This is a genomic window from Geomicrobium sp. JCM 19038 (assembly GCF_000698125.1).
Lineage (GTDB): Bacteria > Bacillota > Bacilli > Bacillales > Marinococcaceae > Geomicrobium_A.
The window spans coordinates 55,955-113,625 of sequence record NZ_BAXA01000010.1 but is presented as its reverse complement, the minus strand read 5'-3'; the positions used below and the strand labels follow the sequence as shown (position 1 = coordinate 113,625).

Sequence of the window (57,671 nt, the reverse complement as noted above, 5' to 3'; positions counted from 1 at the left end):
TCAATCGCTTCTGTCGAAACTTCGCGAATTCCGAGATTCGTCAAACGAATCGTTGGTGGCATACCGAAGATGACAGAGGCAATAACACCTGGCTCCATACCAATTCCAAAGAAGGCAACAGCTGGAATCAAGTAAACAAATGCTGGCATCGTTTGCATAAAGTCTAGAATCGGTTTTACAATCGCTTCAACTGTATTGTTCTTCGCCATCCAAATTCCAATCGGAACACCGATGACAATCGAGAGGATCGTTGCGGCTAGTATGAGTGATAACATCGTAATCATATCATCCCAGAAACCGAGGTTCACGATGAGTAATAGTCCGAAAAACACAAAAGCTGTAAGGCCAATTTTACGGCCTGCAAAAAAGTAAGTTACCGCAGTTAAAATTGCAATAAATAATAGCGCAGGAACAAGATCCATTCCCCAGTATAGCCCTTGGAGTATCCAACTAATTACTTGTTCAATTGAATCAAAGATAAAGTCTGCATTCGTCATCCAATCAACGACACTTCTTGTCCATTCGTCAAGAGGAATTCTAGGAATTGCTTCAGTCATCTAGATTCACCTCTTTTCCAGAAAGTGCAGCCAAGATTGAGCTTCGAATGATAATGCCTCTAAGCTTCCCATCTTCAAGTACCGCAATCGGGTAGCTCGTCTCTGCTGTCAGTTCAATCACATCATTTACCGGTGTATCCATTTCAACGACCTTTAGCGCGTCTCTTTTAATGGCAGACGTAAGATCGTCTTGTTTCTCATCAACGAGCTTGCGAACGTCACTCGCATCGACAATTCCGATCAATTCACGGTTTCTTTTCACCGCAAAAATACTCGATATACCGTTTTCACGCATGCGTTGCAACGCAACTCTTGGACCTTCACGTTCGGGTTGTACCGTTTCCGGACGCATCATGACGTTGGATGCAGTATACACTTTCGAACGATCAACATCTTCGACGAATTTCTCAACATACTCATCTGCTGGATTTGTAAGAATCTCTTCTGGCGTTCCAATTTGAACGATTTTTCCATCTTTCATAATCGTAATGCGATCACCAATTCGAAGTGCTTCATCAAGGTCATGCGTGATGAAAATAATCGTCTTCTTCATCGTCTCTTGTAGATCTAACAATTCGTCTTGCATATCTTTTCGAATTAATGGGTCAAGCGCTGAAAAGGCCTCATCCATCAGCAATACGTCCGAATCATTCGCAAACGCTCGAGCAAGTCCAACACGTTGCTGCATACCACCTGATAATTCGTCTGGATATTTATTTTCATATCCCTCAAGGCCAACGAGCTTTAAAGACTCCATCGCTTTTTCAGTACGCTGCTTCTTCTCTACTCCTTGAATCTCAAGGCCATATTCTACGTTGCTAAGTATCGTACGGAATGGGAATAAGCCAAATTTCTGGAATACCATACTCATATCTTTACGACGAATGTTACGTAATGTTTTCTGATCAACCGTCGCAAGGTCATTTCCGTTCAAGTACACCGAACCTTGTGTCGGTTCAATAAGACGGTTTAATAGTCGAACAAGTGTCGACTTCCCACTACCTGAGAGACCCATAATAACGAAGATCTCACCGTCTTGCACCTCAAATGATGCTTTGTTAACCCCTACCGTTAACCCTGTTTTTTCGAGAATTTCCGCTTTAGATTTATCTTCGCTTAATAGCGAAAGCGCTCGATTCGGCTTCTTACCGAATACTTTTGTCAGATTCTCAACTTTAATCTTTGACAATGCATCCACCCCTCCAACAATTTATGAGTATATCACTATACTTTCATTTCCAATTCGGCCAAGACAATGTGTGCATGCTATTTGCACCATATTCCAAAACTATACGCTGTTTATCATGTTCGCTCAAATGGATTCTAACGTTCCTATACTCGATATTCGATATTCAATATGAATTAAACAGACACTGCGTATTAAATTCTAATGATAGCTCCATCATTCTCCCATTTTGAACAAAACAGAGATCATTTCATCGAAAATCATCAAATTCGCGATTGAAGGTTTGGAATTGAATCTATTATGTAAAAATAATATCTTTACCGACAGTTACTTTTTCCCTAATCCATTGTTTTCAAAACCTATTTTTCGTCAAAAATCGCGATTATACTACAACTTTTTTCACATAGGCTGATTAAACCTACGTTCAACACCAATAAAAAAACCAGATGAGCTTAGGCTCATCTGGTTGACGTAAACTTAAATGTGAATCGTCACATCGTTTTCTTCTTGTAGTTCAGGAATTAATGTGTTGAAAACATACTCTTGTTCTTTCTCTTGCTGCAATGCTTGGCGAAGCTCATCTTCTAGCTCTTCCAATTCAGGAACTTCTTGTGGTTCATGCATTGGCGCTTCTTCTTCATCAGCTTCTTCTTGTTGTTCTTCCATCATTGCGTTCATTTCTTCAATTTGTTGAACTTCTTGCTCGTAAGCTTCTTCAACTTCTTCGTCAGTTACTTCAACATCCGCTTCATTTGTTGCGTACATGTCAGCGGATACGGCTGTTCTAAGATCGTCACGTACTTCATCTGCTGTAACGCCTTGTTCTTCTTCAATTGAACTGTAAATCTCGTCGACTTCCATACCTGGTTGTCCATAATGCATCAAGACGTACTCATCGATTTCGTCGTCCGTCGCTTCGACACCTTCAGCTTCAGCTGCTTGCTCTAACAACTCTTGTCCGACAAGACCTTGTACGATATTCTCTGATAGTTCAGGGTCTAATTCATCGCCTTCCATAGGCATACCAAACATCATCATTTGTTGCATTTGGAACATATATTGATCTTCAAAAAGATCTCTTGAAATTTCAGTTCCATTTACTTCAGCGACGACTTCTGGTAGTTCACTAAAGTCAGGATTTGGCATCTCGTCTTCAGGAGAAGCTTGTTGTTCCTCACCATTCTCAACATCAGTTTCTTCGTTTTGCTCTTGCTCTTCATCACCACATGCAACGAGTCCAACCGATAACATGAGTGCAAAGCCTCCTGTTAGCCATTTCTTCTTCAAGATGACATCCCCTTTCTTTCATGCAGTTGTACGCATTGTATCACACACGCAGGGGATGCACGCAACGTCTTTGACAGTTTCTCTTTATCTTTGACAGTTGTGACAAATCATTGACGGTGGTAGCGGTCCTTGTTGCGTTTGACGTGTTCGTTATAGACCTGCGATAATTTTCACCCGCAAATTTGCGAACATCGTCTTCCTTATAATGCTTTTGCATATAGTCGATCAAATCGAGGATGCCTCTAGGCGATTCAAGACCACTCACACTTTGAGGAATGCCATCAAAGTCAGAACCGAACCCGACATAATCACTTCCAATTGAACCGGCAATATGGTCGATATGACGAAGTAAATCAGCGAACGTCGCTTTTTCACTACCATTTATAAATTTCGGGAAGAATGTCATGCCGACAAGGCTGTTTTTCTCTTTAATTACACGTAACTGTTCTTCTGTTAGATTACGTGGATGATTGTGGATTGTGCGACTATTCGCATGACTGACAAAGAACGAGTCACTTAATGACGCCGCTTCAAAATAACTATCATCGTGTAAATGCGCACCGTCTACAATCATTCCTTCATTACGTAAAAATGTGACGACTTCACGGCCTTTGTTCGTTAACCCATGGCCTCTTTCTTCCATACAACCAGCGGCAAGCCCATTGCCCTCGTTCCACGTAAGCCCAACACTTTCTACACCAAGGCGCTTCATTAATCGCCATTTCATCCAATCGTCTTGGAGACCATCTGCGCCTTCTAACGCTAAAATCGCTCTCGTTTTTGACATCTCAGTAAGCGGTGTACATGGCGCAAATACTACTTGTTCGTTTGATACGATCAAATTGTAAAAGTGATCGACTTGTCGCAATACTGAGTCAAATAAATCGGCGCGTTCATCATAAACCGGTGCAAACAGTGCAAACAATTGCATATTCACTTGTCCTTCACGTAATGATGATTCAGTAATTGTCATCCCTTCTGTAAACGAAGGGGTTTCAGCTTCAAATTGACGCAACGTAGCGTCACAATGACCATCTGCAATAAACATCGTTTCAGTCCTTTTCCGTTAAAATTTAGTCATCCATTGAACGATGGACAACACGTTTTCATAGGCTATGTAGTAAAGAAGTACAAACGAGAACGAGACTTTAATCTTCGAAAGGTGGTGATGGAATGTTTAAGAATACGCAACACGTTCAAGGTCGCCCGCCACAGTTTGCCAATCAGCAGCCGTATATGTATCCACCAAGACCTTATCCACCTTCTGTGCCCCCTTACCCTCAATCAGAGTATACGTCTCACCCTTACGGTGCAGCTCAATCGATGGGGTTCCCAGGCAAATGCCTAAACAAAAGAAAATGAATATGAAAAGCTTAATGAACGGGTTCGTTGACCAAGAAGGGCAAATTGACGTTCAGAAAACGATGGCAACAGTCGATACTGCAATGAAAACGTACCAACAAGTCACGCCGATGATTAAACAGTTGGCAACCTTTTTCATTACGAGACCTTAATGCTAAAAAAAGACTCCCTCAGACAGGGAGTCTTTCTTAATGCTGTTTCCAGTCTAAAGGTAAAGGTCGAAGATAAATCTTCACATGATATGGGAACGACCCTTGTCTTCTAGCTTCGGTTAGCGCATCGTACATTCGCTTACCAGCAGGGGCATTCGCGGAGTGAACCGTAATCCGCTCTGCATATCGTCTATGGTCAATCATATATTGAACAACTTCAAAACCATTCTTCTGGTCTGTTCCTAAGTCATGATCAAGTGACAAGTGATTTAACGGTAAATCTGTCTTCAAAATCGCAATACAGTCTTCGGCAGTTCGCACAAGATGGTGGTCACCCGGGCTTTCACGGACGTCATCCATAAACACTTTATCCATGTTACCACCTAAGCTTTCTTGGCTTATAGTTAAAATATGTCACCTACTCAATTTTGTCTATGTTCATCGTATCATAAAAGCGCTTAGAAAACAAATGAATGCAAGGTAAATTCTGAAAACTGAAAATGTCCACTAAATGATGACTCTTTTAGTGAACATAATCATGATCAAACAAATAATGATAGGCAATGTCTATAAAAACATACTCGCTAGTCGTAATTGGATAAGAGAACGTACGAATGTGCTCATTTGACGTCAAATCTTTATACAATACGGACAATACACCTTTCCCATCAACATTCATACGAATAATGTTCTCCAAGAAATACGGTCGCCAACTCCAATTTTGCCAACGATTCGCTTCATCTAGCTTCCAAGCCTGGTCTGATTGCACTGCATTGGCAGATTGCTGCTCTCCATCGTTATTAACAATGTATACGCGAAAACAAACGTCTTCGAGCCGTTTCCCAATCGTAAGCGCAAGATCATCGTACGAGCGTGTCTTCTCTTCTTCAAGAACGCTCAACACTCGCCGATCTAAATACACTGTAAAATCTAGCAAGCGTTGGATCCGGTTTTGCTCAAACGAGACGAATGAACGGAAATGCTTCACTAAGTCTGCTTGATACGATTCGCTGTTAGCTGTCGACTCTTTTTTCATGGCTAGAAAGTTCCCTTGTACGAACCTTGCGCCGTGTTTCCACGCATCGGTAAGTTGCTGAAAGCTTTCAACCCCTTGAAACAGTAGCGACGCACCGATCTTGCTCGCAGCAATCGAATAGACGTGTAATAGCTCGCGATGAACGTTCGCAACGTCATCTTCGATGTCGTTCATATCAATTTCAATAATGTCTGGCTTTACGTGTACGATATCAGACATCGCAATCTCTTTAATGGACGTATGCTTCATCGACACACGCAGTCCACTCATTTGCAAATAATACGTAAAATGCTTTTGATCTGCCCAATTCGTGAATTCATCGGTTAACAGAATACCGAGGACAACCTGATCTTTAAGTGTTTCTAGTTCTTCAACGAGGCTGTCCCCAATCGTTCCAGTATACAATTCTGGGCGAATTGTTACATAAATGGCCTTTCCTGGTGCAAGTGTTGAAAGCTCTTTAAAAGCAATTCTACGAACGTGCTGGTCCACTTCCAGACGATACTCTTCTGGGATCGTCCGGTTGTTTAGAAAAGAAGTGAGCTCATACTCTTGTCCTTCATCTCGGTAATACGGAAACACTTCGTACCCGACAACTTTTTGGCTGCCTGTCACAAAGATTGCTTGGAACTTCGGAGATATTTTGTCCATGTTCATCATGATGTCTAGTTCGTCAATAAGCCATCTCCCCTAACTTCCTTCACGCAAGAAATTTAGCAATCGCCTGCGATGTCTTTTCTGGAATTTCTTCTGGTAACAAATGACCGACATTTGAATAGACGTGAAGCATACTGTTCGGTAATTCTTTGTCTAAATACCGCCCAACGCTGACCGGCACGATCCGGTCGTTTTCTCCCCATAAAAGAAGAACTGGCTTTTTTATCGTATGCAGTGTCTCCCGGCTTAAATCACCTTCACGCTGTCGGATGAACTTCGCGAGTGTACGGTACATCGCATCGTTCTCAAGTGGTCGGCCGTACTCTTGGATTTGTTCATCTGTAATGGAACGCTTGTCGCTAATCACTTGTTGCAACACGTGATGGACGTCCCTCTCTCGAACATACTTCGATAGGTAATGATGAAAGAACGGTAACGTACTCGCCGCTCTTAATTTGAGCGAGCTTTTCGCTAAATTCCCAGAGCTCGACAGTAATACCGCTTTTGATACTTCAGGCATCCATTGAACGAGGCGAAGTGCAATTTGACCTCCCATCGAATGCCCAATGGCAATAACCTCATCGTCGTCTTCACTGTTCGCACGAATGACATCATGAACGGTCTTCGTATATTGTTCATACGAGTAGTAATAACGCACAGTCCGATTACTTAAGCCAAACCCAGGCAAATCTAACGTCATAATATTGCCGTACTCATTCAAGTACGGTATAAGCCGCTTAAAGCTGTACGACCAACTCATAAAACCGTGAATTAAAACGAAGTGACGATTCGCATGTTCTTTGGACGTAGACGGGTATACGTGCAAATTCACATCATCGTCAGTTAGTGGAAATCGATTAGCCCAATTCATATGGCGTCTCTTGATAGACATAATAATTTAACCAATTCGAAAATAACAGATGTGAATGAGCCCTCCACAATAAGGGCGGCACGTTATCAAGGTCATCACTCGGAAAATAATCATCCGGTAGCTTCGTGTTTAACCCTTTTTCCACATCTCGCAAATATTCCTCTTTTAACGTATCCGCATCGTATTCTCCGTGACCCGTCACAAATACTTGACTGCCGTCTCCATTCGAAATGAGGTAAACTCCGGCCTGCTCTGAATCCGCTAGAATGTGCAACTTTTCGTGTCGCTCAAGTTCAACGGATGATGTAGTCGTATGTCTTGAATGAGGGACATAAAAAATGTCATCAAACCCGCGTAACAGCGGATTGTTCTGAACACGAATCCGGTGTTTAAACACCCCGAATTGCTTTCGTTCAAGTGGCGTTTTATCAATGCCATAATGATGAAACATTGCCGCTTGTGCTCCCCAACAAATGTGAAGCGTTGATGTGACGTGCGTTTTGCTCCAATCCATCATTTCAGTCAGTTCAGCCCAATAATTCACTTCTTTAAACGGTAGTTTCTCAATCGGCGCTCCCGTAATGATCATCCCATCAAAATAGTCGTCTTTAATCTCTTCAAACGTCTTGTAAAACGCCGATAAATGCTTCGTTGACGTGTTTTTAGATTGATGTGATGATGGATGCAGAAACGTAATTTCCACTTGGAGTGGCGAGTTCCCGAGCAAACGAAGCAACTGGGTTTCTGTCGTTTCTTTTATCGGCATTAAATTTAAGATAACGATATGAAGAGGACGAATGTCTTGTGCATACGCCCTCGCTTCGTTCATGACAAAGATATTTTCTTGCTGTAAGATTTCAGATGCAGGTAATTGATTTGGGATCTTAATAGGCATACGAACACTCAATCCTCTTTCTATACTCGATTGTCATGGTGCAAGATCTAAATCCCATACCCCTTGCTGACCCGTTGCATGATTTGAATAGACCCATTCAAATGATGATTCTACATCATTCACTGGATAAGCAAGCGTTCCTCTTCGTTGACCTCCTGGTCGGATTTGTCCTCCCATCAGTCGTTGGTCTCCAAATGATGAATCATGTTGATACTCATACCCTTCGTCGTCAATGACCGAAGAGTTCATCGGAGCTAACTGGGTGTTTGTGTCCGATTCATTAAAGAATGAAACGTCCACGATCACATAATCTTCATCTTCCGTTTCTTCCAAGTAGGCTTCATGAATTGAAATGATAAAACTCCCTACTTGTGCTGTCTCTTCGGTTGTGAGTAGATGGTCATCTACTACTTGGTTAACCGTATTAGAGCTCGATCCATAAAACATTCCAGCCATAAAGCCTAAAATTAAAACGAGCCCCAAGAGCATCCAATACTTCCACCCCATCAAAGCAACTCCTATCCCAATGCGAACTTACAATTGTTTCCACCATGTGTCCGTCGGTGTTACAGGACCTTGGCGTTTATGTTCTGTCTTTTTGTAAAGAGAAATGAGCTTCTCCTCAACGTCTTTTGTGACGGGTTTTCCTTCAAGGAAATCGTCAATCTGCTCATAGGTTAAACCGAGTGCTTCTTCGTCTGATAACCCTGGGCGATCGTCTTCAAGATCTGCCGTTGGCACTTTTTCATATGTTTCTTTCGGCGCATCTAACCATCGTAAAACGCTACGTCCTTGTCTTTTCGTTAAGCCGAACAATGGCGTCAAATCACACGCTCCGTCTCCGAATTTCGTAAAGAACCCTGTAATTGCTTCTGCAGCATGATCCGTTCCAATGACGAGTAGTTGATGACTCGCAGCGAAGTCATAGTGCACTTTCATTCGCTCCCTTGCCTTCGTGTTCCCTTTAATAAAATCACTCATCTTCTCGCCATTTGCTTCTTCAAACGCCGCAACCGAAGCATCGACCGCTTGCTTCACATTCACCGTTAACAGTTGATCTGGGTTGATGAACTCAACTGCGCGCACTGCATCATCTTCATCATGCTGAATACCATACGGCAACCGCAATGCTAAAAACGTATACGATTCATCTCCAGTTTCTTCGCGCATTTCACGAACGGCCTCTTGCGCCATCTTTCCGAGTAACGTCGAGTCTTGTCCTCCTGAGATGCCAAGAACAAAGCCCTTCGTTCCCGTTTTGGATAAGTAGTCTTTTACAAATTGCTTTCTTTTCGTATATTGTTCTTTCGGATCAATCGTAGATTCGACTTCTAAAGCTTGTTGAATGGACGCTTGGTTCAATTCACTCACCCTTTACGATGGTTTTGTATTTACGAAACGCTCATATTGCTCTATGATCCTTCACGTTCTAAGACGTGCTTTTGATGATCACCAAAAACGTCAAAATGTGATAATTCTCCCCGTTCGTGCACCCACTCCGGACGAAAGCCGTAGCTCTTCCCCCATTGTAGCAATTTCTCAATGTCTGAACAGGCGACTTTGGTTACAGAATCGCACCCTGGGAAGCGTTCATCAACAGTAGTGCGTTAAGATACTAATCTCACCTTGTTTCGCTCGTTCTTTCCATTGCATCAGTTCTTGTTTGTTAATTCCAAATGCCACGCCTTCTCAACCTTTCACGTCCTACTTTGTTCTTTATATACAGCGTGCCAATCCGGTGCTGCCTTCTTAATCGAAACAGGACGGAAATCTTCCTTACGAACAACGACGTGCGTAGTTGTCCCATCTACACAGATATCTCCGCTTTCATCCTTAATTTCATAGCCATACGTGGCACGAATGCCTGTGTAAGACTCTAACCAAGTCGCGACTGTTGCCACAGCTGGGTAACGAATTGCTTTTTTATAGGAAAGGTTCACTTCAGTCACAGGAGAAAGCAACCCTTCTGCTTCCATCTGCGCATAGGAGAAGCCAAATTTCTCAATTAAATCCGTTCGACCTATTTCACACCAAATCAAGTATTGTGAATGGTGAATAACACCCATTTGATCGGTTTCTGCGTATCGTGTTTGTACTGGTACTTCAGATTTTATCATGAACGACACCCTTATCCATAAAGTTCTATATTTTTCTAGCATATAAAATAACGATTACGCAATCAAGCACTAGCCATCAAAAAAAGTAGAAACTGCACAATTCAGAAGAAAAAAAGCCTTAAAAGAACGGGAATTTCCGTCTTTTAAGGCTTTTTAATGCTAAGCTTTACGTTTTGAATCCAGTTTGGCGTCGATTTTTTCTAATGCCTCACGGTCATTCATAATTTGTTCCCGATTCGTCCGAAGAAGTTCCTGGAAACGAGCTTTTTTAATACGTTTCATACACAAATCATCTCCTTTTCCACATTATGGGTAGAAGCGGACAATTTTATGCATCTTCTTTTGGGCTAATGTACCATTCATCGTTGCGATTGATCGTTAATAAGAAAATGTTGTCGCTTGAATCATAACCCCTTTTCTTCAATTGCTTATAAAACTTCTCTTCTGATAAATGCTCAGGAAGGTTCTTTTTCTTCAGCGTCCCATCAGAAATAATGACCGATGCATAGCCTTTATCTTTCATTGAAATGTTCATGTCATCTGGAGTTAACTGGTCAAAACGCGCCTTCTTAATTACACTAACCTTCCCATTTTGCTCAAGCACGACTGTGTCAATCTCATTCAAATCTGAACTACTCGCTTGCCTAAGCTCCATAAGTACTTGTTCAATCGTCATGTTCGCTTTTCTTAAGATCTTCTCATGAAACACACCGTCACTCGCTAGAATGTACGGCTCATCTTCAAGAAAACGGCGGGATTTCTTCGGGAGTTTAAGCGCCATATAAGAAAGTGACCAATGCAACGCACCAATTGTTGCAGCCGCTATAAACGGACCCCCAAGTTCACTGTCGCCCGTGGCAAGTGGCTCCCCTAGAATATCCCCGATTACAACACCAAATATAAAGTCCAACGGATCAACCGTCGCCATTGACCGCTGACCGAGCAATTTGATCATTATAAAAATATACACATAGACAATCAACGCCCGAACTGCAAATCCGTATAACGGTAACGACGAAGATCCTTCCCACAATTCCACTAGTTGGTCCATCTACACCCCACCTTACACTTCCACTTTAACGTGCGCAATTGAAGGAGAATTATTCTAGGTGTGGGTGGTTGATGGCATGGGTTTGGGGAAAGAATTTATTACGGTGCGTGAAATTATGAGTTGGGGGTAAAGGTTCAGCCCACTTAACCTACTTTATGTGAGCAGAATTAAGCTCAAAACGGGTGTTTCGCCTTCTTCTAATCACATACTTTGCCATTCTGCTCACATAACTGACACTTTGTGAACAGAACCCCGTTTATCGAGAGGTTTTTTCTTCGGCTGATCACAATTACAGCCGTTTCATCTTCGCACAACAAAAAAAGCACCCCAAAACGGGGTGCTTTTATATAGAAGCTTATTTCTTCGCTGCTTCTTTTAGCTTGCTACGTAGTACCATCGGTAGGATTCCACCGTGGCGGTAGTAGTCGATTTCAATTTCAGAATCAAAGCGAACGATCGCTTCAAATGTTGTTGTTTTACCAGCTTCATCAGTTGCTGTTACAGAAATTGTATCACGTGGTGTTACGTCATCTGTAATGTTGATGCTGAACGTCTCTTTACCTGTTAGGCCGAGAGCGTCTGCACCTTCGCCTTTTTTGAATTGAAGTGGTAGAACACCCATAAGGGCAAGGTTACTACGGTGGATACGCTCAAAGCTTTGCGCGATAACCATCTTGATGCCAAGAAGGTTTGTACCTTTCGCTGCCCAGTCACGTGAACTTCCCATTCCGTAGTCTTCACCAGCCATAACGACAAGACCAGTGTCATCTGCTTTGTACTTCATCGCAGCGTCATAGATCGCCATCACGTCACCTGTTGGCCAATACGTCGTATAGCCACCCTCAGTGCCTGGTGCCAATTGGTTCTTGATGCGGATGTTCGCAAATGTACCACGCATCATGACTTCATGGTTACCACGGCGTGAACCGTAAGAGTTGAATTCAGAAGGCTTAAGACCTTTTTCCATCAAATACTCACCGGCAGGGCTGTTCTTCGCAATTGAACCTGCTGGCGAAATGTGGTCTGTCGTAACAGAATCGCCGAACTTACCGATCGCACGAAGGTCTGTAAGTGGCTTAATGTCTTGTGGCTCTTCAGACATGTTCTCAAAGAACGGTGGGTTTTGAATGTACGTAGACTCACTATCCCAGTTGTAAAGGTTCGCATTGTCTTTTGATTGTAATGCGTTCCAACGTTCGTTGTTATCGAACACGTTCTCATACTCATCTTTGAACAATTTCGGAGATACATTCTCACGGATGAACTGCTCGATTTCAGCAGATGTTGGCCAAAGGTCGCTGAAATAGACGTCGTTTCCGTCACTGTCTTTTCCGAATGAATCTTTACGAAGGTCAAAGTTCACATTACCTGCAAGTGCGTAGGCAACAACGAGTGGCGGTGAAGCCAAGTAGTTGGCACGTACAAGTGGGTGAATACGTCCTTCAAAGTTACGGTTACCAGAAAGCACTGAAGAAACGAGAAGATCGTTATCTGCAATCGCTTGCTCAATTTCATCTGGAAGTGGACCACTGTTACCGATACACGTTGTACAACCGTACCCAACAAGGTTGAATCCAAGTTTGTCAAGGAAAGGCATTAGACCTGAATCCTCTAGGTAACGTGTAACAACTTTTGAACCTGGTGCAAGTGATGTTTTCACGTACTCAGGCACGTCAAGACCTTTTTCTACCGCTTTCTTCGCAACAAGTCCAGCACCGATCATTACAGATGGGTTCGACGTGTTCGTACAGCTCGTAATCGCTGCGATTGTCACGGCACCCGTTGCAAGGTCAGACTTCTTGCCATTTGGATGCGCAACTTCTACAGAGCGATCAAGCTCAGAGCTCTCAAGACCGAAACCGTGGTTGCCCGCTGGAGCAGTAACCGCTTTTTCGAATGCAGACTTCATGTTATCAAGTTCAATCATGTCTTGTGGACGTTTTGGACCTGCTAATGAAGGCTCAATTGTGCTCATGTCAAGTTTGACAACTTGCGTGTATGTCGCTCCTCAGCGTCTGGAGTGAAGTACATGCCGTTTGCTTTCGTGTAAGCTTCAACAACAGCGATTTGTTCTTCAGAACGACCTGTTAGGCGCATATAGTTCAATGCTTCTTCGTCAACTGGGAAGAAACCACATGTTGCACCGTATTCTGGTGCCATGTTTGAGATTGTCGCACGATCAGCAAGTGACATGCCTGAAAGTCCTGGTCCAAAGAACTCAACGAACTTACCAACAACGTTCTTCGAACGAAGAAGTTGCGTCACTTTAAGTGCTAAGTCAGTTGCCGTTGCGCCATCTGGAAGGCTTCCTTCAAGACGTACACCGACAACTTCTGGTGCTGGGAAGTATGAAGGTTGTTGAAGCATTCCAGCTTCGGCTTCAATACCACCAACGCCCCAACCAAGAACGCCAATACCGTTGATCATCGTCGTATGAGAGTCCGTACCGACGAGTGTATCAGGGAACGTAACACGCTCACCTTCAGCATTTTCGTTCACGTGAACGACGTTCGCTAAGTACTCTAAGTTCACTTGGTGAACGATTCCTGTTGCTGGTGGAACAGCACTGTAGTTTTCAAATGCTTTTGTTGCCCAGCTTAACAATTTGTAACGCTCTTCGTTACGTTCGAACTCAAGGTTCATGTTCTTCATAAGTGAATCACTCGTACCGAACTTATCAACTTGTACAGAGTGGTCAACAACAAGGTCAGCTGGAATCGCTGGATCGATTGATTCAGGATCGCCACCAAAATCTGCAATCGCTTTACGTAGTGACGCTAAGTCTACGACTGCTGGAACACCTGTAAAGTCTTGTAAAATAACACGTGAAGGTTTGAACGGCACATCTTCTTGGCCACCGTCTTTTTTGCCCCACTTCGCAAGGCTTTCTACGTGCTCAGGCTTAATAACCTTTCCGTCTTGCTGTCTTAATAAAGATTCCAATAATACTTTAATAGAATATGGAAGTTTCGATACGTCTGCGACGTTGTTTAGTGATTGTAAATCATAATAAACGTATGATTTACCATTAACGTCGAATGTTTGTTTGGCTTGATAGAGATCGTTTGTTTTACTCATCAAATCCCTCCCTTTACTCCTATCATATAATACGTTCGCTAATTTGTCGAAACTAAAAGTGCAAAAATCGTCATCCCTTGTTCAACTTTTTTCTTATATGCTATGATAAGAATTGATTATACGACTGAGGTGAACGACGTGTTAGAAAATCTATTTATGTGGTTTATCGTTTTTTGGGGCGTCTTTATGATCGTTTTTATGTTCATCGGTGGGTTCTTTATGTTTCGAAAGTTTTTGAAGCGTCTTCCGAAAGAAGACGGCAACTCGGTTCTCGATTGGCAAGACTATTATCTTGAGAAAACGAGACACCTTTGGACGAAGCAACAGAGCGATTTGCTCGAAGAATTAATCTCCCCTGTCCCCGACCTGTTTAAAGACGTGGCACGAGAGAAGATCGCAGGGAAAATTGGTGAACTTGCACTAGAACAAAAGGCAAATAGCATATCAGAAGACTTGCTCATACGTGGATACATCTTAGCAACACCAAAACGTGATCATAAGTTTCTAAGACGGAAGCTTGACGAGAAGAACATGAGCTACGAACAATACGAACATCTTCTTTCTTAAAAAAACTCACAGAGAACTGTGAGTTTTTTATTATGTGCGTTCGCCTTTCATCGACAAATTCCAAAGAGTGCCGTCACGCGTCGCTTTCCGGTGAATCTTTTTAAACGAATAGAGCATCGCAATTCGCCACGGTAAAATCATCCCAAAAGCAAGTAAGAAGAACATTCCTGCTAGTTGCGGTAAAACGACTTGTTCACCGAGGATCAACTTTACGATTACTCTCGCAATTAACAATCCGACAAGTAAGTAGATGAACATCTTTGAGCGTTGCATATAAATCTCACCGTCACGAATGTGAAAATTCGACGTGCGAATCAAAAAATACGAACAAATCACACCCGTAATCAATGGACCGAAGATTTGTAACGTCTCAAGACGAGCCGGTTCATAGACGAACATCAAAAACCCGGTACTCATCATAATTGGCGGAATGATAATCTTCTTTACAGAAGCAGGCTTTTTAATTGCTTTCAGACGAATCATAATGACGGCAGACTCATAAAAACGGCTATGATCGTCGTTAAGAGCAAGAGCGTCGATTCTGTCATGACATTGCTCTCCTTCCACTATGTACCCTTATGCACCTATCATACACTGATTCTCTCTAATCATGCAAAATTCATAGAGAAATGATAAAACACCTCGAGTGTAGGAGGTGTTTGTTGTTACTTTTTATTGCTAACGTCTTGCTGCTTTTGCATTGCTTTCATCATTTGATTAATTTTCTTTTGCGATGGGTTTTGTCCCATTTGCATCATCATGACTCTAAGCATTTGCTCATTAATTGGTGGATTCTTCTTCATGTAATTCATCATCGTTTTACGTGCGATGAAAAAGCCTAATGCAACCCCACCTAATAGAGCAGCAAGCGCAATTAACACGACCCAAATAGTGCTCAAAACATTTCCTCCTTACCCTTTTCCATAAGCAGTCTCTACTAAAACGTATGTTTGTCCTAAACAAACACCATCATTATACCTTAACTTCCTACTTATGAAAAGTCCAGAACCAATCAGATTAAGAGGGATTTAAATTTAACCGGCTTTAACCACCCATACTTTTCACGCTGAACATCACATGCAAAAAAGTACGGATCAAGCGATTGCAACGTGTCAAACCACGGCCATTCATCATCATGGCCTTCTTCACTCCAAAGCTGAATACGTTGCTCATTGATCGACATTTTCATTTTTTGTTCGTCTTCAATAAAAATGACTTTACCGCCTGCCATTTTCTTTTTATGGAAAGGTAATTGTTCCGTAATCTCGTCCATCGATAACGGTCGACAAATGTATTCGATTTGTTTTTTGACGATCTCATACAACGGCTTTACCGTCTCGTATTCTTTAAAAAGTCGAAATAGCTTGTCTTCTGCACGCACAAAAGAGTTGGCATATTCTGTTTTTAATAAATAAATGTCATAACGATGCATCGTGAGACCGCCTCCTTCTTGTTTCCTAAATGATAGCAGACAACGCGTAAAAAACATGTCGTTCTATGCAAGGCTTTCCTTCTAATGTCGTCATTTCATTCAATTATTTGTAAAACTAACGTGTCATTTTGAAAACAAAGAGCAGAGACTGTACATAGTCCCTGCTCTTCACGGCATTATTTGAGGACGCTTGTCACGGTGTTCACGACATTGTCGACGTTAAAACCGAATTTCTCCATGACGAGGTCTCCTGGTGCAGATGCGCCAAACGTATCAATACCGATTGATGCGCCTGTGCGACCTGTGTAGCGTTCCCAACCAAACGTGGTACCCGCTTCAATCGAAACGACCGGCACGTCTGATGGTAATACTTCTTCTTTGTAAGTTGCTGATTGCTTTTCAAACCACTCTTGGCTTGGCATGCTTACAACACGCGCTTCAATGCCCTTTTCGTGAAGTGCTTTTTTCGCATCAAGTGCAAGTGACACTTCAGAACCTGTCGCAAGTAGGGTTACGTCCGGTGAACCACTATCACTTAAGACGTACGCGCCTTTTTTCACTTGCTCGTAAGCTGCGTCCGCATCGATCATTGTTGGCAATCCTTGACGCGTAAGGATGAGTGCTGTTGGATGATCTTTCGCTTCAAGCGCCAACTTCCACGCAGCTGTCGTTTCATTCGCATCCGCAGGACGAATTACCGCCAAGTTCGGAATCATGCGAAGTGAACCTGTTTGTTCAACGGGTTCATGCGTTGGACCATCTTCACCAACTGCAATGCTATCATGCGTAAACACGTACGTTGCTGGTACGTTCATAAGCGCTGACAAACGAATCGCTGGTCTCATGTAGTCAGAGAAGACGAGGAATGTCGCTCCGTATGCATGCAAACCACCGTGAAGCATAATTCCGTTCACCGCAGCAGCTGTCGCAAATTCACGAACACCGAACCAAACGTTACGACCCGAACGGTTTTCTTTCGTAAAGTCCTCATGAGCGTTCATGAGTGTGTTGTTCGATGACGCAAGGTCAGCCGAACCGCCGAAGAACCCGTTCACTTCTTCAGAGAGTGCTTGGATCACGTCACCTGATGCCTTACGTGTTGCAAGCTTATCTTCACCAACGGTATATTTCGGTAGCTTTTGAAGATCCGCTACGTTCCACTCGCGATCAAAGGCACGCGTAAGTTCCGCCGCACGTTCAGGATGAGCGCTTTCATAAGAAGCGAACACGTCTTGCCACGCTTTATGCGTAGCGGCTCCTTCTTCTTCCTTCTCACTAAAGAAACTACGTACTTCATCTGGTACGTGGAATTCTTCATGATCCCACTTGTAACTTTCTTTAATGAGCGTTGATTCGTCCGCGCCCATTGGCTTACCGTGTGCCTCGTTCGTCCCTGCACGGTTCGGTGAACCAAAACCAATTACTGTCTTAATCTCAATCATACTCGGGCGGGGATCTTCTTTCGCCGCTTGAATGGCAGCATCAATCGCATCCACATCGTTGCCGTCTTCGACGAGAATCGTGTGCCAACCGTATGCGTCATAACGCTTTAATACGTCTTCCGAGAATGAACGGTTCAAATCACCGTCTAATGAAATGTCGTTCGAATCGTACATCACGATTAACTTGCCTAATCCCAGGTGACCCGCAAGTGACGCTGATTCAGAAGCAACACCTTCCATAATGTCACCGTCGCCACAAAGCGCATACGTATAGTGATCAAAAAGCGTATGATCAGCATTGTTGTACGTGCTTGCTAAATGCGTCTCTGCCATTGCCATACCGACACTCATTGCAAGACCTTGGCCGAGTGGGCCAGTCGTTGCGTCAACACCAGGCGTATGACCAAACTCTGGGTGTCCTGGCGTTTTACTTCCCCACTGACGGAAATTCTTCAATTCTTCAATAGAAAGCTCATAACCACTTAAATGCAACAAACTATATAGAAGCATCGAACCATGTCCAGCTGATAACACGAAACGGTCACGGTTCCACCAATCCGGTTGTTTCGGATTGTGATTAAGGTGTCTTGTCCATAAAGCAAACGCCATTGGCGCCGCTCCCATCGGTAATCCTGGGTGTCCAGAATTCGCACGATTAATACTATCAATTGATAGCGTACGGATCGTATTGATCGCTTTCTCTTCCACTCTGTTCAAGGTGATTCATCCTCTCAGTTCAACCTAAATAGTCTACACCTTTATGATAAACGGTTTCACGAGGCAAAACAACCTTAACGAAAGAGAATGTATGTTCGGTTTAAAGGTGAATAAAAAACCTGGAAAAAAACGTCCAGGCAAGCGGTACCAATCATTAATAAGAACGCTTCGGACTTATGCAATCGACTTCTTTGGGAGTTACATCTTGTCCGTCTTCATTAACGAGTGTGACCGATTGTAACTGATTGCGAAACGTATTCCGTAAATTGTCGAAATACTCCGCTCGTAACGCTTGCTGCTCTTCGATTTCTCGCATGCTCAGGCCAATTGTTCTCGAGCGCTTTGAAAGTTCGTTCATTCGATCAATTCTCTCCTGCGACTTCAACGTGAATCCCTCCCTTATTAAGAGATCGTACACTTTAAGCGTACACGATTGTATGCGCTTACTCAAGGCAACCGTATCATTGGTTAACATAGTCCTATATTCATTGTACGTACTTCTCACACATATCTATACATCATATTCCCTAATAAACCCAATTATAAACCTATAATTATAACTATTCAGACGAAACGCAGAATAATCATTTATCTCCATATTAAAAACCTACGTTTGCAACGGTTAACATGGCAACTACAGCAACAAAGAATAAACCTAAAATAACCCACTCTTCAATCGATGTTCTTCGTAAAAAGCTATGCATTCTCTTCACAATTCTCATCTCCCCGAAACGTTTGTTCGTATATCCACTATAACTAGGAACGAACGTTCGTGTCAAGTAAAAAGTAGAACGGATGTTTGCAAACACATGTTTTGTATGCTATATTCGATATAGTAAAAATTTAGAAATTGTGAGGTGAACGACGGTGACAAAATTGTCTCCACGCCAGGAGAAGATTCTTACGTATATCAAATCTAATGTTAAAGCGAAAGGGTATCCCCCATCTGTTCGAGAAATCGGGGAAGCCGTTGGACTTGCCTCAAGCTCGACGGTTCACGGACATCTCGCTCGCTTAGAAAAGAAAGGCTTCATAAGACGCGACCCAACGAAACCGAGAGCGATTGAAGTGTTGCACCTTGATGCAGACAACGAACAACACGCAGCGCATTCGACAGCTTATACTCAAAGAGAAATGCCTGCACCAACTTCTTACGTGCCGATGATCGGGAAAGTAACGGCCGGACAACCGATTACCGCTGTTGAGAATATTGAAGAATACATTCCATTGCCTGAATCTTACGTCGGTCATGACCAAGTGTTCATGCTCACGATTGTTGGGGAGAGTATGATTAACGCTGGTATTCTTGACGGTGACCGCGTCATCGTTCGCCAACAACGTACTGCAGAGAACGGCGACATCGTCGTTGCCATGACCGAAGATCAAGAAGCGACTGTGAAACGCTTCTTTAACGAAGGAAATCACATTCGTCTTCAACCAGAGAACGATTCCATGGAGCCGATTTTATTAACCGACTGCCAAATCCTCGGCAAAGTCACTGGCGTACTTCGTACCATTCATTAAAATCTGTGGCCATCACAGATTTTTATTATTAGTTTACATAATATATTTATAGTAACTAAAAAACCCGAAGACTAAACGATGATCCATTTAGTCTTCGGGTTTCAATATAACCTACTTATTAATGCGAATAATCGTGGTACGACTTCATCCGATCGAGAACCACTTTTCTTGATGGTTTCGTCACAAATGATACCGAGAATAAGGTTATTGTTGCGAGAGGTAAAGCAATGAGGATTTCAGTGTTATACGGCAAATCAAATAGTAGAAATGCAAGTAAGTACGTAATACCGCCAACAAAGATCGATGCTTTTGCACCTGTGAGTGTCGCTTTTTTCCACCAAATGCCAAATACGAGTGATGGGAACAGTGCAGCACTCATAAAACCGACAGCTGCCGTATACAAAATAACTAGAAAATCAGGCGGACGAAGGGAAATGAGCATTACCCCCAACCCAATGACCCACGTTGCAATCATCGATATTTTCAGAATTTGTTTGTGCGTGGCGTTAGGTCTATACCATCCTTTATACAAATCATACGCAAACGCACTGCTGACTGCTAGTAACAACGCATCTACTGAAGACATAACCGCTGCCATAATTCCCGCCGCAATAAATCCAAGCAATAAAGGTCCGAAAAATTGCTCTGCTGCAAGTAATAACCACATGTCTGAATGATTGTTACTTAACAAACTCGAATCCATGTAGGGGATGTAAACGAGTACAGCCATTGTCGAGACGACCATTAATACACCATAATAAAACATTCCTAAATTCATCGATATTTTCGCTGAGCCTGCACTCGTTGCAGTAAAAACACGCATTAGAAGATGAGGAAGCACACAAATGGCAGTCAGCCAAGTCACAAATACGCCGATGTAAGCGATAAAAGGCATAGCACCGTCAACAATCCCAATCGTTTCATTAACCGTTGTTAAATTAACCATCGCTTCTGGCCATGATACTGGCAAATGAACTAGGCACCGACGGTCATAAGACCTGCCAACACGATGATCATAAACCCTTGTAATATGTTCGTCCACGTGACCGCGAGCATCCCCCCATTGCCACGTACAATACGAATATAACTGCGATAATCACCACGCCCCATTCATAAGAAAGGCCAGTAACGTATGAACCAATTAAACCTCCAGCAGCCATTTGCGAAATTAAATACATTGAAGAGCCAATTATAATAACGAGAGGGACGATTAACTTAAAAAAGCGACTTTCGTAACGTTCGACGAGGAATTCAGTTACGGTAAATTTTTTTGAATTCCGCATCGGCTTGGCGACAAGTACGCTTGCAAACGCAAAACCAGCAATTGCCCCGAATACCATCCACGCACCAAATGGAATGCCAAGTTTGTACGTTGTTCCTGCCGATGCCATAAACGAACCCCCACTACCTAGAGCTGCCATCATCGCTAGTGAATTGACGCCAGTCCCAATATTTCGACCAGCGACGTAATACTCTTCAGTACTGTGTACAGATTGATCAATTTTCTTTTTTGACCATTGTCCAATTACAATTAAGAGGACAAAGTACAAGATCATAATTGTAATTTCAGTAAGTTTCATTGGTCCACCTCTTCTTTCGAGCTAACAGCGACGTTACGACTTTTCTCGAAAGTAATGACGAGCGCAATAAGTGGCATAAACACACAGCCAAAATACGCTGCCCATGCGAGCAGTGATATGTTGAGAATGTATATACTGTGTGTCCATGGCAACATAAAAAGCGTAATAAACCCAAACAAGACGATTAAAAATGCCTTATCTCGCCTTTGCATCGTAAACCAATTCATGATGAGCCACCTCTTTGTAAGCGCTTCCATTTCTGTTTATTAAGCAATTCAAGCAATAACGCAAATTGAAAACGATGGTGTTGACGAATTCGCCAAACGTCTTCATGGATGTAACTCATTACTGTTTGTAACTCACAACGGTTCTGATACTTTGCAGAAACGAGTGTAATCCCACCTGTTCGTGTTGACGTTCCAAGAATTGACTGAAAAAGTCGAGTAAACGGATCATTTGACACGTAAATTAAACTGCACTCTACTCCGTCTGATGCGAGGATAATTTGTTCGTGTTCAATGTCATACATCATATGTGGTGGTGCTTTTCTCTCCCGGTACGGGATCTGTTCGTTCTCATATGCAGTTATAATGTTTTCTTTCACGACGTGCTGTGGTAAACCCGCATACGCTTCAAATCGCTTATAACGAAGTGATAACATACTCTTCCCTCCTTGTTCTTTGTTCAATACTTATGCAAAATTGCTGCCAAAGGTAAACGCTTACAAATGTTCCAAATTGACTTCTTTTAACTCACTTTTAATTTCTCGGCGCTCAAAATTGAATTAGCTTCACAGCACGTAATTGAAGAATATTTCCACAATTAGATTTCTTGATCGACTTCTTCTTTAGATTTATTACAACGCTAGCATGTGCCAATGAGACTGATTTGTCGATTCAACAAGAGGACCCAATTGAAAATAATACAGCATTTTAACTTTTTGGCAGTCTCGTACTAGAATCAGACACCTTTTCTTGTCAAAGTTGAACGGTTGCAAGCGCTTCACCACTCACGCGAGTATGATACTATTTACTTCAACAAAAAAAACGCCACAAAATACTGTAGCGTTCTTTCTCTTTACTTGCAGTGGGTAAGCTGCAAGAATAGAAGTTTGGACTTCTCCACTATATCCCTTGCAAAGGACTTCGACAATCAGTTTTACAATCAATTAACAAACAATTCATACACCATTTACGCTATATCTATTAATGACGGATTACCACGAAGGTTTGCCAGATGTTTTGTGAGATGGAGGCTGCATCGGTCGCTTCTCAATGACTAAGACACTATCGTAATAGCTCATTGAGTACGCGGACTTCGTAAAGTCATTCAATTGTAACCGCTCATCTTCCGAGTGCCACGCATTGAGTTCATCGATCCGTTTCTTCGAATACTCAATAAACGTGTTCGCCTTCTCATAACCACCAGCATAATAACTCATATAACTCGTATGCAAATCTTCAATTAGAAAAACACCATTTTCAGAAAGCAACGGGAACATCTCTTCAAACGTGATGATCTGTTGGTCCATCGAGTGCCCGCCATCATCGATGATAATGTCAAACGTCGGTAACGTTGGTTTGATCGACTTCCAAAACTCACGATCACCTTGATCGCCAATCATCACCTTCACTCGGTCTTCTTCAAATGACTTACACGTTGGATTTATATCCAAACCATAAATGTTCGCATCTTTGCCGAAATAGTCCTTCCACATTTGCAGCGAACCACCGTGAAAGACACCAATCTCCATTACATTCACATCTGTATTAACAAAACGCTCAAAATGCCGCTCATAAATATCGAAATAATGATCCCATTTATGAATTAAGCGCTGATCGTTTTCCTCAAAATAAGCTCGTAGCTTACTCATCCAACCGCCCCCCCTAGACATATCCTTTATTATGTATACGGTAGGTGGTGGATTTTGTTGATTGTTTTAGCAAGAAGCATGGTCAGTATAAACAACAATAAGTGCTATATCATTTGTATATTGTGCGGAACATGTTCCGCACACAAGTGCACCACTGGGAGCTAAATCTTATAAAATTTAATAAACCCTTATAATAAAAATTTAAAAACCCCACCTAGGTGAGGTTTTTAAATGAAATTTATTGAAGAAGTTGAAGCACTGATTGTGGCTGTTGATTCGCTTGCGCAAGCATTGATTGAGAAGCTTGAGAAAGAATGTTGTTCTTCGTGAACTCCATCATTTCTTTAGCCATGTCTACATCACGGATACGTGATTCTGCAGCTTGAAGGTTTTCAGAAGCGTTGTCCAAATTATTAATTGTATGCTCAAGACGATTTTGTACAGCACCTAGGTCAGATCTTTGAGTCGATACTGCATCAATTGCACTTTGAATAGTTGTAATGGCAGCATCAGCACCTTCTTGAGTTGTCAATACCAAGTCTCCCAAGTCTAACCCATCTGTACCTGTAGTCATGTCACCAATATTTAATTCAATATTTTGTCCATTATTAGCTCCAATATGGAAAGTTAAACCACTACCTTCAGCATCAAAATCACCAGCTAATAAAGTTTTACCATTAAATTCTGTATTGTTAGCAATTCTATCAATTTCTTCAGTTAATGCATCGATCTCTGATTGAATAGCTGCGCGGTCAACATCATTATCGTTTGTATCGTTTGCTGCTTGTACAGCTAACTCACGCATTCTTTGAAGAATGCTATGCGTCTCATCTAATGCGCCTTCAGCAGTTTGAATCAAAGAAATACCATCTTGAGCGTTACGGCTTGCTTGATCGAGACCGTTGATTTGCGCACGCATCTTTTCAGAAATTGAAAGCCCTGCTGCGTCGTCTCCTGCGCGGTTAATACGTTGACCTGAAGATAATTTCTCCATTGATGTTTGCATTGCGTTTTGGTTCATGCCCATTTGGCGGTGAGCGTTCATTGCGCTCATGTTGTTGTTGATAATCATACTTGTCACGTCCTTATAATGTTGTTTAGGTAGCATCCATTCTACCTATTTGAATGACATCCTTGTCATCCTTACATAGTTTATATCGGACGGTTGTAACGGTTGTTAATAGTTATTCAAAACTTTTTTAGGAATTTAGAGCAAAATGTTTTCACCTAAACAATTACAGCTGTATAAAAATTCAATTCACACGTACTTAGCACTTAACCACCGATTAATTAAAAAGAACAACAACCCTGATAACAGATACACAATGTTAATTAACATCCCTTCAGAAAATAGTGTCCCTAACAGTAACAACGAGATTACTGAACCCATTAACATGCTTATCCCTGAGAAAATGACTGTTCCATAAAAGACGTTTATTTTGCTACTTAATATTGTGTAAACCATGATACAAACCACATGTAATGGAATCACTAAAACTAAGAAAATAGGTAGCATTGCCATTATTACGTAATAGAACTCAACCATTGGAGAATTTATAGTGTAAAATACTATAAATAAAACAAACACGATCACACTGCTACAAAAAGCACTCGCTATACTTACAATAATATTGATAGAAATCCCTCCTTCTAGAAGTCGGACTTCTTTTACACAAATTCATACACCGGCATAGTTGCAGTCATCGTTTACTACCATTATAGACATCTGATTGCAACGAAAGAAGCGAGTTGAGGCTCCACAGAACTAATATGTACTGAACCCCTATTTATTGGACACTTGTTAACTAGCGTATTGATTGATCCATCCGATCTGCTCCCTACAATTGACAAGCAAAAAAAAGAAATGAAGCACTAACTTCATTTCCCAGAATGTCGGAAAAGTCCTGTTCTTCTATAATAGAAGTAATAAGTGAATGAATTTATATCTAAATGTATTAAGGTAATACATTTAGTGTTGCTTTTGTAAATTCAACATGCCATATAAAAGCGGCTGTCTTGGCGAAGACGCCTGCGGCGGCCTGCAAAGCAGGTTGGTTCGACACCATTGCTATAAGCAATGGCTGTTGAACTTCCTTTATTCGTTAGCAGAAGATCATCGTGCGTAGCACTAAGCTCGGGCAACGCCCGCGGCAAGCGTAGCCACAGAAGCCGCTTACTCATTTACGAGTACACTTCTGGTACATTTATGTTTCTCAACAGCCTCGAAATGAAGCGCTAGCTTCATTTCCGATTATTGTCTCTATATCAAGTACACAAGCCGCTCATCACGACTGCATGTATACACCCGCTCCCTGCCTGCATCTGCGATCAAGCTCTCCCACTCCATCACCACGGCTTCCCCGTCTTCAATCCACATGTTTCTGTCAAACTGAACGAGCAGTTCATCCTGATCGGATACTTCACAAATCGCTTTTGTACGCTCGTTTCGTATGATTACGGTGACTTCGTATCGTCCGTTACCCGGAAGCATATAATCCGGGGATACATCCAACACGTGCCTCGACTGCTCTCCCCGTATTATTCCGTTGATTGTGTATCGTTTCCCCAAATAGAATGGTACATCTTCTACACGCCCTGATGTGATTTTCTCGCGAAGAAGGGTTGAGCTTACTTTCTCGCCGAACCGCTCGAACTTAGACACTGTTGTGACTTCGAAGCGGTCGTTTGCATCGATCTCTAGTTGCTTCATATTTCCTTTGCCTTTACAACCGTACGTAAAGTCAAATCCTGCGACGGCATGCTTGCAACCTAACTTCACTAAATACTGATTTACAAAAACATCGTGAGGGATCTTTGCGAATTTAATGTCAAATTCGACAATATATAAGAGGTCAACGCCAAGCTCCCTGAACTGTTTCTCTTTTTCTGGTAGAGGCGTTAGATATTGTGTGATTCCTTCTTTCTTAATGACCGAGCTGGGATGAGGATAAAACGTCATAACAGCCAGCTTGAGATTTTTCTGTTTGGCAATTTGTTTAGCCGTCTCGATAATTTTCTGATGCCCTAGGTGAATGCCATCAAAGAACCCTAACTCATCACGCATGGATTACTGCTGTTTCTGACCGCTTCAGGATCCTTAATTCTGAACGTCTTCATTTCTCCACCTCCTGCTCATCACGTTGTTAACTAATCTGTTTATACTTGCCTTCGAAAAATGTGAGAGGGTCCCCATCTTTCACGTGCAGATTCTTGACCTCACCAACAAACAATACGTGATCACCTGCTTCGTACGTATGGTAGACACGGCATGCTAAGCTTACGAGAGAATCTTTAATAACAGGTGTTTCTTCAAACTGATCAAATGCAATCTCTTTCTTCTCTTTCACCTGACCGGCAAATACCATCGATAAATCTCGTTGGTCGTCACCTAAAATATTGACGGCAAAAGATTGCGATTTCTTAATATACTCACACATCTTCGCTTTGTTCCCTACCGAAATTAAGATCAGTTTCGGATCTAGCGACACGGACATAAATGCATTTGCCGTCATGCCGTGTACGTCACCTTCAACTTCTGTCGTGATGACGGTCACGCCTGTGGCGAATTTCCCCATTGCTTTTCGAAATAATAAATCATCCATTGATCGACACCTCACAGTTAGAGTTCGTATTCAAGTCAACGAGTGACACTGCGCCTAACACCACGTACTCATCATCCTATTCCAAACGTTTCGCTACTAAATGACGAACGTCGGTTTCCGTTTCTTCAGCGTCGGTTCGTTCAGACCAACTTCTTCACCCGTATGAACATCCAGTACAAGAGAAGCTTCATCGAACCAGCTATCCGGTGCTTCGTGTCCCCAGAACGTTTGTCTCATCGGATCGTCAAGGTCCCATTTAATCGGTTTAAAGTCAGGATCGCTCGTTAGATAGTCGCCATTATACAGCTCGATGCGATGGCCGTCTGGATCTCTTAAATAAAGGAAAAAGGCATTGGACAATCCGTGACGTCCTGGTCCCCGCTCGATGTTCGGTGCATAGCCCATTGACGCAAGAACGTCGCAGCAATCAATTAGACTCATCGGGTCTTTTAACCAGAAGCCAACATGATGAAGACGAGGTCCTTGACCGTTCATGTAGGCAACATCGTGAACCGTCGGCTTCCGGTGCAGCCAAGCTGCCCAAATCCGCTCTTCTTCTCCTGCCGTATATTCAGAACAAGCAAAACCTAATTCATTCGTATAGAAGTTGTAGGCTTTCTCAACATCAGCGACCATACAGTTGAAATGATCTATCCGCTGCACTTTAGCGCCTTTGTATAGATCATAACGCTGAAGCAGACGCTCAACCGTTTGCATTTCGGCATAATATTCCGTCGGAAGTCCAGATACATCTTGGACTCGAAGCGTACGACCGACCGCAGGTTGCGTTCCTTTCTCCATCCACTTCACGTCATAGCCTTCATTCGTGTAGAAATCCGCCAACGCATCAAGGTCGTTCTCCGATGTTACCTTATAACTAATCGCTTCGACTGCTGCTTTTTCTTTCTTCTTTAGCCACAAACTATGGTGGTTGTGTTCTTCGAGACCACGATAAAAGATATTGTCCTCATCTGATTCCGTTTCAATAAACCCAAGAGCCTCATAAAAACGTCTGGAGCGTTCTAAATCTGTTACATGTAAAATAGCACGCCCTGTACGGATAATATCAAAGTTCATTGTGCTCCTCCTTTTGCCTTTTTAATTTTTTCCGAATTGTGGAATGTGATGCTCTTTCATCGCAACATGAATGACTTGAAGCTCTGTGTAAAATTCAAACGCATAGTGGCCTCCTTCACGACCAATCCCGCTATGCTTCGAACCACCAAACGGTGTTCTTAAATCTCTGACATTTTGAGAATTAACCCATAACATGCCTGAATCAATTGCTTGCGCTACCCGATGGCCACGCTGTAGATCGTTCGTCCAGACGTACCCTGCCAGCCCGTAACGAACGTCGTTCGCTTTTTCAATGACTTCTTCTTCGTCTTTAAATGCCATAACGGCAATAACAGGACCGAAAATCTCTTCTTGCACCACCTTCATGTCTTGACTAGCATCTAGTAGAATCGTTGGCGGCACGAAGTTCCCGTTTTCAAACTCTGATGATACATGACCTTGTATCACTTGGCAGCCTTCTTCTTTTGCTATATCAAGATAACGGTTGACATTGTCAAAGTGCTTCTTGTGGATGAGTGGCCCGACTTGCGTCTCGGCTTTTAGCGGATCGCCGACGCGGATATTCCTTACACGCTCTTGGAGTGCACGCGTGAACGGTTCTGCGATCTTCTCATGAACATATAAGCGAGAGTTCGCCGTACAGCGCTCCCCATTAAATGAGAAGATCCCCCACGTACATGCGTCTAGCGCTCGTTCAAAGTCCGCATCATCAAAGACGATAATTGGTGATTTCCCACCGAGTTCCATTGAAAACTGTTTCAATGAATCTGCACCATTTTTCATAATTTCTGAACCTGTCGTCGTTTCTCCCGTAAATGAAATCAGTTCTACGTCTGGGTGAGCAACGAGTGCTGCACCGGCATTTTCGCCGAAACCGTGTACAACGTTGAAGACCCCATCTGGAAGCCCTGCTTTGTGAATAATCTCTGCCAGGCGATTGGCAGTTAATGGAGACCATTCCGCAGGTTTAAGAATGACGGTGTTACCGGTCGCTAACGCAGGTGCAATCTTCCACGTTTCAAGCATGAACGGGGCGTTCCACGGCGTAATCAACCCCGCGATGCCTACCGGTTTATGAATCGTGTAGTTCAGGAACTCATCATCTACCTGATAAACCTCCCCGACTAAGCGGCTTGAAACCATTTCTGCATAGAAGCGGAAATTCTGCGCGGCTCTTGCGACCATTTTCTTCGTCTGGCTAATTGGCAAGCCCGTATCATACGATTCTAAAGGAGCAATTTCATCGATGTGTTCGTCAATCAAATCGGCAATCTTGTTGACATACTTCAACCGTTCACTAACTTTAAGGCTACCCCACTCTCCGTTAAACGCCTTGCGAGCCGCTTTTACAGCGCGATCAATATCCCCTTTTCCTCCGGAGGCTACTTGATTGATTTTCTCATTCGTAAAAGGGTTCACATTATCAAACACTTCAGCACTCTCTGCATCCACAAATGTTCCATCAATGTATAACTTGATATCTTGCACTTGAGGCACTGCAACTTGATTTTCATTGTAAGATTTCACGTGATTTGTCATCGTCTTGTCCCTCTCTTCTCTTTGAATCTTCAATTCAGGCATTCGCTTCTCACATCGTGACTGGAGATGCTTTTAGTAAAGGATCTTCTCTTTGCTGTGATCTGGGTTTAACCATGTGTCATTCGTCCAGCCGTCAAGATCGTAGTCACTCATCGCTTGATCTACAAAGTCAATGTATCGGTCTGTCTCACCTTTCGTTTGTGCAAGCTTCAGTGCATCTAGGCGAATTCCTTCATTATTGCCTGCATAATTCATTTCGTAGAGTTCATTACGTCCGCCGAATTCTGTGCCGATCGCGTCCCAAATCAACTTCATCAACTTAATACGCTCTTCCGCAGACACACCGCCTGATCCTTTATAATACATATCTAAATATGGTCGGAGCTCAGGGTTTTGGAAGTCCTTGGCGCTTGATGGAATTGATATTAGACCACCAGCGACGACCGAATTAAAGATTTGCTTGATCTTTGGCCAAACGGTCGGTGCGAACGTTCGGTAAGCGGTTGCATACGTTGAGTTCGGAAGCACAACGCCATTTGCGCCTTTTTCCGGGTTCGTCGCCATCGCCGTCGAGATTGCCCAGAACATGTTGCGGTAAGAAATGACTTCTCCGATATTCGCTTGTACGCCGCGGAAATTGTGTGTACCTGCCATTCTCGTCGCTTTAATTAAGAGACCGACCATGAAATCGAGCTTCACAGCAAAGCGCGTACACCCTTGGAAAGTATAGCGATTTAACCAGCCTGTTTTCGGACGGAAGCCATTGGCAATGTCCACATTTTTATACGTTAAGATGTCTTCCCATGGAATGAGAACGTTGTCTAAAACGATGACCGCATCATTCTCATCAAATCGACTCGATAACGGATAATCAAATGGTGTCCCTAACGTTGTTGCCATTTCTTCATACGATTGACGACTGACAATTTTTAGGCCTGGTGCGTTCATCGGGACGAAGAAGATTAACGCATGGCTTTGATCTCCTTCTCCGAGGTCTTGCGGTGAATAATTCGCCACAAAGTTATAGTGAGTCAACGCTGCAGATGTGCCGACCATTTTGGCACCGCTTACAATTACGCCGTCATCACGTTCTTCTACTGCACGAACGAAAACATCTTTGTTTTTGTGTAGTGGCTGATCTCGGTCTAATTGTGGATTTACGATCGTATGGTTGCAAAACGGCATCTCACGTTGTGCTTTTTTGTACCATCTGCGTGCATTGTCTTCAAACCCTTTATAGAAATCGGCGTAAGGTCCAAGAGAGCCTGTAAAAGCGGCTTTATAGTCAGGCGTTCTTCCCATGAATCCATAGCTCAATTTCGTCCATTCAGCCATTGCATCCCGTGCACCTAACAGTTCCTCTGCGCTTTCCGACGCTTTGAAGAATTTATGTGTTTTGTATCCATCTTCTGTTGTTGTCGTTAAAATGTCTTGTTTCTTAGGATCGTGAAGTGCATCATACAACAATGAAATCGACCTTGCGGCATTCCGATACGCAGGGTGCGTCGTTACATCAGCAATTTCCTCTCCATTCAAATAGACAACTCTTCCATCATTGAGACTCTCTAAGTACTCTTTTCCGTTCATCATATGAAAACCTCCTAAGTGGTTGTATGATTACGTCCAAATCATACTTCCATCTTATCGGTTCAATCATCGATGATCTACGATACGAGGTGTCTAACTTTTTGAATTTATTAGACACTTCGTATCAGTCTACGTGTAGCTCCCCTTCTGCAATGAGTACTTGCAACGTAACTAAGATCTGATGACTATGCATAGGATCGCGAAGGCTCGTACCTAAAAGACTTTCTAACTTGCTAATTCGATAGCGAAGGCCGCTCTTTGACAGCGCCAATTGTGTCATTGATTTCTCCAAATTCCCTCCGTTGATCAAGAACACATACAATGTTTTTAGGAAGTCATGGTTTTCGAATCGTTGATCATACAACTCTCCTAGCAACTGTCTTGCTTTTTGTTCAATCATGTTCTTGTCGTTTGAGCGAATTAAGAGAGCTGTCATGCCTAAGTCGTCAAAGTACGTCAATTGGTTCGCGAGTGTCGTCATTTGTACCGCTGTGACCGATTCTTCATAACGTTCAGGTGCTTCAAGAATCAACTCACTGCGCGTACTCACACCCATCTTAAATGAGTACCCTTTAAATTCTTTTGTTAGGTTAGATAGCAATGATGTACATTGCTTTCTGACTGTCTCACCATTCGCAGTAGAATCTTGCATTAAAAAAACTAGATTCCCATTGCGTTGACCAATTAATTTATCAGAAGACCTCTTAAAGAAATCAACGACTCGTTCCATTAATTGCTCATGAAAATACAGGTCGCTTTTCATTTCCAATTGCTCGACACGATACTTCAACACAACCATGTAATAAGGCTGATCAAGATTCATTTCCACGAATTGACCACGCTTTACGATTTCTTTTGCAGACGACAACTCTTTATTTAAGATTTGGTCTAGAAAATGTCCTTTCATTCGTTCTGCGGCTTCAAAAGCACTTTTCTCATTCATTAAATACAATGAACAAACCGTCGCTACCCGTTCTAAGATCATTTGATCTGCTTCTGATGAATACGTGCCGTTGGTATAAAGAAGCGAACAGTACCCAAGCTGCTGCTTTTCTAAAAAGATCGGGGATGTTAGGCGATGATAAGATTGACCGACAATGACACTTGTTTGGTTCATCGCTTGAAAGTTAACCAATCGCTGGTTCTCGATCGTTTTTTCAATGTCATGGCGAATCTCGTCTAATGAAAGTACATCCACTCCAGCGAAAGCAATAGGCTGTAACTGAATATCTTCAATAACGATTGCTGTTCCATTTTCTCTGTAGACGATATCCGAAATCGCTTGAAGGTCACTGCCGCTCATTAACGCTTCGGTTAAGCGTTGATGGATGAGGAAGGCTTTCGATAAGTTGTTTCGCTCCTGTAGCAGTTGTTCATACGTCGATTGCAATTCATTCTTAATTGGAGAAGGTTCATAATACAACACCTCATCTGCAATCTCATCGGTCCATGCAGATAACGACTTTCCTACATAGTTGCACTCCTTATCACCACGTGCCTTACAGCTGACTTCCTTAAAAATCACTTGGTGACCGCACACTTCTGAATAATAACCGCTCGCAAAACCTGTAAGCGTATGGCATACAGGCACTTCTGATAACCCAAACTGGCGAATATGTTCTTCCGCTTCGTAGGAGCTGAACCACATTCCTTCCACATGTACTGCTCCTGAGTGATCAATCTTTAAAGAAGTTGTTTTTACATCGGTGTATCCTTTAAGCATATGTAAAACGGGCCCTTGTCTTAATATCTCTTCTACAGAACGATACTGATTGGCCAATGCCTTCTTGGCATCATTGTTACCTAAGTTCCAACCATACCGTATTAAAAAGCCTTTCGTCCGATCTTTTCCAATATTGTCGATAAGATCCTTGCGGAGTGTGCCGAACACATTCGTTGATGTAAGAATCATTCGCTCGCCGTCAAGATAAAGTTTTCCTTTTTCTTTCGACATCGATTTATAGAGATCCGGCTTCATGTATCATTCACTCCTCTTAATGAAAAAACTAGGTATGAAGCTTATCTTCATACCTTGCGATGTTATCCTCCACCTGTCATCAAATTCGGAACAAACGTAATTAATTCTGGGAATAGAATGAATAGAATGACAGCGACAAGCATGGCAGCAACCATCGGGATCACCGCTTTAAAGATTCTCTCAATCTTAATGTCTTTCATGACACCACTTATAATGTAGACACTGATTCCAAGAGGCGGCGTAATTAAGCCGATGTTAATGACCATCACCATCATAATCCCAAACCAGATGCCATCGAATCCAAGTTCCATAACAATTGGATAAATGACCGGCAATGTCAAAACGAGAATCGCGATGCCTTCTAGAAATAAGCCGAGTACGAGCAGCACAAGTAAAATCATAATCATGATCATGATGGGAGACCAATCCAATTGATTAACAAAACTGGTCACTTCCGTCGGAATCCGGCTGATCGCTAGAAATTGACTAAACAAATCTGCCCGATCAAAATTAAAAAAATCATAGCGGACAGTCTCGTTGACTCTCCTAAAGCTTGGATTAATCGTTTGATGTTCATCCTTCTCATAATGATCGATAACAACAATGCACCGGTTGCCCGATGGCTCCTGCCTCCGTCGGTGTAAAGATGCCAAAGTAAATGCCACCAATCGTTAAGAGAAATAATACCATAAACGGCCATACTAACGAGAGCATTTTAAAGCGCGTCTTCCAAGTAGACTTCTCCGACGGGGGACCTGCCTGTGGATCTTTACGTACCCAAATATAGACAACAAACATAAATAACAGTAGATTAATGAGCCCAGGTACTAATCCTGCCACAAGCAGTGCGCCAATCGGCTCCATCGTTAGCACACCGTACAGAATTAAGATGACGCTCGGTGGAATTAGCACGCCGAGTGTTCCTCCAGCTGCAACACTTGCTGCCGATAACGTAGGACTGTACCCGTACTTCTTCAATTCTGGCAATGTAATTCTCGACATGGAAGCAGTCGTCGCATTCACTGAACCAGAAATTGAAGAGAAGATCGCACTCGTTCCGAGTGTCGTAAACGCCATCCCCCCGCGCACATGACCAATCCATGAATCAACGGCACGAAATAAATCATTCCCTATATTACAGTAAGACAGGATCATGCCCATTACAATGAATAGCGGAATGACGATCAATGAATACGAACTTGCTGTTGCAAACGGAGATGCTCCTAATTGAATAAACCCAGCTTCGAACGTTCGAATCATACTGAATCCGAAAAACCCAACAAAGATCAGTGAAATGCCGACTGGAACTTTTACTAAGAACAATATGAGTAACGCAACGATTCCAATCATCCCGATCATTTCTGGTGTCATGCTTTCTCCACCGCCCTTCTAAAGTGCTTCAGACTTTCTAAGAGGGCCGTAAGCGCGAACATAAACGCACCAATTGAAATTAAGAGAATAAACGGATACAGTGGCAACTGTAAATCTGTCGTAATAACATTCTGATTCATAATGTAGATGCCTTCTAGAAAGATGCTCGTTCCCATAAGTACTAATAACACGCATACAAACAATTCAATGATCCCCTCAGTCACATGTCGCGGCTTATGAGCAAGCTGATCTACCGCAAAGCCTATCGCGATATGCTCTTTATGGCGATGAGTCACCGCCAAAGCAAAGAAGATTAAAATTGCTGAACCAAATTCGGTCAGTTCAAATGCCCCTTTAATCGGTTGGTTAAAAAAGAAACGTCCGATTACATCGCACGTAATTAAAATCGCTACAAGAAATAGAATGATGTTTGATATCATGTGCAAAACATTCAAGACCGGTTGCAACAGCTGCTCAATTCTCAATAGTAAATTCCCCATAGTGTATACTCCTAATTTAAGTTTTGCTCGACTGCTTTGTCATAGATTTCTTGACCGGGAAGCCCTCGCTCTTCTTTATCCTTGATCCAATCATCAATGGCAGGTTGCATTCGTTCTCGCCACTCTTCAATCTCGTCCTCATTTAATTCATAGAATATAGCACCCGCTGCTTTGGCGGTCTTTATTGCCTCTTCACTTTGTGCATCATGCATGGCGCCAATCTGCATCGCCATGTTCCGTCCTTTGATTGGATCAATCGCTGTTTGATGTTCGTCCGAAAGTGAACGCCAACTCTCCTGATTCATCGCTCCATAAAATGTTGTCATGTAGAAATTACCGATCGTCACGTAATCAATGACATTTTGCAAACTATAATCAAGTAACGTATGAGTGGGCCCTACCATCCCATCGACAACGCCGCGATCTAATGCTTCATAGACATCGCTCATCGGCATCGACACCGGCGTCGCACCAACTTCCTCTAGCCACGAGTTCACTTCCATTGATGGAGAGCGAATACGCATGCCTCTTAAATCCTCAATTTTCTTTACTTGTTTTTCAGTCGTATAAAGTTGTGCAGGCTCTGACGTCGCTAACCATAACAATTCAACATCGTCATATTCTGCTCGCAGCTCAGGGAACTCATCCATTAAGTCCCACATAATCTCTGCCCCTTCTGTCGCGGACTCACTAATAAACGGAAGTTCCAACACAGAGGTTAACGGAAATTGGCCTGGGCGATAACTATGCACGCTATACCCCATATCAACGACGCCTCGCGCCGCTGCATCATAATGACTATCAGGCTGAGCGAGTTGATTACTCGGGTAAGACGTAATCTTTACTTCTCCATTCGTCACCTCTCAACATCGGAGATAAATCCTTGTACGACTTCAGTTTCCATCGGAACACTAGACGGGAAAAAATGAGAAAAAATAAACTCCTGCTTTACTTCATTGTCCTCGTTCAACTCTGCTGACGTTTCCACTGTACTTGAACATGAAGCAGCTACAAGCATACTGCTAAGGAGTATCAACACGGTCAAAAACGGATTCTTTCTTTTACTCATGTCATCGATCCCCTTTATTAAGCGCTTACATTCAGAATGTAAAGAAGGGAAGTGTTCTCGCACTTCCCTCAACTTATTGTAACGACCTCTCAACCCTTGTCGCACACCAGTGTATGTTTCTTACACCGGCTGCAAAGCAATTTTGTAGTCTTCAAGTGTTTTACGGATTTCTTTTTGTAAACTTTCAGACGGCAAGTCCATCGGCATACGTAATACCGGTTCAATCATCCCCATCATACCTAGAGCAGCTTTAACCGGTGCAGGGTTCGTATCTTTGAACAGCACGTCATTTAGATTCATTAATTCAAAGTGTAAGTTTCTAGCTGTTTCAATGTCTCCGCGCTCCCACGCATTATGCATCTCCGCCACTTTGGCAGGTTCAACATTGGCAGTAGCACTGATGGAACCTGCGCCGCCAATTGTAAGCATCGGATAGCAAAGCAATTCGATCCCAGAAAATAATAAGAAGTCACGCCCACACTTTAACAACACACGATTAACATGTTCGAAGTCTTTATTTGATTCTTTTGCGCCGATAATGTTCGGACAATCTTTCACTAGCTGTGCCATCGTATCAACTTCAAGGTTTGTGCGGTTCTCCCTGGAATATTATAAATGATAATCGGAATTTCAACAGAATCTGCAACCGCTTTAAAATGTTTATACAGCGCTTTTTGATTCGGCTTATTGTAATAAGGAACGATCACCATCGCTGCATCGGCGCCCATCTCTTCTGCTTTCTTCGTCAGGTACAACGTTTCATCGTGGTTCGTTGAACCTGTTCCAGGCGCAAACGGCACACGACCGTTAATCGTCTTCATCGCGTTTTCCATCACTTGAACGCGCTCTTCTGTCGTTAACGAGCTCGGCTCACCCGATGTGCCTGTAACCGAGATCGCATGAGACCCATTTTCTAGTTGGTATTCAATTAGTTCTGATTGTTTGTCGAAATCAATATCATAATTCGCCTTAAATGGTGTAATCACTGGCGCGATCGAACCTCTTAATCGTTTCTTAATTTCTTCGTATTGACTCATGTTATTTCTCCTCCTTAGTCATTAAGCACGTAATGAATACTCATCTTTCGGTCTTAAGTGAGATTATATATAACATCATATATGATTACAAGTTGAATTTTATTTACTTTCTAAAAATTATTATTCCTTTTCCGTAATTTCCGTTGAGTAATTGATTGAAAACTAAAAATCATATATAATAATGTATATCATTTACAAAGGGGAGAATACACATGGTTAAAATATACAGCCGTAGACAAGAAATGGAGCAAGCTCTCGAAGCTGAGCTCGACCTTGTTGCACAAACTGTCACGTTCCAATCGAACACGTACGACGTGAACGAACTTCGCTTCGCAGTTCCGAAAATTGGAACCGTTTACGGAACTGCATTGAATTATGAAGGCGAACTTGCAAACTTAGGTGAAAAAGTAAATGAAGCACCTTATAAAAACCCACCAAAAGCGCCTGTCCTCTACATTAAGCCTAGAAACACCTTTTGTGCACACAAAGCTGATATCCCCTTTCCAGAAGATAGCGACTATTTGCAAGCCGGAGCGGCTTTAGGTATCGTTCTCAAAAAACAAGCGACGCGTGTCCCTATTGATCATGCCGCTGACTATATCGCCGGGTTTACGATTGTCAATGATGTTAGCATTCCACATGAAAGCATGCACCGACCAGCAATTAAGCAAAAAGCGCGAGACGGTTTCTGTCCAATCGGTCCGTGGGTTGTTGATGCGTCCGACGTCGATCGTGCTGATGATTTAAACATTCATGTCTATATCAACGATGAACGACGTCAATCAAATTCCACGAAGAACCTGATTAGAGATATCCACACACTGCTTGCAGACGTAACCGATTATATGACGTTATACGAAGGTGATGTACTGTTAGTCGGAACACCTGAGAATCCACCGTTGTTCCAAGCAGGCGACACTGTGCGGATCGACATCGAAGGAATCGGTTCTTTAGAAAACAAAGCGGTTGCCAAATCAACCAAGGGGGTTAACGTATGAAACGAGCAAGAGTTGCCATCGACGGCGCTATTCATGAAGCGGTTGAAGTAGAAGGGAAATTGAAGCTTGAAGACGGTCGGATCTTTACAGAGGATCACGTCACTTGGCTACCTCCTGTAGAACCGGGAACAGTGTTCGTACTCGGTCTAAATTATGCTGATCATGCGAAAGAACTGTCTTTTAATGCACCAAAAGAGCCACTCGTCTTTTTGAAAGGGCCGAATACGTTTCTCGGTCATAACGGTTCTTCCGTTCGTCCTGAAGAAGCGACGAATATGCATTATGAATGTGAACTTGCCGTAGTTATCGGTAAGCAAGCCAAAAACGTAAAAAAAGAAGATGCTTATGATTACGTAGCTGGGTATACTGTCGCCAATGACTATGCCATTCGAGATTACCTAGAAAATTATTACAGACCAAACCTTAAAGTTAAAAATCGTGATACGCTAACCCCGATCGGCCCATGGCTCGTCGATAAAGAAGACATCAAAGATCCGATGAACCTTAAACTAAAAACATCGGTTAACGGCAAGGTCACTCAACAGGGACACACGAGCGACATGGTGTTCTCGATTCCTTACCTTATTGAATATTTAAGCAGCTTCATGACACTAAACCCGAACGACATCATTCTTACAGGCACACCAGAAGGGCTCGAGAAAGTTAATGCCGGCGATGAAGTTATTACTGAAATTGAAGGCATCGGGCAGTTGCGGAATTATATTATTAGCGACAAAGAACTGGTTACGTAAATCTCGGAAACTCTTGAAACGAATACATCTGTATAAAGGAGCGAACGCTTTACATTTTGTGGACTACAGTGCGGGCAAGAAATCCTATCCTAAACGACAATAAAGCCCTATCCCTAACCGGATAAGGCTTTTTAGCTTTTAGTAAGAGCTCATTAACTGCTCGTACTCCTAAGCGTGCACTTGAGTGCGGAACATGATCGTGACTAAAATTGGTTAGAACTTGAACTTTCCTTTATAGATTAATATACAGAATATTTACACTTAAAAAACCATATAATAAATCTTTATTGCCATCATATGATGGTGAAGGAGGGTGCCGTCTAACACCCTAATGGGATATAGATGCTGCATAACCCTCCGCTACAAATTTAACATCAGCATGCTCCCCTGCCCAATGTATACCTTCTTAAGAACTTGTACATAATTTTAATACAGCAGCCCTTTGTTTTGTTCTCGCATGAACCTTGACACTTCCCTTTATGGGAAGTGCTTTTTTTGTGTTAGTAAAATTTCTTTCGCATATGGCATTAGGATTATATGTAACCTTCTCCTTATTTGCGAATTCGCCTCGAATGTACTTTTTATGTAAAAAAACACCCCGCACGGTTAATTGCGAGGTGATCACTCGACCATTGCGAGCAAATAATGGAACCTCAATTATAGCACTAATGATCTATACTATTAACACTTAGCAACTAGCAACCATTTCCATTTTTTCACTTGATGTACACAACAAAGAACGTACATCAGCTGTATCACGCATGTACCATTTTTCATCAGTAACCGTTTCAAACTGAGTAATTTATATGAATTTCATCTTAGTGATACGAACCCCACATATCTTCAATATGCTCAATCAACTTAACACGTTTCTCATAAGCTAAATCGTACTGCTTAAAAACATAAACACCGTCAGACACATTCACATTCACAGCTTTTCTAATGTCTTTTTCGGAGTATATTAATCGGACACTACCGTTATTGTCATCAACTTTGTTTAATTCCTGAATTGTTATATATTCCATTTGTAAACCCTCCATGTTAAATGTACTAACAATACTTTAACACGGAAACGCCTAACATTGTGAAAGTTCACAGAAATGAAAAATAATTATTACTCTTCTACAATTTGTATCTTGCATACTCTTTTCATATCGTTGGCCAAATAAAAAAGCCCTATCCCTCTCAGGATAAGGCTTTCTAGCTCTTAGTAAGAACTCATATACTGCTCGCGCTCCCACGGGTGCACTTGCGTGCGGAACATGTTTTACGATATCAAATACAATCATACACAACCCCTAACCCTTACAATACAGGGGTTTGGGGTTTACTCTTTTTCAGGATCTTTCAAACACCATTGAACATCTGTGGGTATTCTGTGGGTATTCTGTGGGTGCGCACTCAATCAACCGTCCTTCGAGTTAAAGAATAATTGTTCTAATTTATAACTATCTTTTTTCAAAAAATGCCTTAACCTTAATACCTCATGATAGAGAAAATCGACATTACCGTTCTCCTTCTCAAGATAAACATACGATTCTACACCTATGCATTTTGCGATCTCTTCCACACTTACATTGCTCTCCACCCTTGCCTCTTTTAATTTCTTGTACAAGTTAATTTCCCCCATTTATATTCCTACCCTACTCATCCAATATTTGCTATGATTTAGTTTGGAGGTGGGCAGTTTGATTAAGGCTGGCAAGTGCCTACTTCGTCAACGACTTGCTGAAGTCAGAATGACCCAGATCGATTTAGCTATAAAGTCGGGTAGGTCTGAGACTACAATTTCAGATCACATATCCGGACGCAAAGGTATGAGCAAGGAGACCATGTACTTGTACTCATACATAATAGGCTGTCACATGGAAGACCTATATGAATGGATCTGGGATGACGATTAAAAGTAGGTTAAATTGAGTAGCATTAATGCTACTCGCCAGCCAAAACTTCAACATATAGTGAACTTATCTGTATAAAATATTGAAATATATTAATCGTTTCTATTGTCACATATTTTAGCATATTACTAGAGTCTTTACTATTAAAAAATGGAATTATTGCTAATTTATGTGATCTATTGACTACAGAACGTTTGTTCTTATATAATATTTCATAGTATACAGGAGGTGCTCTTATGGAAGCAACTAGTCAAAAGCAATTAGAACAAGAATTTATACTTTGTGAAGCCATGGAGTATAATCTGCAAGTTGATTTGTTGTACCTTCAAGGCGATTCAATTATTGAAACAAAAGGCTTTTGTCACTATATAAATTATGAAACGAATACTTATCATTTTGTTACCTCTGACAATGGAGTTGCGTATGTATCTTTTAAGAGCACAATAGGAATTGAAATTATTGATCATTAAATTCACATGGAAAAAGTTACTACTTTTCATTATAATTGGAACTAAAGAATTACATGGAGGGGTTCAATGAGTAATAAATGGGTTAAGATCACTACTACTGTTGTTGGAGTCTTAGTCATTGGAACAGGGGCTTTTCTATTCGGTCAAACAGGAGCGAATACGGTCATAGGTGAAGAGCGTTATAATTATGATGAGTTAAGCGTTTTAAAAGGTGAACTAGAAGAAAAAATAGATAAGTATGAGCAAAGAAATGAAAGGCTTATCGAACGCAGGCAAAACCTACACCGTGATTTACGAGACATTAATACAGATATTGAGAATGCTCAAAATGATATGTCAGAGCTACTTGAAATGCAGGACAACAAAGAACAGATTGAAAAAGATTATGACTCTATGCAGTCTGACCTAGAGGATTTATCCAAAGATTTGTCAAAAACAGAGGAGTTACTGGCTAAAACTCAAGGGGATTTAAAAAAAGCTGAGAAAGAACCAATTACGTTAAGTGCGGGCACTTATATAGTAGGAACTGATATCGATCCTGGTCGCTACTTGTCATCTCCTATCGGACGAAGTGGGAACTTTTCTTCTCACGATACTAATGATCGCCTAACTTCACTGTTACGTTAGGCGGAACTCATGGAGAAAGTGAGTATGTGTTTTTTGCAGAAGAAAGCGATGTTATTCAACTTGGTACGTCTACGCAATTTGAGAAAATCGAGTAAACAAAAAAGCCCCACCCTTCATAGAGGTGGGGAAAGCGTGGCCACAAAACATATCAAACATACGCTCACCAATAAATATACAGAATATTTATTCTTTAGTCAACAAATTACATCCCTGCATTTTCTTCATCTCATCACCCCGTGGCTAAGTAAATTTATTCCCAGTCTGTTTAAAGAGTGGATTCCATCTTTTAATACTCAATTTTTATTATTATTTCTAATTCTATAAAATGGAAATTTAGCGTTGATTAATCCGCTTTTTAAGAATAATATTATATACATATTGCTGATTTCTTGATAAATGGGAGATGACATATTGAAACAATTAATGCTATGTTTACTTTTTATCATTTTAATTGGTTGCAATTCTCAAAATGGATCTTCTAATGAATATAACATGAACAACTTATCGCAAGTTGAAGACCCTTTATATGATGATGATGATGAGTTACCTCAACCCGATTGGATCGAGTTTCAAAATGACAACGCTAATCAGCAACAAACATTTATTAATGAAGATGAGTTGTCACAAGCTGAATGGTTGGAGCTGCAAGAGGACAATTTTAATAATGAGCAAAATACAGATGATTGTCCCGCTGTTTATTCAGAAAATGAATGTGAATCATTTCATGAGTATTACGAAAGCGGCGATGGACAAAATGAGCCTACCGAGTCAGTAAACCAAAAAAATTTAGGTGAATCAATTGTTGATCTTACAGGGGAGAAATATAAACAAATTAGCTATAGTCATAATGAAAATACTTCAGTAACTGCATTTGCGGAAGATTCATTTCTTCAAACATTGCCCTCTGGAAGCTTAATTGATAAGCGTACTAGTTTTTTAGGTAATTATATACACTCACATCCTTTAGATGCTTATTGGTCAAGATTCGCAATAAATGTATATAAACCAGTTGAAAATATAATGTATCAATACACCGTAGATGCCACAGTGGTAGTGGTAGATCCAAATGATTACTATATTGAAAATTTGGGACATAAATATACAATGATTATGCCTGATGAGGATAATATCAATTCTTACTATAATAATTGGACACTCGTGGATGATTTATACAGATAAAAAACGTTACTTCAATTAAAATTTTGATTATCTAAATCTACTCAGTGCCATCTGTAAAAAATTATATTGGAGAGTGAATACATTGAAGAAGTTATTCTTGTTAGGAGTGTCTATCATACTCTTAACTGGATGTCTTTCAAATGAAGAAGAAAGCTCATTAAGTAATTCACCTAAAGAAGACGTCACTAGTGGATTAGTAAGCGATAATAACAATGGAAATTATAGTGATATTGAAGTTTCCGAAGATTGTGCAGAGGTATACTCAGATGAAGAGTGCATTGCTTTTAGTGAATCTGTTAATAACGGACCTATTAATGAAGAGGCACGATTTCAAAGTCGGATTGGACTTGGCGAGCCTGTAGACTTCTCAAGAAGTACCGGTACAATCAGTTATGACTCTATTCCAATTCATCAGATGTTCTTTAGTGAATTGGGCGAAGTGTATATAGAAAAAATTGGAATTAGCATAGTGAATCCAACTGACGATGCTGAAAGAATAGGAATGTTAATTCCCAACGTAGATAATCTTTTCTTGTCGATACATTTCGAATACACAAATCATGATCCAAATCTCCACATACTTAACACTGCCCATACAAGATTAAGAGCATATGCTGAGGGCCAAATAATTCATGAGGCAATTGGTGAGACAGAATATTTAAATATAGTTTCTTTTGAAGAAACTGATGTTGCACAAGGAAATTTCGCCTATTCTATTCCACACGAACGTAGCCTGCCACCACAGATTGTAATTGATTTCGGCAATGTAGAAGCTGAGATAGATTTTGAGGCTGTACTGGATATTTAATAGGTCATACTACTAACGTCCACTCCAATGACAATCCTTAGGTTATAGTATTCTTTTGACACGTCCCATTACGGGGCGTGCTTTTTTATTTGTCGAATTATAATTTTCTGAATTTATTTACTAAAACACTTTACATGCGATACCGCACATGATATATTATTAACAAGAGATGCGATACCGCATACAAAACTTAAGGAGATGATTGTAATGATTAAAAGTTTAGAGGTAGCTCATAAGGAGTTCAATGAAACAATCGGTTCGGCTGTAGTGTACGTAGACTTTTCAAATAATGACGTCTGGTGCGATGCTCATGAGATTAAAGATTATCACGATGAGACAGTTGTTGCACTTGTTGGTAAAAACGACTTTCATTCCCCTAAACTTAAATACAGTCTCTCCACATTAAAAGAACTGGCTATCGCTAAAAAGAAAATGTATGATCAGGGCTACGATCGCCTTGAACTTGAAGATGATTACCACTTTGCGGAGATCCTCTACTATGGATAAGATCAGCAGAGAAGAATCATTCGGTAGACTACTGGCAATAGCAAATGTATTGGGGTGGCGGGTGTTTGATAAGCACCGCCCCTCCATCTCAGCTAAATATTCAACTCGATTAGCACAAAAACCTGCACATACGTTTAAGTTAATCCACGAGGAATTAATGCAGTACAGCTATAAATTTGGCGCCGATGAGATGTACCTTATGGACATGTTCGGTGAGGTTCTATCTGATATGGACTTTGAAGACTTTAATAATGAAAAATTGAGTGAAGAATACTTACTCCATAGAGGAAAAGAACAGAATTGGCTATTTAGAGTTATGAGCGCGGAAGAAGCTTCTGAGCATGGGGGCTTTCAGCAGGACATATTAAAAACTTAGCTGCAGACGGTAAGATTGTTGCACGTAAAGTCTCTAAGACGTGGTTGATTGATAAGTATCAACCTAACCCTAAGAAGCCTAAGAAGCCTAAAAAGCCAGATAATGAAGATGATTGATCTGACTGGTCATGTCTATGGTAGGTTGACTGTCATAAATGAAGCTGATCGCCGAGGCAATAAGCGATATTGGATCTGCCGTTGTGAATGTGACACAGAAACCGTTGTCCAGATGTCCCAATTACGTAACGGTAGGATCAAGTCTTGTGGTTGCTTAAGAGCAGAGCGTGCATCAGATACACATGCTTACAAGTTAGCAGACAAACAGTTCGGACGTCTTACAGCATTAGAGGTCGTAGATCGCCACCCCGAAAGAATGGTCAACATTTGGTCATGTGAGTGCAAATGCGGTAACACAATAACTGTTCGCGCGGACCATCTCGTACAGCAGGAAGTTCGTTCGTGCGGATGCCTTAAAAAAGATCAAGACACGATAAATATGACTGAGGCTTTGCAATCTAGATATGTAGATGGAGCAGCGACTCACCTTCTCACGCAAAAGCTCCGAGAAAACTCTACCAGTGGACATAAGGGAGTTATCTGGGCGAAACGTGAAGCAAAATGGCATGCACGTATAACAATTAAGGGCAGACGAATACATTTAGGATATTTTGACGATTTGGACAGCGCGATAATAGCGCGAAAGGATGCGGAAGACAAGTATTTCCAACCGTATTTAGAGGGTAAAGAATAAAAAGACCCCGTCTACTAATAGGCGGGGCAATCGCTCGACCGTACGAGCAAATGATGGATCTTAATTATAGCACTTATTACCCATTTAGATAATACCTAAGATATAGAAACTATTTCCATTCCTCTTCGTGTACTTCTAATGTCTTCGCCTGACGTTTAGCTTTAGGAGTTGTGTACTTATTGCTGTAGATCGTGTACACAACAAACACAATCGCTAGCGTTTGAGCTAATACATCCAACCATCCCTCATCGATCACAATCCCGAACTGTGCATCTAAGACCAAAAAAAGAGCACCTGCTAACCCTAGCACGTACTGACTGAGATATTTAAGTTGTTCGTTCATTTTAATACCCTCCTGCTTTAATAATTTCTAACAAGCGAGACAACACTGTTGCCATCTGAGCACGGCTAATCGGCTTATTAGGATTGACCCCGTTAAACACTGTTGTGCCGTCAGGCGTTTTTAATTTCTGCATCTCTTTCCATCCCGGCATGTGTGTAGCTGGTACAGTCTTTGATGGCTCTGCTAACAATCCTTTTGCCAATACCCCCATTGCATCACTTGCGGTTAAATCATCATTCTTATACGCTTCCTGCTCGTTACTATTCCCGTAGCGGTTAAGAATCGTTTCAAATCGCTCTTTACCTGACGCCCATTGGAAATCTCCTGCCTTCACGTAAATCGCCTCTTTTTCTTTTGGTCCATACACAATTGACTTCACTTCTTCTTGTTGAGCAATGAGTCGCTTAAATCGCGCCCACGGGAAGTTGCGACCAGGGCAATTCGTCTGTCCTACATCGCTATGACGGATTACATCATTTGCGGTTAAACCGTGTTGACTCATGAGCTTGCGTACTTCTTGTACAAAGCGCAAAAATAGCTCTTCGTCAATATGCTCCACATCGTAATTTCCCTCCACACAAACGCCCAACGAATCGCTGTTGTTATCGGCAGCATGTGCACCTACATGAAGTCCTCGAAGCTCATAATACCGGTGGTTCTTTTGTAAATAGTAATTGTATCCAGCCCCTGACCACCCTTGATTGCGGTGTTGATTGTGGATTTGCAGATAAGAGTAGTTACGTGCAGCAGGGTGATGGATGATGATGCGTCTGACATTACGGATGCGTGTGAGACTGCCCCACCTTAAATTGGGTTTGATCATTGTTTGTCACCTCCTTGTTTAGTTACCGTAAAACGTAATCAGGATTGGAACGACTGAAATAATCAACGCTGCTACGGATATAACCGTACCGATGATAAACCTACGGTTGTTATACTCTTGCTTTTTATGTTTATAAAACTCAGTCTCAGCACGTTCAGCAAGATCAAAGGCGTCATTCGCCCTTTCCATCGCACGATCTGCTTTATCTTTCGCATCATCTGCATTTGACTCAATCTTTTTCAATAGCTCGAGCATGTGATTTTGTGTTGTATCAATCTTCGTTAACCACTCACGTACTTCTGCGATCATTTTCTGTGTATCCTGCTCATTCAATTACCTACACCACCTTACCCTGAACCACGTATTTACCCCTCACTCCTACCCTTGCTAGTTGTACACGATCACCATTACTCGGTGAGTAATGCTCCAGTCGTTTGTATGGCCCGACTGCATCACCTCCATCATCAAACCTCACCATGACACCGTTATTGTTAAAGCTTGTGACCGTTGCCATGACGTTTGTTTGTGGCTCACGTTTGTTACGACCGCCGTTAATCGCCCGTCTAATTTCAGCACGTATGATTGTCATTAACTCCATAGCTATCACATCCTTATAATCTGTTTAACGGTATGTGTCATCATCGCACCAGCACTTAACGGCATCTGCCAGCCCGTCTCTTGGAACCTTGCATTAATACCTAACGGATCATGCCTAACGGTAAACACATCGTTGTAAGAGTGATGAGGCATGAGCGCCGTATTAAATTGCATCTCGGTAAAAATCTGACTGTCCTCGAAGGCCTGCTTTTGTACAATTCCTTGTAACGATGCTAAGTCCACCGCATCCACATCAATGTAACTTGTCTTTTTACGTCCACGGTTAGGAATGGATGTCGGACTGTCGGGGTTTGTATTTTGATACGTATAGGTCAACGGCACACGGTCAGGCTCAGAGACGATGCCGACCCACTCGTTAGGTATATCAAACGTATCTTCCGTAACCGTTGCACCCTCTCCAATGACAGATAGTTGATCCGTTTCGTACGTATATTCACTACCCCGTTGATCCGGATTACGGTGTGGACGAGAGATAAAGTAACCGTACTCGTCCACATAAACTGGATCGTAATTGATGATACGTAGTAGATCATTGACCACCTCTAAGCGAGACACGTCGGGAGACCAATCCATCCAAGTTGGAAAACGTACATCGGATCGCTCTAGGTTAATCTTACTGATCCCCGCATCGGTCATGATCTTACGTACAACATCCGTCACCAGCTCGTTTTGATTAGCTATAAACCGTGACGTAAACCCGTCATCCACAAGGATTTGTAACTTATCAAACGCCGCGATGTTACGGTAACGATTAGATCCTTGATACTCTCTCTGAGGTGTGGACAAAAGAAAAACGCCAAGTGGAAACTCGGCGTAACCTGACTGCTGCGGATCCAGTCGCTCTTTATTTTGTTCGGTTGTTTGAACAGTTGATAAAAATGAAGTATCTCGGTTAATCACTCGCCCTGTGGAATAAAAATACGCACCCAAGGTTGGATGCGTTCTTTAAGATAATTTATCTCTCCAGTATCTTTCAAACGAAAAGAGCCTGTCCGATGAATCTCTGCATTTGTATCAAGAGACACTTGCGACTGATCAGCAACCACAAGTGGTGTAGCGTCACCGATTCGATTGTCGTTTTCGTCTAGGATGTCGTAACGGAATTTTATTGTACGACTGCCGTACTTACCGTGGAGTACGTTACGGACTTGTTCTGATGTAAAGCCGTTTCTGTTTAAGTTTTGGATGGTGGATCACCTCGTTAACTTTTAACTTCTTCATTAAACATTCTCATTAAACTCTCCATATGATCTTTGAATCCGTATCTACCCATTTGATGGTGTCTACCATCATACGTCTCTGGAACACTGTTATAAAAAGATTTCTTAGGTACTATTAAAAACTTACCTTTCATTCTCACAATTAACCTTGCCTCATCGCTTAACTCTTCTACCCCGTACATGTTTTCATCCCATGCACTGCGATGAACATATTCTAGAGGTGCAATCTCACATAATTCCTCGTGCATAACATCCTGTGTACCATCATAGTCATACACATCTGTTGGTTCAATTTGACCGCATTCTAAATAAAAGTAAGACCATTGATATTCTTCACCCTCAAAATGTTGGAAAGACAGCTTATCCGGTTTAACTATATAAGTGGAGCCATCGAATATCAGCTCTAAACAATTTGTTTCAAGAGAATCTTTAGCTCCTTCAATATCGAGCCCTCCACTCTCTGGAAACATTGTATGGTTAGATGCCTGTGCTCACCAATAAATTTTAATACATTTTTTATTTGTTCACGTTCTACCCATTCATAGGTAGTAGGAATATCACCTTCAAATAATTCAGAAAGCATCGCAAACCAATTCTCGTCATTTCTGTTAATTCGGTCTAATATTTTTCCCATCAAAAACCCCTCCTTTATTTATAGGTAAATCATACCATTACATAAGAGAGGGTTAAACAACTACTATTCATTAACCTTATGAATCTTTATAATTCTGTCCCACATCGTAGGCGTAAATACCTCTTTAATGTGAGCATCTATTCCATGCAACAACTGATAGATCGTATCTAACTGCTCTGTGAGATACCCGTTGATCTTTACCAGCTCATCATAACTCGGCTCATCGTGGACGGGTTGTACTTCAGGGCGATCAATCATTAACTCAAGGATCTCTTCAAGCAACCCCGCAACAACTGGATCTTGTCGTCCTTGCTGATATAGTTGACTTAATTCCTGCAAAGCATGAACTGCTTGCTGATCCTTAACATGCAAACCATCCCGATCACCTCGGGACGGCTCGTAATCTTGTGTTGCTTCATTATAATGCTGTGGCAGAGTTTCGCCGTATTGGTTCTTTTGTAATTCTTTAGTATAAGGACTAGACATTGTATCACCTCATTTAAGACATAAAAAATACGCCTCTATTGATTGGCGTTTGCGTCCATAAGCTCGACTAGCTCGTTATATTCAGCCTGTGTAATTCGGTTTCCCAGAAGAAACAAATCTAATTTCATCATCATATCTTCTAATTCAAAATTCCCTGCTTTAATAACTCGGTAACATGTAGAGTATGTCATTATTCATTCCCCATTTCTAATAGTAATGTTCTAAATTCTAAATCCAAAAGGTACTCGTCTTGTTTCGATTGAGATTCGTTTAATGCTTTATTTACCTGCTTAAGTTCCAAAAATAATAACGGATGATCATCTTGTTCAGGAAAAATACCTGTCTTAACATAATCCTCAATCATATGTCCGTAATGTTCTGGGAGATGCTTAACATGCTCTAATCTTCGACACTGCTCATCCGTATAATCAGCATCTTTAATATCGATGAGCTCAAAATGTTCCCATCGTTCTTCAAAATCTCTGAAATATTGTTCCGACTCTTGGCGTGGTTCTTTAATTTCTTCTCCATGATCTTTATAACGCACAATATGAGGCATCAAACGCCAGCCTCTGTAGTAATAAATCATGTCAAAACCCCTTTACTGTATGAGTTCAAGTACAGGTGCCCATCCGCGTGTCGTATCCGCAACCGACGGCGCGCCCCAACCCGAGTCCGACACGCCGCCGCGACCACGGTAGATGCGAGAGCCTATAACTGACCCAAGCGTTTCTTGGCACAACACGTACGAGCCATTACCATGAGTTTGGTGCGTCACTAAATCAACGTCCGTAAAACCAATACCCCAATCTGGTATGCCCGACTCCACATATGCAGGGTATGACCAATTGCCTGACCGCACTTGATCGTGTATCGGCAACATAAGTCTATTCCACTCACTTCCGTGAGCCCCTCGATCACTATCTTGGTTTTTGCTCGGATCAGTTATTGCCCCTCGCATTAACCGCACTCGATACTGTTTACCGTCCTTAGTCACAGTTCGCCCTCCACTGCCACCATATACACAATTTGCGCTATTAATTGCGTTCCAACTAATCGAGTGTCGGAATGCCTTAATAGGTCGAAACAATATCTTGCCTTCATACGCAAATTTTAACCAATCTGTATCACTGTGCTGCAAAGTCCCTTGCGATATACCTACCGCCGTTGCCAATTGCGCCCTGTCCATAACTCCGTTGCTGGTACAATCCCGAAATAGCCAGCGTCCATTGTTCCCGCGATTAAAAAACGCGCTCCAGGGGACCCACTGTTATCATCGTAGTTGATAAAGTCCGTGTTACGCCATCCTACCCCATCGTAAAATTGCAAATTACCAGACTGAGAATTAATCCTAAAATCTGATAGTTGACTAATACCATGATCATGAGCTGACGGGGTAAACGTATTAGGTACATCCGTTAAATCGTTGTAACTTGTAACCCCACCACTAAAATCACCTTCAAGTTTCTGACGTTGCTCTGCAGTGAGATGCGTATTATCGTTTTTGTGAGCATAGAAATCTGTTGCCGAAACCTTTCTATTTACATTTCCAATCAATTCTCGCTGTTCCGCCGTCAAATGCGTAACGTCTCCCACATGGCTGTCAAATTCTTGCTTAGTCGCCTGCTTAACATTATCAACACTACCCAATCCCACTTGCGTCTTAGTGACTTGATTAGGATTGTCTCTACGCTCCATATAGCTGTTTAACATTACAGATAAAGCTTTCAATTCTTCGTTATTCGCTTTATTTACAACATCAGCGATTTGTTGTCTTTGTGCGTCAGTTAAATGAGATTCATCTCCCACATGCTCATCATACTCAGTCTGTGGTACAAAGCCGTAATCTTTATCACCATCAGTCGGGTCAACCACAATCGCTTTGATCGGATGCTCACTATAATCCACAGGCCATCGCCCTTGTATAAAATTCATAATGCCTGAGAGTGAAGGAACAGGATTGTTTACATCGATGATCGATTGTAATTTAGTTAGCTCATCTATTTTTGTGGAATCGTTTACCTGTTGAGTCTCAGGTATACTTTCCAATTGATTTTTTATATCCCCCAGTATCCCTGCAACAACTTCATCCGACCCATCGTCTTGATTTTCGATGGTTGACTTCAATTCTTGTAATTTACTTACGAGCTTCTGATCGTGGACGTTTTGACCATTTTGATCACCTTTACTAAACGACCACTGTTTTGATTGCTCATTATAATACTGCGGTGCCGTCTCACCGTTTGATTTCTTCAAATTCTTATCTTCAGGTTTAGTCATTCTCACACCTCCTCATCGTAGTAAACACTTTGAATTGTTAAGGGAATTTCATTCCCCCAGAACACATCCGTTTCAGATATCGTCTGAATAATGCCATACATCTTACGACCGTATTTATCACGGTAGAGAAACGCTTTCTGTCGGTGGATTAGATCAAGTAATTTCTGTTTTCGATCCATCGAACGCTCTTGAATAACCACATTAATCATTTCCTCATGTTGAGAAGCAAAATCCATCATCCGCCTGAACGTCCTTCAAAAAACATCATTTCACCAAGATAGGTACGTTCACGTGTGCGACCGGGTTGAAACGTTTTGAAGTGTATCATTGATCGTTGCGGATCGTCAGGATCGTGTAGCCATATTCCCGTTAATTTTAAAGGATCTGGTGCATGAAACGTATCCGTGTACGTACCATTATCTGCATGACAGCGCACACGGTATTCATAAACTTTATTGCTAGCTAAAGCATAGTCTCTGTAGTCAAACTCAGCAGGCATACCTTCTAAAATCATTATCCAGCGACTATCCGATTCTCGCCGAAAAACTTCATTATAAATAATGTCTGGCTCCGTACCCGTGGATCCAAACGGTACAACTTGTATAAATACACTAGCATTTGCCGAGTCAGGGATAATGTCAATTCGCACATTCGGCGGTTCGGTATAATCAATATAAATTGTGGTGATACCATACCCCGACCACGCGCCACTTTCGTTTCTTACGGATACGTGGAGTTCGTAGTACGTATCGTTTGAAAGATCATATTCGATTTCAAGCGTCTGTTCTTGGGTATTTCTTGTGACACTCCACAGTTCCTCACCGTTCTCACTAAACAAGATAAATTCATAAGCCGTTTGATTACTAACTTCCCAAGACACAACAGGGTTTGCGATTGGATAACTACTGTCGGTTGTAAATATAGGTGTGTTAGGATAATTATCAATATCAAACTGAGCAGTGTTTGACCAATCGCTTATGACACCTCCGCTCGATTTAGTTCGGACTTGCCATTCAATATAACCTATATCAAAGTACCCTGCCGTGAACATACGGTTTGTGGTGCTCGTGTTTTCAGAGACAGTGTTCCAAATATCTTCTCCAACATAACGCCATCGGAGATCATACCCGGTTTGAGCCAAATCATAGTTATGATTCCAAGACAATATAATACGAGAAGCAACGTCCGTCCTTGAACCATTATTCGGCTGTAAGTTAGATGGATTTCTAACCTCGCGACATATTCAATTTCAATACGCACGTTCGATCGACCATTATTGCCAGTAGGATTGAATTCAAATCCGTTCGACCCCGGTAACAACGAATCTACCGCTAAACTACGACTAATTGTGTCCCCGTCGTTAATCGTACCCGTGTAAGCACCGAGTGTTGAACCATTCATTATGATCCTTGGATTACGAAGATCGCCACGGTATGTCACGGTGACCTCTGTACGTGCGTACAAACTTCGTTGCCCTTGTAAAGCTAATTGATTGAACGTAGCGTTCGGACGCGCATTTACTCTTATCCCATTCGTGCTAGCGTTTGTGGATTCTAAATTGGTCGCTATCGCAGTTCCGTATTGAGAAGGTAATAAAGTTTGTGATCGACCGGATCTACCCGCCGATGCTCCACTTCCGATGTGAAATAATTCAGCCATGTGGCTTACACTAACTTCTAGCACATCAGAAGTTGTATATGGAGAAGGTAGTATCTGATGGATAAACAAACTTGTTGTCCACCCCGTGGACGCAATATCATTACTTACGATAGGACCCGTACGATTACTAATACGCTCCGCACTATTTTCACTCGTCGATACTCCCTCATAAAAAATAGTGGCACGCTTAATATTCGCACCACTACGGACAGTGAAATTCCTGCTATCTCCTCTACGAAGGTTCTCAAAATTAAACACATCCACATTACTCATATCACTTCACCCCTTTCTTATGCGCCGTCTTAACCTCGCCCGTGAATCGATCAATCACCGTGTAATAAACTTGATCACCGTCAATATTTACAGGCACAATAATATCCCCACTCGGCACCGACTGGGTTTGTTGTTTGCTTAAGTTTTCAATTGCTTTCGTTAATGAGTCATCAATCTGTGGAATACTAACTGCACCAATCCCTGCAATCCCCGGTGCGTTATCAAGGTCAACGTTTTGCGTACGAGACATGACGCCCATCGGTTGAATATCCTCAGCCACACTTGCAACGGATGCTGCGCCTACTTCTGCCTGAGCACTTTGTGCAGATCTTGCCGCTGCTGCAACTCGTGATGCCATCGCTCTTACTTCGCCAAGTCTACGTTCAAGCTGACCAAGTAAACCATCAACTACTTCGTCACCCATGTTAACGCCAATCTTTAAATACTCATCCGTGTACTCATCAAGCTCATTTAAAATTTCTTCGTGGTTACGCATGTGTTGATTTAATTCTGCGTTACCTAAATCACGAATCGCCTGTAACCAAGTAGCATTCGCTTGTTCTTGTGTCATCTTCCCTTGCTCAACGGACTTAGCTAACTGCTCTTGCAACTGCTTAAATTTCATCTGTTGCATCTCGATCTCACGACGATGAGCTTCTTGCTCTTCTTGGTGACGAGACTGCATAGCACGGTGCCACATCGCACGGTCTGCTTCATACGCTTCCATGTCTGCTTTACGTTTTTCTTCTAGATGAATGCGTTGCAAATTACGTTGTTCAAGGTAAGCTTCTTCTTGATCTTTAATCGTCTGTACCTGTTCATCGGTTTCATCTTTAATGCGTTCCTTCTGATCGTTGAGACGGTCAATCTTATCTTGGTCTGCCCACTGCTGTCTGATCTTCGCTTTGTCGGCTTCAAACTTTTCCATCTCACGTTTGACCGCTTCAACATCTTGTTCGTTCCCCGCAAACTCAGCAATTTCGAGACGGCGTTGTAATGCTTTTTCATCCTCTTCCCATTGCTTGATCTGCTCATCCCGACTATCCGCTTGCTGTCTTCCACGAATCGCATCAATCTCTTCATCAATCGCAGCTAAACGAGCATCACGCACTTGGTTAATCTGATTAATTTGATCAGACACCATGTCACGGTGTGCTTGCGTCTGAGCGTCAAACGATTTAAGAGCAGCGTCCATTTGTTCTTTCATACGTGCAGCGTGATTTTGCGTAACACGTTGATGATTATCCTCACGAGCCTTATGCTGTTGTTGCATGATGGACGTTTCATGGGACATTACGTCTTGATAAAGTGATAGATCATTACTTGCAAAACCACTAAACAATTGAGATGCAGACTGCAAGGCATCCTCGTATGCTTTTTGTAACTCTTCTGCTTTGCGTTTGGTTTCTTCGAGTGATTCTTGAGCTTTACGTGCAGCTTCATCAATTGTTCGTTGAGCTTCAGTAGCTAACGTATTGTTATAATCAATCGCTTCTTTTTGCAGGTTCTTCAAAGCGACCGTTGCTTGTGAGATTAATTCGTTGTAATCTGACGAGTTTAACTCTCCTCGTCTACGAGCTCGCTCAATCGCATTTACAATCGACTCTTGTTCCTTAATACGGTTGTTGTATTCTTGCTGTTTACGCTCTTGCTTGTGGGCAAGTTGTAATTGCAATTCTTTCGAACGGGCAATCTCTTTCTCGGTTGCCCCTGCACGAGTGAGATAATTAATTTCAGATTGTAGGAGATTAATATCCGCTGCTCGAATTGCTCTAATCCGTTCAACGCTATTACCTTCATTCATCTTATTGACTGCTTCGTTCATGAGTTGGACAGCTGTTTTATTGAGATTGTCCTCTTCATCCTTAAGACCTTTAATAACTCCGCGGATCAAATCCTGCCCTACTTCTTTTCGACCTCTTCGAGATGGTGAGTATATTTCAAGTTCTTTCTTCATAGCCTTCATCATGTTATCCGCAAGATTGATCGCTTCAAGCTCAACATCTCTACTGGATTGAGCAATACCCAGCTGGATACCCGCACCAATCTCCCGACCAATTGAAGTAAATCCATTGTTAGATCCTAAAGACATTGATCCAATATTACTGTTTAAAGAGGACATAGCCGATAATGCTTGGCGTTGACTAGATGCAGCCATGTTGCTAAGCATGCGCATTGATTCAGCATGCGTGTGAACTTTGTATCCTTTGGGTTTGTCGTAAAACCCAGCTGTAAGAACGTCTAGCTTTCCGTTCTTCTCGCCAAATTCCCACCCTGCTTCGCCCGCGAGCATCATACCGCCGGGATGATTATTTGTGCCATCAGCGTTAGTAGGTATTCCTGGTCTACGTCTCGTATTTACTTGTGATGAGATCGACTCTCGAACATTGACATATTTAGTTACTGTCCGTGATGCCCGTTCATCAAGTGAAGCAATTGTACCGTTGTCATCAACATCGACAGCTTTATCGATATCCTTTTCTAGCTCACGGTTCATATCTTCCGCATCGCCTTTACCATCTCTGATACGGCGATTCAGACCTTCTTGAACGGTTGTTCCTGTTTTAATGCCTCGTTCCCACAAATTTATCTTTTCTCTAAGTTGGTCAGCAGCATCTTCAGACCTTGCCAGTTCAGCAGTATGCTCAGATTGCATGCCTGTACTCTCATGAATCTTAGTACGTATACCTTCCAACTCTGCAATCTGTTGATCGTATCCTGCTACACCTTCCTGAATTAAACCATTACGATGATCTTCAGCAGTTGCATTTTCTAATAGTTCACCCTTAGCAGTCTCCAACTTCTCAATTTCCTGATCTAAAGCATCAAGACCGCCTTCTCTTACAGAATTAAGGTCAGCCTGTGCCAAATACTGATCGGCAAGAAGCATTAATGTTTCTTCTTCTTTCCCTATCTTTTCTTGGTTAAGATTGAGTTGATCGACCAGTTCGCTTTTTTGATCTTGTAAAACGTTAAATTGTTCATGCAAACCATTGTTTAATATGTCTGCCCAAAAAGAACGTTCTGCAGCTGCGGCAGTGGCTTCTTCCTCTGAAGAGTGAACACTGTTCATAATCTTTTCTTGCTCTTTAATTTTCCCGTTAACCAAGTTAATGAGTTCTTGGCGTTTGGACTCATCTTGAAGAGCTTCCTGTGAAAACTCTTTTCTAAGCTCTAATGTTCGATTTTGATCTTCTTCAATTTGTGCAATTTCACGGCTAAGATCACGGTTTGCTTCTTTTAAAATGGCTTGGTTTTCTAATGCTTCAATTGCTGCATTCTCAAGCTCCATAATGGACATTTCTCTCAAAGCAGCAATGTGTTCTCTCACAGCATCGGTATTCTCAATAACAGCATTACCTTGTTCGTTGTATGCGTTGACCATATCAGGTGTCTGTTCGATAATGCCGTTATTAACCTCTATTAATTCTCGAATCTGCTCTTCTGTCAGACCGCTTTCCTCTGCAAGCTTTGCATACTCGTCCTTAAGTTCGGCAACCCTTGCTGGGTTTTGGGTTTGAGCTAATTCAGACTCAATGTCCATTAACCTAAGAAGTTGATCGGCAGTTAAGCTACTAGCCCCATTAACTCATCATATCGATTAGCTAAAGTTTCAACTGAGTCTGCTTGCGCTAACATCTTCTCGGCATTTTCAGTCGATACATCGTTCAGTTTTAATGTCTCGTCTTTAAGTAAATGATGGGCAGCCGTTAATCCTCCAACTGCTAATGCGACGCCACCAATTGCTAGACCAACTGGACCTGCTGCGGCTGCTAAGCCTCCAAACGCAGCCGTTAATCCTCCAGCTCCTGCAATCGCAATA

The 57,671-nt window shown here is 42.0% G+C and carries 66 protein-coding genes and 2 pseudogenes (2 of these 68 running past the window's edge); 13 read left to right on the top strand and 55 right to left on the bottom strand.

Annotation, left to right across the window (positions count from 1 at the left end):
• The 4 genes from JCM19038_RS13495 to JCM19038_RS13480 form a co-directional block, all read right to left on the bottom strand.
• A protein-coding gene (locus tag JCM19038_RS13495; RefSeq protein ID WP_042360382.1) for a proline/glycine betaine ABC transporter permease crosses the window boundary here: on the bottom strand, positions 1-557 show its 5' portion. 289 nt of this gene lie to the left of the window's left edge; only the first 557 of its 846 coding nucleotides appear in the window; its start codon is at positions 555-557; its stop codon lies beyond the left edge, outside the window.
• On the bottom strand, positions 550-1,746 hold the full coding sequence (locus JCM19038_RS13490) for a glycine betaine/L-proline ABC transporter ATP-binding protein (RefSeq protein ID WP_042418880.1): 1,197 nt from the start codon (positions 1,744-1,746) through the stop codon (positions 550-552). Before JCM19038_RS13490 ends, JCM19038_RS13495 begins: the two co-directional genes overlap by 8 nt.
• 474 nt (positions 1,747-2,220) lie before the next feature.
• On the bottom strand, positions 2,221-3,030 hold the full coding sequence (locus JCM19038_RS13485) for a SurA N-terminal domain-containing protein (RefSeq protein ID WP_042418877.1): 810 nt from the start codon (positions 3,028-3,030) through the stop codon (positions 2,221-2,223).
• A 40-nt stretch (positions 3,031-3,070) separates the two neighbouring features.
• Positions 3,071-4,078, bottom strand: coding sequence for a dipeptidase (locus tag JCM19038_RS13480; protein WP_042418875.1), 1,008 nt, complete (start codon positions 4,076-4,078; stop codon positions 3,071-3,073).
• Positions 4,079-4,203: 125 nt separating this feature from the next.
• Between JCM19038_RS13480 and JCM19038_RS22370 the strand changes: the two genes are divergently transcribed.
• The gene (locus JCM19038_RS22370) at positions 4,204-4,392 is read left to right on the top strand and encodes a hypothetical protein (RefSeq protein WP_152549443.1); all 189 of its coding nucleotides are present in this window, start codon (positions 4,204-4,206) and stop codon (positions 4,390-4,392) included.
• Positions 4,371-4,544: a YppG family protein gene (locus tag JCM19038_RS21915; protein WP_081831797.1), complete on the top strand. Its 174-nt coding sequence runs from the start codon at positions 4,371-4,373 to the stop codon at positions 4,542-4,544. Before JCM19038_RS22370 ends, JCM19038_RS21915 begins: the two co-directional genes overlap by 22 nt.
• Before the next feature lie 36 nt (positions 4,545-4,580).
• Here the strand turns inward: JCM19038_RS21915 and JCM19038_RS13475 are convergent, their stop codons facing one another.
• The 10 genes and pseudogenes from JCM19038_RS13475 to acnA form a co-directional block, all read right to left on the bottom strand.
• A complete protein-coding gene (locus tag JCM19038_RS13475) occupies positions 4,581-4,919 on the bottom strand; it encodes a cyclic-phosphate processing receiver domain-containing protein (RefSeq protein WP_042418873.1) in 339 nt (112 codons plus the stop codon).
• Positions 4,920-5,067: 148 nt separating this feature from the next.
• Positions 5,068-6,240, bottom strand: coding sequence for an EAL-associated domain-containing protein (locus tag JCM19038_RS13470; protein WP_042418871.1), 1,173 nt, complete (start codon positions 6,238-6,240; stop codon positions 5,068-5,070).
• Positions 6,241-6,280: 40 nt separating this feature from the next.
• Positions 6,281-7,108: an alpha/beta fold hydrolase gene (locus JCM19038_RS13465; RefSeq protein ID WP_042418869.1), complete on the bottom strand. Its 828-nt coding sequence runs from the start codon at positions 7,106-7,108 to the stop codon at positions 6,281-6,283.
• Positions 7,095-8,003 (bottom strand): homoserine O-succinyltransferase, encoded by a 909-nt coding sequence (metA, locus tag JCM19038_RS13460; RefSeq protein ID WP_042418866.1) that lies wholly within the window; start codon positions 8,001-8,003, stop codon positions 7,095-7,097. The genes JCM19038_RS13465 and metA overlap by 14 nt, the downstream gene beginning before the upstream one ends.
• Before the next feature lie 33 nt (positions 8,004-8,036).
• Positions 8,037-8,510 (bottom strand): DUF4352 domain-containing protein, encoded by a 474-nt coding sequence (locus JCM19038_RS13455; protein WP_042418864.1) that lies wholly within the window; start codon positions 8,508-8,510, stop codon positions 8,037-8,039.
• A 27-nt stretch (positions 8,511-8,537) separates the two neighbouring features.
• Positions 8,538-9,365, bottom strand: a complete 828-nt coding sequence (gene nadE / locus JCM19038_RS13450) for an ammonia-dependent NAD(+) synthetase (RefSeq protein ID WP_042418861.1) — start codon at positions 9,363-9,365, stop codon at positions 8,538-8,540.
• 335 nt (positions 9,366-9,700) lie between these two features.
• A complete protein-coding gene (locus JCM19038_RS13440; protein WP_042418858.1) occupies positions 9,701-10,120 on the bottom strand; it encodes a thioesterase family protein in 420 nt (139 codons plus the stop codon).
• 159 nt (positions 10,121-10,279) lie between these two features.
• A complete protein-coding gene (locus JCM19038_RS21910; protein WP_081831795.1) occupies positions 10,280-10,402 on the bottom strand; it encodes an FbpB family small basic protein in 123 nt (40 codons plus the stop codon).
• A 46-nt stretch (positions 10,403-10,448) separates the two neighbouring features.
• Entirely contained in the window at positions 10,449-11,171 is a 723-nt protein-coding gene (locus JCM19038_RS13435) for a DUF421 domain-containing protein (protein WP_042418855.1), read from the bottom strand.
• Positions 11,172-11,526: 355 nt separating this feature from the next.
• A pseudogene (gene acnA, locus JCM19038_RS13430) lies at positions 11,527-14,249 on the bottom strand (aconitate hydratase AcnA).
• Positions 14,250-14,387: 138 nt separating this feature from the next.
• Between acnA and JCM19038_RS13425 the strand changes: the two are divergent.
• Positions 14,388-14,816 carry a DUF2621 family protein gene (locus tag JCM19038_RS13425; protein ID WP_042418853.1) on the top strand — a complete coding sequence of 143 codons (429 nt, stop codon included), beginning with the start codon at positions 14,388-14,390 and terminating at the stop codon, positions 14,814-14,816.
• Positions 14,817-14,846: 30 nt separating this feature from the next.
• Here JCM19038_RS13425 and JCM19038_RS13420 read toward each other — a convergent pair whose 3' ends face one another.
• From JCM19038_RS13420 to JCM19038_RS13400, 5 genes are all read right to left on the bottom strand, one after another.
• A complete protein-coding gene (locus JCM19038_RS13420) occupies positions 14,847-15,383 on the bottom strand; it encodes a CcdC family protein (RefSeq protein ID WP_307190031.1) in 537 nt (178 codons plus the stop codon).
• Positions 15,384-15,481: 98 nt separating this feature from the next.
• Entirely contained in the window at positions 15,482-15,715 is a 234-nt protein-coding gene (locus tag JCM19038_RS13415; protein WP_042361241.1) for a YneF family protein, read from the bottom strand.
• A 113-nt stretch (positions 15,716-15,828) separates the two neighbouring features.
• Positions 15,829-16,248, bottom strand: coding sequence for a sporulation inhibitor of replication protein SirA (gene sirA, locus JCM19038_RS13410; RefSeq protein WP_042418851.1), 420 nt, complete (start codon positions 16,246-16,248; stop codon positions 15,829-15,831).
• Between the two features lie 176 nt (positions 16,249-16,424).
• On the bottom strand, positions 16,425-18,407 hold the full coding sequence (gene tkt / locus JCM19038_RS13405; RefSeq protein ID WP_042418849.1) for a transketolase: 1,983 nt from the start codon (positions 18,405-18,407) through the stop codon (positions 16,425-16,427).
• A 154-nt stretch (positions 18,408-18,561) separates the two neighbouring features.
• The gene (locus JCM19038_RS13400) at positions 18,562-18,792 is read right to left on the bottom strand and encodes a DUF896 domain-containing protein (protein ID WP_042418846.1); all 231 of its coding nucleotides are present in this window, start codon (positions 18,790-18,792) and stop codon (positions 18,562-18,564) included.
• A 482-nt stretch (positions 18,793-19,274) separates the two neighbouring features.
• Between JCM19038_RS13400 and lexA the strand changes: the two genes are divergently transcribed.
• Complete coding sequence (gene lexA / locus JCM19038_RS13395) at positions 19,275-19,931, top strand: transcriptional repressor LexA (protein WP_042418844.1); 657 nt, start codon at positions 19,275-19,277, stop codon at positions 19,929-19,931.
• A 118-nt stretch (positions 19,932-20,049) separates the two neighbouring features.
• On the opposite strand, the gene JCM19038_RS13390 is transcribed toward lexA, so the two are convergent.
• The 19 genes and pseudogenes from JCM19038_RS13390 to hpaI all read right to left on the bottom strand — a co-directional run bounded on the left by JCM19038_RS13390 (position 20,050) and on the right by hpaI (position 37,144).
• Complete coding sequence (locus JCM19038_RS13390) at positions 20,050-20,973, bottom strand: sodium:solute symporter (protein WP_152549442.1); 924 nt, start codon at positions 20,971-20,973, stop codon at positions 20,050-20,052.
• A complete protein-coding gene (locus JCM19038_RS13385) occupies positions 20,945-21,511 on the bottom strand; it encodes a hypothetical protein (protein ID WP_042418838.1) in 567 nt (188 codons plus the stop codon). The genes JCM19038_RS13390 and JCM19038_RS13385 overlap by 29 nt, the downstream gene beginning before the upstream one ends.
• Positions 21,508-21,738 (bottom strand): hypothetical protein, encoded by a 231-nt coding sequence (locus JCM19038_RS13380; protein ID WP_042418835.1) that lies wholly within the window; start codon positions 21,736-21,738, stop codon positions 21,508-21,510. Before JCM19038_RS13380 ends, JCM19038_RS13385 begins: the two co-directional genes overlap by 4 nt.
• On the bottom strand, positions 21,735-22,172 hold the full coding sequence (locus JCM19038_RS13375) for a hypothetical protein (RefSeq protein WP_042418832.1): 438 nt from the start codon (positions 22,170-22,172) through the stop codon (positions 21,735-21,737). The genes JCM19038_RS13380 and JCM19038_RS13375 overlap by 4 nt, the downstream gene beginning before the upstream one ends.
• A gap of 555 nt (positions 22,173-22,727) precedes the next feature.
• The gene (locus tag JCM19038_RS13370) at positions 22,728-23,384 is read right to left on the bottom strand and encodes a class I SAM-dependent methyltransferase (protein ID WP_052361658.1); all 657 of its coding nucleotides are present in this window, start codon (positions 23,382-23,384) and stop codon (positions 22,728-22,730) included.
• 238 nt (positions 23,385-23,622) lie between these two features.
• Entirely contained in the window at positions 23,623-24,456 is an 834-nt protein-coding gene (locus tag JCM19038_RS13365; RefSeq protein WP_042418830.1) for a flagellin, read from the bottom strand.
• Positions 24,457-24,642: 186 nt separating this feature from the next.
• Positions 24,643-24,849, bottom strand: coding sequence for a hypothetical protein (locus JCM19038_RS22365; RefSeq protein ID WP_152549441.1), 207 nt, complete (start codon positions 24,847-24,849; stop codon positions 24,643-24,645).
• A gap of 795 nt (positions 24,850-25,644) precedes the next feature.
• On the bottom strand, positions 25,645-26,448 hold the full coding sequence (locus tag JCM19038_RS13360; protein WP_052361655.1) for an FAD synthetase family protein: 804 nt from the start codon (positions 26,446-26,448) through the stop codon (positions 25,645-25,647).
• Between the two features lie 79 nt (positions 26,449-26,527).
• Positions 26,528-26,986, bottom strand: a complete 459-nt coding sequence (locus JCM19038_RS13355) for a flavin reductase family protein (RefSeq protein ID WP_042418828.1) — start codon at positions 26,984-26,986, stop codon at positions 26,528-26,530.
• Positions 26,987-27,082: 96 nt separating this feature from the next.
• Positions 27,083-28,063 carry a 3,4-dihydroxyphenylacetate 2,3-dioxygenase gene (gene hpaD, locus JCM19038_RS13350; protein WP_042418826.1) on the bottom strand — a complete coding sequence of 327 codons (981 nt, stop codon included), beginning with the start codon at positions 28,061-28,063 and terminating at the stop codon, positions 27,083-27,085.
• Between the two features lie 21 nt (positions 28,064-28,084).
• A complete protein-coding gene (gene hpaE, locus JCM19038_RS13345) occupies positions 28,085-29,602 on the bottom strand; it encodes a 5-carboxymethyl-2-hydroxymuconate semialdehyde dehydrogenase (RefSeq protein ID WP_042418984.1) in 1,518 nt (505 codons plus the stop codon).
• Positions 29,603-29,674: 72 nt separating this feature from the next.
• The gene (locus tag JCM19038_RS13340) at positions 29,675-31,192 is read right to left on the bottom strand and encodes a 4-hydroxyphenylacetate 3-hydroxylase family protein (protein WP_042418824.1); all 1,518 of its coding nucleotides are present in this window, start codon (positions 31,190-31,192) and stop codon (positions 29,675-29,677) included.
• A 121-nt stretch (positions 31,193-31,313) separates the two neighbouring features.
• Positions 31,314-33,167, bottom strand: coding sequence for a XylR N-terminal domain-containing protein (locus JCM19038_RS13335; RefSeq protein WP_042418823.1), 1,854 nt, complete (start codon positions 33,165-33,167; stop codon positions 31,314-31,316).
• A 62-nt stretch (positions 33,168-33,229) separates the two neighbouring features.
• Positions 33,230-33,820, bottom strand: a complete 591-nt coding sequence (locus JCM19038_RS25085; RefSeq protein WP_307190030.1) for a TRAP transporter large permease subunit — start codon at positions 33,818-33,820, stop codon at positions 33,230-33,232.
• Complete coding sequence (locus JCM19038_RS25080; RefSeq protein ID WP_307190029.1) at positions 33,750-34,538, bottom strand: TRAP transporter large permease; 789 nt, start codon at positions 34,536-34,538, stop codon at positions 33,750-33,752. Before JCM19038_RS25080 ends, JCM19038_RS25085 begins: the two co-directional genes overlap by 71 nt.
• Positions 34,535-35,038 carry a TRAP transporter small permease gene (locus tag JCM19038_RS13325; protein ID WP_052361654.1) on the bottom strand — a complete coding sequence of 168 codons (504 nt, stop codon included), beginning with the start codon at positions 35,036-35,038 and terminating at the stop codon, positions 34,535-34,537. The genes JCM19038_RS25080 and JCM19038_RS13325 overlap by 4 nt, the downstream gene beginning before the upstream one ends.
• Positions 35,039-35,049: 11 nt before the next feature.
• On the bottom strand, positions 35,050-35,898 hold the full coding sequence (locus tag JCM19038_RS13320; RefSeq protein ID WP_052361652.1) for a TRAP transporter substrate-binding protein: 849 nt from the start codon (positions 35,896-35,898) through the stop codon (positions 35,050-35,052).
• Positions 35,895-36,107: a hypothetical protein gene (locus tag JCM19038_RS22360; RefSeq protein WP_052361650.1), complete on the bottom strand. Its 213-nt coding sequence runs from the start codon at positions 36,105-36,107 to the stop codon at positions 35,895-35,897. The genes JCM19038_RS13320 and JCM19038_RS22360 overlap by 4 nt, the downstream gene beginning before the upstream one ends.
• 120 nt (positions 36,108-36,227) lie before the next feature.
• Positions 36,228-37,144, bottom strand: a pseudogene (gene hpaI, locus JCM19038_RS13315) (2,4-dihydroxyhept-2-ene-1,7-dioic acid aldolase).
• A gap of 212 nt (positions 37,145-37,356) precedes the next feature.
• Here hpaI and JCM19038_RS13310 point away from each other — a divergent pair.
• A complete protein-coding gene (locus JCM19038_RS13310; RefSeq protein ID WP_042418821.1) occupies positions 37,357-38,142 on the top strand; it encodes a fumarylacetoacetate hydrolase family protein in 786 nt (261 codons plus the stop codon).
• Positions 38,139-38,894: a fumarylacetoacetate hydrolase family protein gene (locus JCM19038_RS13305; protein ID WP_042418820.1), complete on the top strand. Its 756-nt coding sequence runs from the start codon at positions 38,139-38,141 to the stop codon at positions 38,892-38,894. Before JCM19038_RS13310 ends, JCM19038_RS13305 begins: the two co-directional genes overlap by 4 nt.
• 818 nt (positions 38,895-39,712) lie before the next feature.
• Here JCM19038_RS13305 and JCM19038_RS13300 read toward each other — a convergent pair.
• Positions 39,713-39,919 carry a hypothetical protein gene (locus JCM19038_RS13300; RefSeq protein ID WP_042418818.1) on the bottom strand — a complete coding sequence of 69 codons (207 nt, stop codon included), beginning with the start codon at positions 39,917-39,919 and terminating at the stop codon, positions 39,713-39,715.
• A 654-nt stretch (positions 39,920-40,573) separates the two neighbouring features.
• Between JCM19038_RS13300 and JCM19038_RS25535 the strand changes: the two genes are divergently transcribed.
• The 7 genes from JCM19038_RS25535 to JCM19038_RS13250 all read left to right on the top strand — a co-directional run bounded on the left by JCM19038_RS25535 (position 40,574) and on the right by JCM19038_RS13250 (position 44,762).
• Positions 40,574-40,798: a helix-turn-helix domain-containing protein gene (locus JCM19038_RS25535; protein WP_373902993.1), complete on the top strand. Its 225-nt coding sequence runs from the start codon at positions 40,574-40,576 to the stop codon at positions 40,796-40,798.
• Between the two features lie 233 nt (positions 40,799-41,031).
• Positions 41,032-41,265, top strand: coding sequence for a hypothetical protein (locus JCM19038_RS13280; RefSeq protein ID WP_042418806.1), 234 nt, complete (start codon positions 41,032-41,034; stop codon positions 41,263-41,265).
• A 66-nt stretch (positions 41,266-41,331) separates the two neighbouring features.
• A complete protein-coding gene (locus tag JCM19038_RS13275) occupies positions 41,332-41,892 on the top strand; it encodes a hypothetical protein (RefSeq protein WP_042418803.1) in 561 nt (186 codons plus the stop codon).
• Between the two features lie 411 nt (positions 41,893-42,303).
• Positions 42,304-43,071 carry a hypothetical protein gene (locus tag JCM19038_RS13265; RefSeq protein WP_042418797.1) on the top strand — a complete coding sequence of 256 codons (768 nt, stop codon included), beginning with the start codon at positions 42,304-42,306 and terminating at the stop codon, positions 43,069-43,071.
• Between the two features lie 82 nt (positions 43,072-43,153).
• Positions 43,154-43,879 carry a hypothetical protein gene (locus JCM19038_RS13260; protein WP_042418793.1) on the top strand — a complete coding sequence of 242 codons (726 nt, stop codon included), beginning with the start codon at positions 43,154-43,156 and terminating at the stop codon, positions 43,877-43,879.
• 207 nt (positions 43,880-44,086) lie between these two features.
• Positions 44,087-44,386 carry a hypothetical protein gene (locus tag JCM19038_RS13255; protein ID WP_042418792.1) on the top strand — a complete coding sequence of 100 codons (300 nt, stop codon included), beginning with the start codon at positions 44,087-44,089 and terminating at the stop codon, positions 44,384-44,386.
• Complete coding sequence (locus JCM19038_RS13250) at positions 44,379-44,762, top strand: type I-C CRISPR-associated protein Cas8c/Csd1 (RefSeq protein ID WP_238554416.1); 384 nt, start codon at positions 44,379-44,381, stop codon at positions 44,760-44,762. The genes JCM19038_RS13255 and JCM19038_RS13250 overlap by 8 nt, the downstream gene beginning before the upstream one ends.
• Positions 44,763-45,621: 859 nt before the next feature.
• Here JCM19038_RS13250 and JCM19038_RS13240 read toward each other — a convergent pair.
• From JCM19038_RS13240 to JCM19038_RS24760, 16 genes are all read right to left on the bottom strand, one after another.
• The gene (locus tag JCM19038_RS13240) at positions 45,622-45,855 is read right to left on the bottom strand and encodes a hypothetical protein (protein ID WP_042418789.1); all 234 of its coding nucleotides are present in this window, start codon (positions 45,853-45,855) and stop codon (positions 45,622-45,624) included.
• 1 nt (position 45,856) lies between these two features.
• Positions 45,857-46,678, bottom strand: coding sequence for a peptidoglycan recognition family protein (locus tag JCM19038_RS20995; RefSeq protein WP_052361646.1), 822 nt, complete (start codon positions 46,676-46,678; stop codon positions 45,857-45,859).
• Positions 46,679-46,696: 18 nt separating this feature from the next.
• A complete protein-coding gene (locus JCM19038_RS13230; RefSeq protein WP_042418786.1) occupies positions 46,697-47,011 on the bottom strand; it encodes an alanine-zipper protein in 315 nt (104 codons plus the stop codon).
• A gap of 4 nt (positions 47,012-47,015) precedes the next feature.
• Positions 47,016-47,276: a hypothetical protein gene (locus JCM19038_RS13225; protein ID WP_042418781.1), complete on the bottom strand. Its 261-nt coding sequence runs from the start codon at positions 47,274-47,276 to the stop codon at positions 47,016-47,018.
• Between the two features lie 5 nt (positions 47,277-47,281).
• Complete coding sequence (locus JCM19038_RS13220) at positions 47,282-48,196, bottom strand: hypothetical protein (RefSeq protein ID WP_152549440.1); 915 nt, start codon at positions 48,194-48,196, stop codon at positions 47,282-47,284.
• Positions 48,197-48,497: 301 nt separating this feature from the next.
• Entirely contained in the window at positions 48,498-48,986 is a 489-nt protein-coding gene (locus JCM19038_RS13215; RefSeq protein ID WP_042418778.1) for a hypothetical protein, read from the bottom strand.
• 227 nt (positions 48,987-49,213) lie between these two features.
• Complete coding sequence (locus JCM19038_RS13210; RefSeq protein ID WP_042418776.1) at positions 49,214-49,636, bottom strand: hypothetical protein; 423 nt, start codon at positions 49,634-49,636, stop codon at positions 49,214-49,216.
• Between the two features lie 35 nt (positions 49,637-49,671).
• Positions 49,672-49,827 carry a hypothetical protein gene (locus tag JCM19038_RS22905; protein WP_193745130.1) on the bottom strand — a complete coding sequence of 52 codons (156 nt, stop codon included), beginning with the start codon at positions 49,825-49,827 and terminating at the stop codon, positions 49,672-49,674.
• Complete coding sequence (locus JCM19038_RS13205; RefSeq protein ID WP_042418773.1) at positions 49,827-50,225, bottom strand: hypothetical protein; 399 nt, start codon at positions 50,223-50,225, stop codon at positions 49,827-49,829. The genes JCM19038_RS22905 and JCM19038_RS13205 overlap by 1 nt, the downstream gene beginning before the upstream one ends.
• Positions 50,226-50,237: 12 nt before the next feature.
• Positions 50,238-50,633 (bottom strand): hypothetical protein, encoded by a 396-nt coding sequence (locus tag JCM19038_RS13200; protein WP_152549439.1) that lies wholly within the window; start codon positions 50,631-50,633, stop codon positions 50,238-50,240.
• A gap of 161 nt (positions 50,634-50,794) precedes the next feature.
• Complete coding sequence (locus JCM19038_RS20990; RefSeq protein ID WP_052361642.1) at positions 50,795-51,916, bottom strand: hypothetical protein; 1,122 nt, start codon at positions 51,914-51,916, stop codon at positions 50,795-50,797.
• Positions 51,917-51,918: 2 nt separating this feature from the next.
• Positions 51,919-52,155: a hypothetical protein gene (locus JCM19038_RS13190; RefSeq protein WP_042418766.1), complete on the bottom strand. Its 237-nt coding sequence runs from the start codon at positions 52,153-52,155 to the stop codon at positions 51,919-51,921.
• Positions 52,152-52,967 (bottom strand): hypothetical protein, encoded by an 816-nt coding sequence (locus JCM19038_RS13185; protein WP_042418764.1) that lies wholly within the window; start codon positions 52,965-52,967, stop codon positions 52,152-52,154. Before JCM19038_RS13185 ends, JCM19038_RS13190 begins: the two co-directional genes overlap by 4 nt.
• Complete coding sequence (locus tag JCM19038_RS13180; protein WP_042418762.1) at positions 52,940-53,848, bottom strand: hypothetical protein; 909 nt, start codon at positions 53,846-53,848, stop codon at positions 52,940-52,942. The genes JCM19038_RS13185 and JCM19038_RS13180 overlap by 28 nt, the downstream gene beginning before the upstream one ends.
• 1 nt (position 53,849) lies before the next feature.
• On the bottom strand, positions 53,850-57,392 hold the full coding sequence (locus tag JCM19038_RS13175; RefSeq protein ID WP_042418759.1) for a hypothetical protein: 3,543 nt from the start codon (positions 57,390-57,392) through the stop codon (positions 53,850-53,852).
• Between the two features lie 23 nt (positions 57,393-57,415).
• Positions 57,416-57,671, bottom strand: the final stretch of a protein-coding gene (locus JCM19038_RS24760) for a phage tail tape measure protein (protein WP_052361640.1). 1,580 nt of this gene lie beyond the right edge of the window; 256 of the gene's 1,836 nt are visible here — the last part of the coding sequence; the start codon falls outside the window, past its right edge — the gene reads right to left on this strand; the stop codon is at positions 57,416-57,418.

What these genes read in the sequence shown, in the direction of transcription:
- JCM19038_RS13480 (WP_042418875.1), bottom strand. Translation starts at nt 4,078, where the DNA reads ATGTTTATTGCAGATGGTCATTGTGACGCTACGTTGCGTCAATTTGAA.
- JCM19038_RS13370 (WP_052361658.1), bottom strand. Translation starts at nt 23,384, where the DNA reads ATGAGTAAGCTACGAGCTTATTTTGAGGAAAACGATCAGCGCTTAATT.
- JCM19038_RS13385 (WP_042418838.1), bottom strand. Translation starts at nt 21,511, where the DNA reads ATGAAACTTACTGAAATTACAATTATGATCTTGTACTTTGTCCTCTTA.
- hpaE (WP_042418984.1), bottom strand. Translation starts at nt 29,602, where the DNA reads ATGACAAATCACGTGAAATCTTACAATGAAAATCAAGTTGCAGTGCCT.
- JCM19038_RS13255 (WP_042418792.1), top strand. Translation starts at nt 44,087, where the DNA reads ATGATTAAAAGTTTAGAGGTAGCTCATAAGGAGTTCAATGAAACAATC.
- hpaD (WP_042418826.1), bottom strand. Translation starts at nt 28,063, where the DNA reads ATGAACTTTGATATTATCCGTACAGGGCGTGCTATTTTACATGTAACA.
- JCM19038_RS22370 (WP_152549443.1), top strand. Translation starts at nt 4,204, where the DNA reads ATGTTTAAGAATACGCAACACGTTCAAGGTCGCCCGCCACAGTTTGCC.
- JCM19038_RS20990 (WP_052361642.1), bottom strand. Translation starts at nt 51,916, where the DNA reads ATGACTAAACCTGAAGATAAGAATTTGAAGAAATCAAACGGTGAGACG.
- JCM19038_RS13475 (WP_042418873.1), bottom strand. Translation starts at nt 4,919, where the DNA reads ATGGATAAAGTGTTTATGGATGACGTCCGTGAAAGCCCGGGTGACCAC.
- JCM19038_RS22905 (WP_193745130.1), bottom strand. Translation starts at nt 49,827, where the DNA reads ATGACATACTCTACATGTTACCGAGTTATTAAAGCAGGGAATTTTGAA.
- JCM19038_RS13175 (WP_042418759.1), bottom strand. Translation starts at nt 57,392, where the DNA reads ATGGACATTGAGTCTGAATTAGCTCAAACCCAAAACCCAGCAAGGGTT.
- JCM19038_RS13435 (WP_042418855.1), bottom strand. Translation starts at nt 11,171, where the DNA reads ATGGACCAACTAGTGGAATTGTGGGAAGGATCTTCGTCGTTACCGTTA.
- JCM19038_RS13470 (WP_042418871.1), bottom strand. Translation starts at nt 6,240, where the DNA reads ATGATGAACATGGACAAAATATCTCCGAAGTTCCAAGCAATCTTTGTG.
- JCM19038_RS13250 (WP_238554416.1), top strand. Translation starts at nt 44,379, where the DNA reads ATGGATAAGATCAGCAGAGAAGAATCATTCGGTAGACTACTGGCAATA.
- JCM19038_RS20995 (WP_052361646.1), bottom strand. Translation starts at nt 46,678, where the DNA reads ATGATCAAACCCAATTTAAGGTGGGGCAGTCTCACACGCATCCGTAAT.
- JCM19038_RS13215 (WP_042418778.1), bottom strand. Translation starts at nt 48,986, where the DNA reads ATGTTTCCAGAGAGTGGAGGGCTCGATATTGAAGGAGCTAAAGATTCT.
- JCM19038_RS13380 (WP_042418835.1), bottom strand. Translation starts at nt 21,738, where the DNA reads ATGAATTGGTTTACGATGCAAAGGCGAGATAAGGCATTTTTAATCGTC.
- JCM19038_RS13185 (WP_042418764.1), bottom strand. Translation starts at nt 52,967, where the DNA reads ATGTTCACGGCAGGGTACTTTGATATAGGTTATATTGAATGGCAAGTC.
- JCM19038_RS13225 (WP_042418781.1), bottom strand. Translation starts at nt 47,276, where the DNA reads ATGGAGTTAATGACAATCATACGTGCTGAAATTAGACGGGCGATTAAC.
- JCM19038_RS13340 (WP_042418824.1), bottom strand. Translation starts at nt 31,192, where the DNA reads ATGATGAACGGAAAAGAGTACTTAGAGAGTCTCAATGATGGAAGAGTT.
- JCM19038_RS13210 (WP_042418776.1), bottom strand. Translation starts at nt 49,636, where the DNA reads ATGTCTAGTCCTTATACTAAAGAATTACAAAAGAACCAATACGGCGAA.
- JCM19038_RS13355 (WP_042418828.1), bottom strand. Translation starts at nt 26,986, where the DNA reads ATGGATGATTTATTATTTCGAAAAGCAATGGGGAAATTCGCCACAGGC.
- JCM19038_RS25080 (WP_307190029.1), bottom strand. Translation starts at nt 34,538, where the DNA reads ATGACACCAGAAATGATCGGGATGATTGGAATCGTTGCGTTACTCATA.
- JCM19038_RS21915 (WP_081831797.1), top strand. Translation starts at nt 4,371, where the DNA reads ATGCCTAAACAAAAGAAAATGAATATGAAAAGCTTAATGAACGGGTTC.
- JCM19038_RS13305 (WP_042418820.1), top strand. Translation starts at nt 38,139, where the DNA reads ATGAAACGAGCAAGAGTTGCCATCGACGGCGCTATTCATGAAGCGGTT.
- JCM19038_RS13310 (WP_042418821.1), top strand. Translation starts at nt 37,357, where the DNA reads ATGGTTAAAATATACAGCCGTAGACAAGAAATGGAGCAAGCTCTCGAA.
- JCM19038_RS13335 (WP_042418823.1), bottom strand. Translation starts at nt 33,167, where the DNA reads ATGAAGCCGGATCTCTATAAATCGATGTCGAAAGAAAAAGGAAAACTT.
- JCM19038_RS13190 (WP_042418766.1), bottom strand. Translation starts at nt 52,155, where the DNA reads ATGATGGATTTTGCTTCTCAACATGAGGAAATGATTAATGTGGTTATT.
- metA (WP_042418866.1), bottom strand. Translation starts at nt 8,003, where the DNA reads ATGCCTATTAAGATCCCAAATCAATTACCTGCATCTGAAATCTTACAG.
- JCM19038_RS13300 (WP_042418818.1), bottom strand. Translation starts at nt 39,919, where the DNA reads ATGGAATATATAACAATTCAGGAATTAAACAAAGTTGATGACAATAAC.
- JCM19038_RS13180 (WP_042418762.1), bottom strand. Translation starts at nt 53,848, where the DNA reads ATGAGTAATGTGGATGTGTTTAATTTTGAGAACCTTCGTAGAGGAGAT.
- JCM19038_RS13205 (WP_042418773.1), bottom strand. Translation starts at nt 50,225, where the DNA reads ATGATTTATTACTACAGAGGCTGGCGTTTGATGCCTCATATTGTGCGT.
- JCM19038_RS13365 (WP_042418830.1), bottom strand. Translation starts at nt 24,456, where the DNA reads ATGATTATCAACAACAACATGAGCGCAATGAACGCTCACCGCCAAATG.
- JCM19038_RS13240 (WP_042418789.1), bottom strand. Translation starts at nt 45,855, where the DNA reads ATGAACGAACAACTTAAATATCTCAGTCAGTACGTGCTAGGGTTAGCA.
- JCM19038_RS13360 (WP_052361655.1), bottom strand. Translation starts at nt 26,448, where the DNA reads ATGCGTGATGAGTTAGGGTTCTTTGATGGCATTCACCTAGGGCATCAG.
- JCM19038_RS13465 (WP_042418869.1), bottom strand. Translation starts at nt 7,108, where the DNA reads ATGAATTGGGCTAATCGATTTCCACTAACTGACGATGATGTGAATTTG.
- JCM19038_RS22365 (WP_152549441.1), bottom strand. Translation starts at nt 24,849, where the DNA reads ATGGTTTACACAATATTAAGTAGCAAAATAAACGTCTTTTATGGAACA.
- JCM19038_RS13280 (WP_042418806.1), top strand. Translation starts at nt 41,032, where the DNA reads ATGGAAGCAACTAGTCAAAAGCAATTAGAACAAGAATTTATACTTTGT.
- JCM19038_RS13375 (WP_042418832.1), bottom strand. Translation starts at nt 22,172, where the DNA reads ATGTTATCACTTCGTTATAAGCGATTTGAAGCGTATGCGGGTTTACCA.
- JCM19038_RS22360 (WP_052361650.1), bottom strand. Translation starts at nt 36,107, where the DNA reads ATGAGTAAAAGAAAGAATCCGTTTTTGACCGTGTTGATACTCCTTAGC.
- sirA (WP_042418851.1), bottom strand. Translation starts at nt 16,248, where the DNA reads ATGCATCGTTATGACATTTATTTATTAAAAACAGAATATGCCAACTCT.
- JCM19038_RS13325 (WP_052361654.1), bottom strand. Translation starts at nt 35,038, where the DNA reads ATGGGGAATTTACTATTGAGAATTGAGCAGCTGTTGCAACCGGTCTTG.
- JCM19038_RS13455 (WP_042418864.1), bottom strand. Translation starts at nt 8,510, where the DNA reads ATGGGGTGGAAGTATTGGATGCTCTTGGGGCTCGTTTTAATTTTAGGC.
- JCM19038_RS13440 (WP_042418858.1), bottom strand. Translation starts at nt 10,120, where the DNA reads ATGATAAAATCTGAAGTACCAGTACAAACACGATACGCAGAAACCGAT.
- JCM19038_RS13275 (WP_042418803.1), top strand. Translation starts at nt 41,332, where the DNA reads ATGAGTAATAAATGGGTTAAGATCACTACTACTGTTGTTGGAGTCTTA.
- JCM19038_RS21910 (WP_081831795.1), bottom strand. Translation starts at nt 10,402, where the DNA reads ATGAAACGTATTAAAAAAGCTCGTTTCCAGGAACTTCTTCGGACGAAT.